56 protein-coding genes (2 of these 56 running past the window's edge) are annotated in these 57,671 nt (G+C 32.3%); 22 read left to right on the top strand and 34 right to left on the bottom strand.

Annotation, left to right across the window (positions count from 1 at the left end; all coding sequences use genetic code 11):
- The 9 genes from GBH57_RS10795 to GBH57_RS10755 all read right to left on the bottom strand — a co-directional run.
- Positions 1 to 722 carry the 5' portion of an MBL fold metallo-hydrolase RNA specificity domain-containing protein gene (locus GBH57_RS10795; protein WP_151674507.1) on the bottom strand. It extends 649 nt beyond the left edge of the window, so only the first 722 of its 1,371 coding nucleotides appear in the window; its start codon is at positions 720 to 722; its stop codon lies beyond the left edge, outside the window.
- A 1-nt stretch (position 723) separates the two neighbouring features.
- A complete protein-coding gene (locus GBH57_RS10790; protein WP_151674506.1) occupies positions 724 to 1,560 on the bottom strand; it encodes an ATP cone domain-containing protein in 837 nt (278 codons plus the stop codon).
- A 71-nt stretch (positions 1,561 to 1,631) separates the two neighbouring features.
- Complete coding sequence (locus GBH57_RS10785) at positions 1,632 to 2,483, bottom strand: universal stress protein (RefSeq protein ID WP_151674505.1); 852 nt, start codon at positions 2,481 to 2,483, stop codon at positions 1,632 to 1,634.
- Positions 2,484 to 2,560: 77 nt separating this feature from the next.
- Complete coding sequence (locus GBH57_RS10780) at positions 2,561 to 3,409, bottom strand: universal stress protein (protein WP_151674504.1); 849 nt, start codon at positions 3,407 to 3,409, stop codon at positions 2,561 to 2,563.
- Between the two features lie 9 nt (positions 3,410 to 3,418).
- Positions 3,419 to 4,273: a universal stress protein gene (locus GBH57_RS10775; protein WP_151674503.1), complete on the bottom strand. Its 855-nt coding sequence runs from the start codon at positions 4,271 to 4,273 to the stop codon at positions 3,419 to 3,421.
- A 17-nt stretch (positions 4,274 to 4,290) separates the two neighbouring features.
- Positions 4,291 to 5,136, bottom strand: coding sequence for a universal stress protein (locus GBH57_RS10770; RefSeq protein WP_151674502.1), 846 nt, complete (start codon positions 5,134 to 5,136; stop codon positions 4,291 to 4,293).
- Between the two features lie 96 nt (positions 5,137 to 5,232).
- Positions 5,233 to 6,066, bottom strand: coding sequence for a universal stress protein (locus tag GBH57_RS10765; protein ID WP_151674501.1), 834 nt, complete (start codon positions 6,064 to 6,066; stop codon positions 5,233 to 5,235).
- Between the two features lie 69 nt (positions 6,067 to 6,135).
- A complete protein-coding gene (locus GBH57_RS10760) occupies positions 6,136 to 7,182 on the bottom strand; it encodes a response regulator (RefSeq protein ID WP_151674500.1) in 1,047 nt (348 codons plus the stop codon).
- An 8-nt stretch (positions 7,183 to 7,190) separates the two neighbouring features.
- On the bottom strand, positions 7,191 to 8,699 hold the full coding sequence (locus GBH57_RS10755) for a sensor histidine kinase (RefSeq protein ID WP_151674499.1): 1,509 nt from the start codon (positions 8,697 to 8,699) through the stop codon (positions 7,191 to 7,193).
- Positions 8,700 to 8,899: 200 nt separating this feature from the next.
- On the opposite strand from GBH57_RS10755, the gene GBH57_RS10750 reads away from it, so the two are divergent.
- The 4 genes from GBH57_RS10750 to deoD are packed head-to-tail and all read left to right on the top strand — an operon-like array spanning position 8,900 to position 11,457.
- Positions 8,900 to 9,793 carry an RsiV family protein gene (locus GBH57_RS10750; protein WP_151674498.1) on the top strand — a complete coding sequence of 298 codons (894 nt, stop codon included), beginning with the start codon at positions 8,900 to 8,902 and terminating at the stop codon, positions 9,791 to 9,793.
- Complete coding sequence (trxA, locus tag GBH57_RS10745; protein WP_151674497.1) at positions 9,790 to 10,092, top strand: thioredoxin; 303 nt, start codon at positions 9,790 to 9,792, stop codon at positions 10,090 to 10,092. Before GBH57_RS10750 ends, trxA begins: the two co-directional genes overlap by 4 nt.
- A gap of 1 nt (position 10,093) precedes the next feature.
- Positions 10,094 to 10,756 carry a deoxyribose-phosphate aldolase gene (gene deoC, locus GBH57_RS10740; RefSeq protein WP_151674496.1) on the top strand — a complete coding sequence of 221 codons (663 nt, stop codon included), beginning with the start codon at positions 10,094 to 10,096 and terminating at the stop codon, positions 10,754 to 10,756.
- Entirely contained in the window at positions 10,753 to 11,457 is a 705-nt protein-coding gene (deoD, locus tag GBH57_RS10735) for a purine-nucleoside phosphorylase (protein WP_151674495.1), read from the top strand. Before deoC ends, deoD begins: the two co-directional genes overlap by 4 nt.
- 12 nt (positions 11,458 to 11,469) lie before the next feature.
- On the opposite strand, the gene GBH57_RS10730 is transcribed toward deoD, so the two are convergent.
- Positions 11,470 to 12,372, bottom strand: coding sequence for a mechanosensitive ion channel family protein (locus GBH57_RS10730; protein WP_151674494.1), 903 nt, complete (start codon positions 12,370 to 12,372; stop codon positions 11,470 to 11,472).
- An 87-nt stretch (positions 12,373 to 12,459) separates the two neighbouring features.
- On the bottom strand, positions 12,460 to 13,041 hold the full coding sequence (locus GBH57_RS10725; RefSeq protein ID WP_151674493.1) for a hypothetical protein: 582 nt from the start codon (positions 13,039 to 13,041) through the stop codon (positions 12,460 to 12,462).
- 236 nt (positions 13,042 to 13,277) lie between these two features.
- On the opposite strand from GBH57_RS10725, the gene GBH57_RS10720 reads away from it, so the two are divergent.
- Genes GBH57_RS10720 through GBH57_RS10710 form a run of 3 tightly spaced genes read left to right on the top strand, consistent with a single transcriptional unit; the run spans position 13,278 to position 16,298 of the window.
- Complete coding sequence (locus GBH57_RS10720; RefSeq protein ID WP_151674492.1) at positions 13,278 to 14,366, top strand: efflux RND transporter periplasmic adaptor subunit; 1,089 nt, start codon at positions 13,278 to 13,280, stop codon at positions 14,364 to 14,366.
- Entirely contained in the window at positions 14,363 to 15,622 is a 1,260-nt protein-coding gene (locus GBH57_RS10715; protein ID WP_151674491.1) for an ABC transporter permease, read from the top strand. The genes GBH57_RS10720 and GBH57_RS10715 overlap by 4 nt, the downstream gene beginning before the upstream one ends.
- A gap of 7 nt (positions 15,623 to 15,629) precedes the next feature.
- Entirely contained in the window at positions 15,630 to 16,298 is a 669-nt protein-coding gene (locus GBH57_RS10710) for an ABC transporter ATP-binding protein (protein ID WP_151674490.1), read from the top strand.
- A gap of 15 nt (positions 16,299 to 16,313) precedes the next feature.
- On the opposite strand, the gene GBH57_RS10705 is transcribed toward GBH57_RS10710, so the two are convergent.
- From GBH57_RS10705 to GBH57_RS10660, 10 genes are all read right to left on the bottom strand, one after another.
- The gene (locus GBH57_RS10705; RefSeq protein ID WP_151674489.1) at positions 16,314 to 16,811 is read right to left on the bottom strand and encodes a hypothetical protein; all 498 of its coding nucleotides are present in this window, start codon (positions 16,809 to 16,811) and stop codon (positions 16,314 to 16,316) included.
- A gap of 5 nt (positions 16,812 to 16,816) precedes the next feature.
- Positions 16,817 to 17,806 carry an MlaD family protein gene (locus GBH57_RS10700; RefSeq protein WP_151674488.1) on the bottom strand — a complete coding sequence of 330 codons (990 nt, stop codon included), beginning with the start codon at positions 17,804 to 17,806 and terminating at the stop codon, positions 16,817 to 16,819.
- Between the two features lie 5 nt (positions 17,807 to 17,811).
- Positions 17,812 to 18,549: an ABC transporter ATP-binding protein gene (locus tag GBH57_RS10695; protein WP_151674487.1), complete on the bottom strand. Its 738-nt coding sequence runs from the start codon at positions 18,547 to 18,549 to the stop codon at positions 17,812 to 17,814.
- Position 18,550: 1 nt separating this feature from the next.
- Entirely contained in the window at positions 18,551 to 19,327 is a 777-nt protein-coding gene (locus tag GBH57_RS10690) for an MlaE family ABC transporter permease (protein WP_151674486.1), read from the bottom strand.
- Between the two features lie 181 nt (positions 19,328 to 19,508).
- Positions 19,509 to 20,927, bottom strand: a complete 1,419-nt coding sequence (locus tag GBH57_RS10685; protein WP_151674485.1) for an MBL fold metallo-hydrolase — start codon at positions 20,925 to 20,927, stop codon at positions 19,509 to 19,511.
- A 101-nt stretch (positions 20,928 to 21,028) separates the two neighbouring features.
- Positions 21,029 to 21,829 (bottom strand): sulfite exporter TauE/SafE family protein, encoded by an 801-nt coding sequence (locus tag GBH57_RS10680; protein WP_151674484.1) that lies wholly within the window; start codon positions 21,827 to 21,829, stop codon positions 21,029 to 21,031.
- Between the two features lie 61 nt (positions 21,830 to 21,890).
- Positions 21,891 to 22,517 (bottom strand): Crp/Fnr family transcriptional regulator, encoded by a 627-nt coding sequence (locus GBH57_RS10675; RefSeq protein ID WP_151674483.1) that lies wholly within the window; start codon positions 22,515 to 22,517, stop codon positions 21,891 to 21,893.
- Positions 22,501 to 22,887: a DUF983 domain-containing protein gene (locus GBH57_RS10670; protein ID WP_151674577.1), complete on the bottom strand. Its 387-nt coding sequence runs from the start codon at positions 22,885 to 22,887 to the stop codon at positions 22,501 to 22,503. The genes GBH57_RS10675 and GBH57_RS10670 overlap by 17 nt, the downstream gene beginning before the upstream one ends.
- 305 nt (positions 22,888 to 23,192) lie before the next feature.
- Positions 23,193 to 24,161 carry a type I phosphomannose isomerase catalytic subunit gene (locus GBH57_RS10665; RefSeq protein ID WP_151674482.1) on the bottom strand — a complete coding sequence of 323 codons (969 nt, stop codon included), beginning with the start codon at positions 24,159 to 24,161 and terminating at the stop codon, positions 23,193 to 23,195.
- Positions 24,162 to 24,198: 37 nt separating this feature from the next.
- Complete coding sequence (locus GBH57_RS10660) at positions 24,199 to 25,014, bottom strand: dolichyl-phosphate beta-glucosyltransferase (protein ID WP_151674481.1); 816 nt, start codon at positions 25,012 to 25,014, stop codon at positions 24,199 to 24,201.
- A gap of 184 nt (positions 25,015 to 25,198) precedes the next feature.
- Here GBH57_RS10660 and GBH57_RS10655 point away from each other — a divergent pair, with 184 nt between their 5' ends.
- From GBH57_RS10655 to GBH57_RS10645, 3 genes are read left to right on the top strand one after another with little or no spacing between them, the layout of a single operon-like run.
- Positions 25,199 to 28,240 carry a putative glycosyltransferase family protein gene (locus GBH57_RS10655; RefSeq protein ID WP_151674480.1) on the top strand — a complete coding sequence of 1,014 codons (3,042 nt, stop codon included), beginning with the start codon at positions 25,199 to 25,201 and terminating at the stop codon, positions 28,238 to 28,240.
- The gene (locus tag GBH57_RS10650) at positions 28,237 to 29,469 is read left to right on the top strand and encodes a hypothetical protein (protein WP_151674479.1); all 1,233 of its coding nucleotides are present in this window, start codon (positions 28,237 to 28,239) and stop codon (positions 29,467 to 29,469) included. The genes GBH57_RS10655 and GBH57_RS10650 overlap by 4 nt, the downstream gene beginning before the upstream one ends.
- On the top strand, positions 29,466 to 30,980 hold the full coding sequence (locus tag GBH57_RS10645; protein ID WP_151674478.1) for a glycoside hydrolase 5 family protein: 1,515 nt from the start codon (positions 29,466 to 29,468) through the stop codon (positions 30,978 to 30,980). The genes GBH57_RS10650 and GBH57_RS10645 overlap by 4 nt, the downstream gene beginning before the upstream one ends.
- Position 30,981: 1 nt before the next feature.
- Here the strand turns inward: GBH57_RS10645 and GBH57_RS10640 are convergent, their stop codons facing one another.
- The 4 genes from GBH57_RS10640 to GBH57_RS16305 form a co-directional block, all read right to left on the bottom strand.
- Positions 30,982 to 32,184 carry a glycosyltransferase gene (locus GBH57_RS10640; RefSeq protein WP_151674477.1) on the bottom strand — a complete coding sequence of 401 codons (1,203 nt, stop codon included), beginning with the start codon at positions 32,182 to 32,184 and terminating at the stop codon, positions 30,982 to 30,984.
- A 38-nt stretch (positions 32,185 to 32,222) separates the two neighbouring features.
- The gene (locus tag GBH57_RS10635) at positions 32,223 to 32,519 is read right to left on the bottom strand and encodes a hypothetical protein (RefSeq protein ID WP_151674476.1); all 297 of its coding nucleotides are present in this window, start codon (positions 32,517 to 32,519) and stop codon (positions 32,223 to 32,225) included.
- A gap of 79 nt (positions 32,520 to 32,598) precedes the next feature.
- Complete coding sequence (locus GBH57_RS10630; RefSeq protein ID WP_151674475.1) at positions 32,599 to 33,894, bottom strand: MATE family efflux transporter; 1,296 nt, start codon at positions 33,892 to 33,894, stop codon at positions 32,599 to 32,601.
- A gap of 10 nt (positions 33,895 to 33,904) precedes the next feature.
- Complete coding sequence (locus tag GBH57_RS16305) at positions 33,905 to 34,039, bottom strand: hypothetical protein (protein ID WP_262714256.1); 135 nt, start codon at positions 34,037 to 34,039, stop codon at positions 33,905 to 33,907.
- 354 nt (positions 34,040 to 34,393) lie between these two features.
- Between GBH57_RS16305 and GBH57_RS10625 the strand changes: the two genes are divergently transcribed.
- Positions 34,394 to 36,421 (top strand): tetratricopeptide repeat protein, encoded by a 2,028-nt coding sequence (locus GBH57_RS10625; protein ID WP_151674474.1) that lies wholly within the window; start codon positions 34,394 to 34,396, stop codon positions 36,419 to 36,421.
- A 358-nt stretch (positions 36,422 to 36,779) separates the two neighbouring features.
- Positions 36,780 to 37,817, top strand: coding sequence for an alpha/beta hydrolase family protein (locus GBH57_RS10620; RefSeq protein WP_151674473.1), 1,038 nt, complete (start codon positions 36,780 to 36,782; stop codon positions 37,815 to 37,817).
- A 121-nt stretch (positions 37,818 to 37,938) separates the two neighbouring features.
- Here the strand turns inward: GBH57_RS10620 and GBH57_RS10615 are convergent, their stop codons facing one another.
- The 8 genes from GBH57_RS10615 to GBH57_RS10580 form a co-directional block, all read right to left on the bottom strand.
- Positions 37,939 to 40,542, bottom strand: coding sequence for a DUF6923 family protein (locus GBH57_RS10615; protein WP_151674472.1), 2,604 nt, complete (start codon positions 40,540 to 40,542; stop codon positions 37,939 to 37,941).
- A 116-nt stretch (positions 40,543 to 40,658) separates the two neighbouring features.
- Complete coding sequence (locus GBH57_RS10610) at positions 40,659 to 41,381, bottom strand: LytR/AlgR family response regulator transcription factor (RefSeq protein ID WP_151674471.1); 723 nt, start codon at positions 41,379 to 41,381, stop codon at positions 40,659 to 40,661.
- 37 nt (positions 41,382 to 41,418) lie between these two features.
- Positions 41,419 to 41,736: an Hpt domain-containing protein gene (locus GBH57_RS10605; RefSeq protein ID WP_151674470.1), complete on the bottom strand. Its 318-nt coding sequence runs from the start codon at positions 41,734 to 41,736 to the stop codon at positions 41,419 to 41,421.
- Between the two features lie 3 nt (positions 41,737 to 41,739).
- The gene (locus GBH57_RS10600; protein ID WP_151674469.1) at positions 41,740 to 42,789 is read right to left on the bottom strand and encodes a sensor histidine kinase; all 1,050 of its coding nucleotides are present in this window, start codon (positions 42,787 to 42,789) and stop codon (positions 41,740 to 41,742) included.
- Entirely contained in the window at positions 42,790 to 43,920 is a 1,131-nt protein-coding gene (locus GBH57_RS10595) for an FIST signal transduction protein (protein ID WP_151674468.1), read from the bottom strand.
- Between the two features lie 4 nt (positions 43,921 to 43,924).
- Entirely contained in the window at positions 43,925 to 45,901 is a 1,977-nt protein-coding gene (locus tag GBH57_RS10590; RefSeq protein WP_151674467.1) for a PAS domain-containing sensor histidine kinase, read from the bottom strand.
- The gene (locus GBH57_RS10585; protein WP_151674466.1) at positions 45,894 to 46,436 is read right to left on the bottom strand and encodes a heme NO-binding domain-containing protein; all 543 of its coding nucleotides are present in this window, start codon (positions 46,434 to 46,436) and stop codon (positions 45,894 to 45,896) included. Before GBH57_RS10585 ends, GBH57_RS10590 begins: the two co-directional genes overlap by 8 nt.
- Positions 46,436 to 46,861, bottom strand: coding sequence for a response regulator (locus GBH57_RS10580; protein WP_151674576.1), 426 nt, complete (start codon positions 46,859 to 46,861; stop codon positions 46,436 to 46,438). The genes GBH57_RS10585 and GBH57_RS10580 overlap by 1 nt, the downstream gene beginning before the upstream one ends.
- 502 nt (positions 46,862 to 47,363) lie before the next feature.
- Between GBH57_RS10580 and GBH57_RS10575 the strand changes: the two genes are divergently transcribed.
- The 4 genes from GBH57_RS10575 to GBH57_RS10560 all read left to right on the top strand — a co-directional run bounded on the left by GBH57_RS10575 (position 47,364) and on the right by GBH57_RS10560 (position 50,251).
- A complete protein-coding gene (locus tag GBH57_RS10575) occupies positions 47,364 to 47,624 on the top strand; it encodes an EF-hand domain-containing protein (RefSeq protein WP_235904694.1) in 261 nt (86 codons plus the stop codon).
- 30 nt (positions 47,625 to 47,654) lie between these two features.
- Positions 47,655 to 48,656 carry a YHYH protein gene (locus GBH57_RS10570; RefSeq protein ID WP_151674464.1) on the top strand — a complete coding sequence of 334 codons (1,002 nt, stop codon included), beginning with the start codon at positions 47,655 to 47,657 and terminating at the stop codon, positions 48,654 to 48,656.
- 43 nt (positions 48,657 to 48,699) lie between these two features.
- The gene (locus GBH57_RS10565; protein WP_235904693.1) at positions 48,700 to 49,356 is read left to right on the top strand and encodes a DUF6702 family protein; all 657 of its coding nucleotides are present in this window, start codon (positions 48,700 to 48,702) and stop codon (positions 49,354 to 49,356) included.
- Positions 49,357 to 49,738: 382 nt separating this feature from the next.
- Positions 49,739 to 50,251: an adenine phosphoribosyltransferase gene (locus GBH57_RS10560; protein WP_151674463.1), complete on the top strand. Its 513-nt coding sequence runs from the start codon at positions 49,739 to 49,741 to the stop codon at positions 50,249 to 50,251.
- Here the strand turns inward: GBH57_RS10560 and GBH57_RS16245 are convergent.
- A complete protein-coding gene (locus GBH57_RS16245) occupies positions 50,248 to 50,400 on the bottom strand; it encodes an SsrA-binding protein (RefSeq protein WP_151674462.1) in 153 nt (50 codons plus the stop codon). The two genes, GBH57_RS10560 and GBH57_RS16245, sit on opposite strands and share 4 nt — an antisense overlap.
- Before the next feature lie 246 nt (positions 50,401 to 50,646).
- Here GBH57_RS16245 and GBH57_RS10550 point away from each other — a divergent pair, with 246 nt between their 5' ends.
- The 6 genes from GBH57_RS10550 to GBH57_RS10525 all read left to right on the top strand — a co-directional run.
- Positions 50,647 to 51,600, top strand: coding sequence for a calcium/sodium antiporter (locus GBH57_RS10550; RefSeq protein ID WP_151674461.1), 954 nt, complete (start codon positions 50,647 to 50,649; stop codon positions 51,598 to 51,600).
- A gap of 323 nt (positions 51,601 to 51,923) precedes the next feature.
- Positions 51,924 to 54,107, top strand: coding sequence for a glutamine synthetase III family protein (locus GBH57_RS10545; RefSeq protein ID WP_151674460.1), 2,184 nt, complete (start codon positions 51,924 to 51,926; stop codon positions 54,105 to 54,107).
- Between the two features lie 492 nt (positions 54,108 to 54,599).
- Positions 54,600 to 56,096: a curlin gene (locus GBH57_RS10540; protein ID WP_151674459.1), complete on the top strand. Its 1,497-nt coding sequence runs from the start codon at positions 54,600 to 54,602 to the stop codon at positions 56,094 to 56,096.
- Between the two features lie 92 nt (positions 56,097 to 56,188).
- The gene (locus GBH57_RS10535; RefSeq protein ID WP_151674458.1) at positions 56,189 to 56,734 is read left to right on the top strand and encodes a hypothetical protein; all 546 of its coding nucleotides are present in this window, start codon (positions 56,189 to 56,191) and stop codon (positions 56,732 to 56,734) included.
- Positions 56,735 to 56,833: 99 nt separating this feature from the next.
- Positions 56,834 to 57,517, top strand: coding sequence for a CsgE family curli-type amyloid fiber assembly protein (locus GBH57_RS10530; RefSeq protein ID WP_161596091.1), 684 nt, complete (start codon positions 56,834 to 56,836; stop codon positions 57,515 to 57,517).
- A gap of 2 nt (positions 57,518 to 57,519) precedes the next feature.
- Positions 57,520 to 57,671: the start of a curli assembly protein CsgF gene (locus GBH57_RS10525; protein ID WP_151674456.1), read on the top strand. It continues 271 nt past the right edge of the window; the window shows 152 of its 423 coding nt (coding positions 1-152); it begins with the start codon at positions 57,520 to 57,522; its stop codon lies off the right edge, out of view.

Below are 57,671 nucleotides of genomic sequence, written 5' to 3'. Positions count from 1 at the left end.
ATTAGTGCACCGCGGTTATGTACCGTTTTATTAATAAGTTCAATTAGTTTTTCGGAAACACTTTCTTTTGGGTGTAGCTTATTTCCGTAGGTGCTTTCTACAAATAGATAATCTGCCTTTTGAGGTTTTTCTGGCGGAAATAATAATACATCTTCTTCTCTTCCTATATCTCCAGAAAAGACAAACATTTTACCTGAAATTTCAAGCTCAATAAAAGTTGCGCCTATAATATGTCCATTATATTTAAATTGAAATTTTATGTCTTCGGAAATAGGATACCATTGATCTTTTTGGGCTGTTTCAAACTTTTTTATGGTTCGCTCAGCATCGAGCATTGTGTAAAAAGGAAGTGCAGGATGATGTTTTGTGTAGTTTTCTTCATTTGCTCTCTTTGCATCTTCTTCGTTTATTTTTGCGCTATCTAGCAAAATGATTTTAGCAATTTCGAGAGTAGGAGTAGTTCCTATTATTTTTCCATTAAAACCTTGTTTCATCAATCTTGGTAAATAACCTGTATGGTCTAAATGAGCGTGAGTAAGTAATACAACATCGATAGCTGAAACATCAAATTCAATATCCTTCCAATTTAATTCCCTTAGTTCTTTCAAACCTTGAAACATTCCGCAGTCAACAAGTATATTTTGCTGTGGTGTTTCTAAAAGATATTTTGAACCAGTAACAGTTCCGGAAGCTCCTAAAAAATGGATTTTGATTGAGTTCATATTATTGGATATTACAAAGCATTGAAACTTCGTCAAGTATTTTAGTTTTGCGCGTTTCAGAAATACCTAAATGATCTAAGTAAAAAACATCGTTAGCTAGTTGTCGACATAGCACAATTTCTCTACTTAATAGAAATTGTTTTTCACGATTAGTTAGTAATGTTGAAACCGTAATAGGATAGAGCCCTAGTCTATCAATGCGGTCTTTCAAACCATTATCTTTTGGGAAATCCCAACTTAATAAATACAAACCTGAACATTTTCCATACGCAATAGCATCGGCTGTAAAACGTGTATTGGTAACTACCCAACCTTCATTGGGGCATAAAGGTGTATCTTTATATTGAGCGATAATATCTTGGTAGCGTGAGTTTATATATAGTGGTACTTTTACATTACAAGTTGTTGTTTTTTCGCTGTGAAATTTACACTCTGCTACAATATGCTGTTTTAATTTTATAGCAATTACATCTACCTCGTGGTTTACACATTTACCTTGTAGTATTTTACCAACTTCTACCTTATAACCTGAATATTCCATTAATGCACCAATAAAGTTTTCGAAAGGAAAACCTGTTGGGCCAAGCTCATAAATTGCTTTCTTTAATTTGTATTTAGAAGCAAAAATGGGTTTGCTATTTTTTAATAATGCGAAGGCTCTATTATAAATTTCTTTAGTAGAAATACCTTGGTATAACTCATCGCGTACCACGTTAATAATATTGTCAACGGTAAGCTCATCTGCACCACTACGATACAAGCTACTACGAAGTTTTGTAAGTGAGAAATCTACTTTTTCTCCTGATGATTTAATTACTTGAAAGTTTTCTGTTTTCATTCTTAATTCTAAAAGGTTAAAAAGTAGATTTTGATATGCTGTTAGATGAAATTTAGCTCATTTGTATAATTTTAGTTTCTAAAATCGTGAAGTGCTAACACAGGAACTTTAGCATTTTGCCCTAAGTCAATAACCATTGGTTTTGAAAATATTGCGTCGAAAAAAGTATGTTTTTTATTAATGAATGCTATCATTTCACTATTTCTACTTTGTGTAAAAATGTTTAATCCTGTTTTTACATCTGCATTTTCTAGATAATGAGATGTGAAGGTTAAGCCTTCAAAACACTCTTCTAAAAGTAATTTTTTTTCTTCTTGTTCTGCACTTAGTTTTTCCTCATTATTTACATGAAGTATTCTAATAGGTGCATTTGTAATTCTGGCAATTTCATTAAGATGCATTAATTCTCTTCGCTTGTAATGTGTTTTGTAACTAGTAGGAAAAACAATCTCGTTAGGTTCTTTAAATGATGTTTCGGCTGGAATAACTAACACAGGACAATTACGAACCTTTTCCATAAAATCAATTGTGTTACCTCCTAAAACTTCATCAATAGCATTTGTTTCTCCTTTGTTGCTTACTATTACAAGATCGATATCTTTTGTCTCTACATAGTTTATAACAGCTAATATAGGAGAGTTGTAGACTGCTTTAGTAAAGTACTTGTGATTATTAGGGATGTTTAAAATTTGTAATCGATCTAATAATTTTTCAAGTTCATTTTCAGCAAAAGCTTTTGCTTCTTCAAAGTATTTTTCACCAGGTTCTGCAACCATAAAACTATCTAATGAAAAATTACGAACCATAAATGCGTGAACCAAGTAGAATTCTACTTCTTCGTTTTTGTATAATTCGCTTGAATATCTAAGAGAGTTCCAAGAATTTTTAGAGAAATCTGTAGGTATGAGAATTTTCTTTTTCATTGTAATTTGTATTGCTGTTGATTGGTTTAAAAATAATACGTAACTAGAAAAGTAACTATGACTTTTATCAGTCTATTTTAGTCAACTTTAGGTAGAATTAAAAATGGTATTTCAGCATAACGTGCTATGTTTTTGATAGTAGCTTCTCTGAAAAGCCTAACAATTGCATTGTGTTTATAAAGAATCATTGAAACCATATCTATATCTTCAGTGCTTAAGTAATAACTTATAGCATCAAATGTTTCACCTTCATCAAGGAGTAATGTGTTTTCTGGTTTTTCAGATTTTAAGAGTTTAAATAATTGTTTAAAATTAGTTTGTTGTGCCTCGCTCATATTTTCTCTCTCATTAACGTGCACCACTTTAATATCGGCATTGTTTAATGATGAAATTGCAACAAGTGGTTGTAGTTCTTTTTTAGAGTATGCTCTCTTAAAACCTGTTGCAAAGGCAATATGTTTGACTGGTGTAAAGTCTAACTCTTGTGGTATTATTAATAGTGGAGCGTTTTTGATTTTTTGAATCATTGAAAGTGTATTACTTCCCATTAAAATATCGCGGGCAGCGGTACTACCTTTGCTTCCCATAACTACATAATCTCCAGACTCTTTTACAATTAATTTGTTAATTGCACTTGATAGTGTTAGAGATGTAGCAATAGTATCATACGAGTGATTTTTATTATCACAATCTAAAATAATTTTATGCTTAATTTCTTCACATTTAGTTTCGGTAGTGTCGTATAATTCAGTTACAATAGCTTCAGTTTTGCCTATGTCAATTCTACTTGTAAGGTTTGTTACTTGACTTTCAAATGAATGAATTATTATGAATTTGCACTTTTCAGCAGCAAATAACTGTGTTGCATAAAAGAATGCGCTGTAGGCATTTTTAGAAAAATCTGTAGGTATAATTATTGTTTTCATAGTTGGTTATTATTGGGTTTGTTTTTCTGCTGAAGGAATTACTAAAAAGGGAACATTTGTATGATATACTATTTGATTGATAACTGGTTTAAATAATAAGTTTTCAAAAAATGTATGTTTGTTATGAATCATCACTACAAAATTTATTTTCTTTTTGGCTTGAAATTTTTCTACGGCACTTACAATATCAGTTTCCTCGGTAAGCTCAAATATGTGTGCGTTATCAATGAAAAAGGCATCTAAAAAACCTTGTGTTTCTTTTTGTTCTTCCGTTAGCGGCGTTCCATAATAGGCATTTAAAAAATGTATTCTTGAATTATTACTGTCGCATAACTCGCGAAGCATAGAGAGATATTGATTTTTACTATCTAATTTATAGTCGGTTGGAAAAAGGATCTCTGTAAGTGGTTCGTATTTAAATTCTGAAGGCACTGCCAATAATGGGCATTTCAATTTTTTTATTGCATACATAGTATTGGTACCTATAAAAATTTCTTTCGCTCCACTAGCTCCTTTAGTACCCATTACTACATAGTCAATATTGTGCTCTTTTACCATATTTAACATTTCGTCAACTAGCATATTTAAGGATGCTACTGTGGTAATAGTGTGATTATCATTATCGAATTTTTCAACAACTCGATTTTCTAATGCTTCTAATTTTTCATCAGCAGTTTTCTTTGCAATATCCTGCATAACTAAAGCGGAGTAACTATCAAGCATACTTCCAGCACTTACAATTGGCACTGAATATGTGTGTAAAACGTAAAACTCGCACACATCATGCTTAAGCAATTGCATAGCATACTCAATGGCATTATATGAGTCTATCGAAAAATCTGTAGGTAATAAAATACGTTTCATTTTTACATCAATTTAGGTTAACGGTGTAGGTTATTCATTACTAAAAATGGTATTTTTATTTCTAGTCCTATTTTTTCAATAGTTGAATGGTATAAAATATTTTCAAGATAGGAGTGACGTTGATTTACCATTACCAGCATATCAAATTCCTTTTCATTAAGGACTTTATTAATGCCTTCAGTAATATCTTTCCCGGGTGTTTGGGTAAATTCTACTTTATTATCATTAAAACAACTATCTAAAAATGCACGATTATCTTCTTGTCTATGAGATCGTTGTTTAAATTCTGAAATGAATAGCATATTAATATTTGCGACAAACGATTTAGCCATTGTACTTAATAATTTTAGCGCTCTTCTATTAAAAGGAACCATATAATCTGTAGGAAATAGAATGTTTTTTGGTGGTGCACCGTGAAATCCTACTGGCACTGCTAAAACAGGGCATTTTACATACTTTATAACTTGAAGCGTAATGCTGCCAAAAGTGATATCCTTGTCTTGGGTTTTACCTTTGGTTCCCATTACTACAATATCAATATTATCCCGCTCTACAATTTGATTAGCTTCATCAACAATACTCCCAAAACGTGCTTCAAAATTATAAGCGTGTCTTGGGTTAGAAGTTCTTTTGAGCATTATAGCAACCTCTTTTTGAAGTTGGTTTTCTACACTAGTACGATACTTTTCTTTGAACTCTTCAAAGAATTCACGATCCATTTCCATGGTGTTATTGTATACTTCATCTGCAAAAGCATTCATTATGATAAATTCGCATTTATCATATTTAAATAGCTCTAAGGCATATTCAATGGCATTCATTGAAGTTTCAGAAAAGTCTGTTGGAATTAATATTTTTCTCATAGTGCAGTTTTTAACTAACTCAAAGTTAGATGTAAACAACTGGTGATAAAATGACATTTGTCACTCTTTACCTAATTTTCTATGAAATATAGCCTACTATTCGTGAAGAATTAGAAAAGGAATATTAATATGGTAGCTAATTTTTTCAACTTGAGGTTTAAATAAAATACGTTGATAGAAATTAAGATTTTTAGCCACCATGGCAATAAAATCGATTTTCAATGTTGTGACAAAAGATTGTATGCCGTGTTCTAAGTTTGGGTTTTCAATCTCGTGAAAGCTATGTTGAGTGTTTAAAAGCTCATTTAATAATCCTTTATTATTAATTTGAGTATTGTCTAGTGGCTTTTCAGTTTGTGCAACACGTAAAACTCTAATAGCAGATTTGTGCTCTTCAGCGACTGTAATTAAAGTATTTATTACTTTTTGGTTGTACTTTAAATTAAAATCGGTTGGGAAGCCAATATTTAATGGTTTTTTAAATGTTGCTTCTTCCGGAATAACAAGAATAGGAGTTCTAACGCGAGTAATAACTGAACCTGTTTTGCTGCCAATAGTCATTTCTTTAATTCCAGAAGCACCTTTAGTTCCCATAATTACAAACTCAATAGTATGATTTTTAATGTAAGATCTAACTCCTTCTATAAATGTAGATTGTATTATAGATTCTTTAAAAGTATGTTTTGTATTGGGACAACAAGTATAAACCTGCTGTATCCAATCTTTCATTTTAAGCTTTAATTCTTTTGAAATTTCTTTTTTGAAAGTAGGACCAGCACTATGTAAATCTAAGCTATCATTTACCTGTATAGAAATATCAATGTGCAGAAAATGGAAGGAGACTTTTTGTCCTTTAAAAAACTTCAATGCATAGCTTGTTGCATTCCATGCGTTTTGTGAAAAATCTGTAGGTATTAAAATATGCTGCATGATACTGTTTGTTAAAACAAAAGTATCGATGTAAAAAAGAGTGTGATATGATAAAAATCAGTTTCCCAATTATTCCACTTCTTCTAGTAGTTGTAATTTCAAAATTTTAATATTTCGGCCTTCAATTTCAATAAGTCCTTTTTTCTTAAATTCGGAAAGTGTACGTATCAAACTTTCGGTTGCTATACCTGCAACACTGGCTAAATCGTTTCGAGAAATTTTAATAGCTTCTTCTGGTTTTTTATCTAAAATGCGTGTGAATTGAAGGATTGTTTGCGCTGTTTTTTTTCTTACAGAACTATAAGCCATTTGCAATAATTGATCTTTAGTTTCTGAAATATTCATAGAAAGAAGATTGATCAACTCAATTGAAACATTTTGATTTTTACTTAAAATGGATTTTAAATCGTCTTTAAAAATTCCAGCGACTGTAACGTCTTCAACAGCTGTAGTTGTTTCTTGATAAGGAACGTCTTCTGCAAAAGAAGTAAATCCTAAAAAATCATCTGGTTTATGTAATGCCGTAATTAACTCCTTACCGCTGTCCTCCATTTTATGGCTTTTTACAATACCACTCAGGATTAAATAGATGCTTCGTGAGTATGTACCTTCTTTGTAAAGTAACTCACCTTTTTTAAATTCTTTTACTTGACCTGTATCATCAAATAAATTTTTTAATTCGTTTAAATTTCTAATATCATCTTCAACGATGTTAGTTGAGTTAGTGTTTGATATTTTTGCTAAAATTTCGGCTTTAGCAAGTCTACTCTCTACTGCACTTAAAAGTTCTTCTTCTTCAAAAGGTTTTGTGAGATAATCATCAGCACCTTGATCCATACCTTTTCGGATTTCTTTATGTTCCGTTTTAGCTGAGAGAAATATAAAAGGAATGTGCGATGTTGTTGCTTCTGTAGAAACAGCTTTCAGAACCCCATACCCATCAACTTCTGGCATCATAATGTCGCAAACAATAATATCTGGCAACACTTTTTTAGCCATTTCAATCCCAATTTTTCCGTTAGGAGCCGTGTGAACCGTATAGTCAGATAGCTCTAAAAGCTCGGCTGTGTTTTCACGTAAAGCAGTGTCATCTTCTATTAATAATATTGTTTTCATAGTTGTAATTAAATATTTGATACGGGCAAAGTTACTGTGAATGTGCTCCCTTTATCTTGAATGCTTTTAAAAGTAATAGTTCCTCCTAGGTTTTCCAAATGCGTTTTGACAATATTGAGCCCAATTCCAGTTCCTTGATTTAATAGTGCGTTTTCGGCTCTAAAATACCTATTGAAAATATGTTTCTGTTCTTCTTCGGGAATCCCAATTCCTTCATCGCTTACTTTAAGAATTAGCTTGCCATCTTTTTCGGAAGCCGAAAGATGAATGGTTGACATTTCAGAAGAATATTTAATTGCGTTATTGATGAGATTGGTCAAAATGAGTTCCAAAATTTTTTCGTCAAAATCGATAAATATTGCATCGATATTCTCTGGATAGTCAATAATTTGACCGTCTTTTAAAAGCATGTTTGCATCGTAAATAACTTCGTTTATCACTTTGCTTAATGGGAAGTGAGAAAATTTATAATTTACTTTACCGCTTTCTAGGCGTTCAATAGATAGAAAATCGTTTATTATATTATTGAGGTATTTAACCTTTCCTTGAATAGTTTTTAAGTGCTTTTCGCGTTTTTCTTGTTGATCCTCTCTTGGGTATTTACCAGCTAAAGTTGCTGAGGTTAAAATACCGCTAAGGGGAGTTTTAAACTCGTGAGAAACTAAGGATAAAAACTTGGTTTTTAAGTCACCTAATTCTTTCTCTTTTGTAAGGGCTTCTTCAAGTTGCCTAGTTCTTTGTGTTACTTTTAGTTCAAGTTTTTGAGTGTAGGCTTCTTGCTCTGTAATATCTAATATTATTGCAACTAGAGTTTCATTATTACCCGTTGAGCTTTTTTGTAAATGCACTTCAACAGGATACATTGTACCGTCTTTACGTTGATGTGTTGTATTAAATTTTAGTTTATCGCTTGTCCCATTTATAAGTGGTTCAATCGTTTTGTAAAACGCTTCTTTTTCGTAGTAAGGCTTAATGTCTACAGGAGTCATTTCTCTTAATTCTGAAATGCTATAGCCTATATTTTTTAAAGCTCCTTTGTTTACATCTATAAAACGCATTGTTTTTACATCGAAAATATAAATTTCATTGAGCGATTCATTAAAAATATTTGCCCAATGTTTTAATTCTTGTTCTGCTTTTTTGCGTACTGTAATGTCAATTATTAGCGCCATTACATAGTCATTGTCATACACATTAAATGGATTTAAACCCGCTTCAACTGGAAATTGTGAGCCATCTTTACGGGCGCCATATAGGTCACGGTTGTTTCCCATTTGTCGTTTATGACTCTTAGTCATAAACCCATCTACGTGCTTGTGATGATTGTGGTGAAATCTTTTAGGAATAAGCACATCTAAATGCTGTCCAATTAGCTCTTGATCATCATACCCAAAAAGTTCGTTTGCGGCGGCATTAGTAGCTACAATTATTTGTGACCTGTTAACGATAATAATCCCTTCTGAAACAGCTTCTGATAGAATTTTAAATACGTTACTACCCTTTTTGAAAATTTCCATAAAGTAAAAATAACATTTAATATTTCTTATGACTGATAAATGTCATAGTAAGTTACTATTATCAGAGCTAATTTTACCTTAGTAAATAGTGCCAATTTTAACTAAAATAAAAAAAAACTCAAGACAATTTTTATAATATATTAAAGAATTCAAATTGAGAAAAAACCATTATCTTTTAAAGAAAATTTAATTTGTTGAATATGAAATATCTAAGCGTCGCATTTTTAATATTAGTGCTCATTTCTTGTAAAAACGAAAAACAAGAGTCACAAGAAATTGTTGAACAACCTAATCAAAGGGATGTATTAGAGCCATTTGAGTATACACTTCCTTACGATACCATTTATAATGTAAGCGAAGCAGAATTGAATAAAACGAAACAAGTAGTTATTAAAAGGCAAACGCTTATTGATAAAAAAGATGATAAACTTGAATTGCAGGATTTAGTAACTCAAAAAACGTTTAAAAAGGATGAGGATTTATATTTAATAGATTACAAATACCCATATTTAAATGAAAACTTAAAAGAGTCGTATCACAACTTCAATGAATATCTTGAAGAGACGTATATGGATATTGCAGGAGTAGAGGCTAGTATTTTAGAAGATAAAGAAACTATTTGCGATACCCTAAGTATCAATCGTTTTAGAGAACAAAGACTTGTAGATTATAAAATGTATAATTTAAACGAAACGTTAGTAAGTGTTCTTTTTTATAAAGAAAATTATTACTCAGGTACATTGCACCCAACATACAGCTTTGATTGTTTGAATTTTGATTTAGAGCGATCTGTGTTTATGAATTATGAAGATTTCTTTAATCAAGGTAGTGAGGAAGAAATGACAAAAATATTAAACGAAGTTATTTCCGAAAAAATTAATACTGGTGAGATCTATTACGATTGTTGGAAAATCTCATTCGACGATTTTTTTGAGTACAAAGACAACTTTGTGGTTGACGATTATAAAGTGGAATATTACTTTGATGACTGTGTTATTTGCCCTTCGTATACGGGAACTTTTTCCGTAGAGATTCCTTTAGAAAAATTACTGCCAGTCCTTAAAAAATATAAGTTAAATCCATTAGTTTTATAACAAATGAAAATAATTTTAAAAGTATCATAGATTCTGAAACGCCAGTTTTAGTAGATTTTTTTGCAGATTGGTGTGGTCCTTGTAAAGCTTTAGCTCCTATACTAAAGCAAGTGAAAGAAGAACTTGGCGATGAAGTTAAAATTGTTAAAATTGATGTAGATAAAAATCAACCTTTAGCAGCTTTATACCAAGTACGCGGAGTACCTACAATGGTATTGTTCAAAAATGGGAAAAAAGTTTGGCAGCAATCTGGAGTTTTGCAGAAAGACGAAATAGTTAGGGTAATTAAAACGAAATAAAGTGACGAACCTTCATACATATATTGAGCATACGCTATTAAAACCTACTACGACTGTTAAGGATGTTGTTAAGCTTTGTGATGAAGCAAAACAATATGATTTCTATGGGGTATGTGTAAATAGTTGCTATGCACTTTTAGCTTCAACTGAATTAAAAGATTCTCCTTCAAAAGTAATTGCTACCATAGGTTTTCCTCTTGGTGCATCTTCAACAAAATCTAAAGTTGCTGAAGCTAAACAAGCTGTGAAAGATGGAGCAGATGAAATTGATATGGTTATCAATATCGGCTTTTTCAAGTCTGAGCACACTAAATATGTAAGTAAAGAAATACGTGCTATAAAAACAGCCATAGGTAGACGTCAATTGAAAGTGATTATAGAAACTTGTTATCTCGATGAAGCCGAAATATTAATGGCTTGCGAAATTGTGCGCCTTGCAGGTGCAGATTTTGTTAAAACATCTACAGGTTTTGGTGATAATGGAGCCCAGTTAAAAGATGTGGAATTGATTAGAACCAAAGTGGATGGTCAATTGGGTATTAAAGCTTCCGGAGGTATTAAAACAGCAAATCAAGCTATTGCTTTTATTGTAGCTGGAGCAACAAGAATTGGGACATCTAATGGTGTTTCAATTGTTTATGATCCTAAAAATCATGAAAAATGAGTACACACATAGAGGCTAAAAAAGGGGAGATTGCAGAAAATGTTTTACTACCTGGTGACCCAATGAGAGCTAAATGGATTGCTGAAAACTTTTTAGAAAATCCTAAACTATATAATGATGTTCGCGGAATGTTAGGATATACAGGGACCTATAAAGGCACTCCAATATCGGTTCAAGGAACTGGAATGGGAATTCCGTCTACACTCATTTATTGTCATGAATTGATAAATAATTATGGTGTAAAAAACTTAATTAGAGTAGGTAGTGCAGGCTCATATCAAAAAGATATAAAACTACGTGATGTAGTAATAGCTATGGCTGCATCTTCAACATCAGGAGTAAATAATGCTCGCTTTGTGAATGCAGATTATTCACCAACAGCTAATTTTGATTTATTTATGAAGGCAGCAACCTATGCTCAAAAAAATAATATTCCTATAAAAGCTGGGAATGTGCTTTCAAGCGATGAATTTTATGCAGACGATTTCGATACTTATAAATTATGGGCTGATTATGGTGTGCTATGTGTAGAAATGGAAGCCGCAGGTTTATATACAATTGCAGCAAAGCACCAAGTTAAAGCATTAGCCATTTTAACAATATCAGATTCACTAGTTACCAAAGAAGCTACATCTGCAGAGGATAGAGAAACAAGTTTTTCTACAATGATTGAAATCGCATTAAACACACTATTAATTTAGAATGCTGTTTAGTTAATTATTGATTTTAATATTGGGAATTCTAATAACTTCTACAGTTGTTGATGCTAATTCTACAAGCCCATCAGTTTTATTTATTTTATCGTGAATTGCATTGTGAAGCAAGCTTTTAGTCATTCGTCTTTTCTTATAATCTACAATGTAACGAAGGTTGAATTTTACCCAATTATCAGTTAAGCTTATTGCAAGTGTAGGGTCTAAAACGGCATCTTCAATATAAAATTTGTTAACGATTTCACCCCATTTTTCTTTAGAAGCTGCTGTGTAATCGCTTAAAATTTCCGAAGCCACTGATATCATTATTTGCTTTGTTATTTCCATATCAGATTTATAACGAATCATTACATCTAATTCATCCCAAATAAAAGGGAAATCTTTAGAGTAGTTATAAACGGGACCTTTAAACACGAAAGCATTGCTCAGTTTTACGATACGACCACTGTAATTATCACTTGTAACCCATTGCCCTATTTCCATCATCGTGGTGTAAATACTATCAATGTCAATGACATCGCCTTTTATTCCATTAATTTCAATACGATCTCCAGGAGCGTACACTCTTACAATAAATATATAAATGGATCCTGCTAAACTTAAAAACAGCTCTTGAAGTGTGATGGCAATACCTGCAGAAAATAACCCAATTGCAAGTGTAAAATCTTTAATACTGCCCGTAAAGTATGATATGGTTAAAACAATAATGAAAAAGTAACCGAAAATTTCTACTGCTTTTTGAGCCTTGTAACGCGAATTAGCTGCGGGTAGTCGGCGTTTTAAAAAGCTACGTAAAAATTGAATAACACCAATTACAAAAAGTACCCAAACAATATATTTAATGATGCTTGTAGTAGTTGGGTGAGCAGAAAACCAGTTTGTTATGTATTCTAATGAGCCCATAAAATATAGTGTTTTGTGTTTTTTTATTCTGAAATTTTCAATAAATGTAACTTTCAAATTCTGAAATTGTCATAACTTAAAATTTTATCAAAGTGTAAATAATGTTAATTTTTGCGTTTCAGTATCTTCAAGTATTCCATCAGTAATCATTCTACTAATAATAGCGTTTACAAAGTCTTGTATTGATAATTTTGAAAGTTGATAATCATAAATGTATAAACAAGTTGACCATTCTAAAGTAGTGCTATCACCTTCAACTTTGTATAAGTACGAAGTGAAATGATACAATTTAAAATCTCCAAAATACCCGTCACCATCAATTCTAGTGTTTTCTACATCACTAATACCTGATATCAATAATTTATTAAAACCTTTGACAGGCAGCGATTCCATAAGTTCTAATAATTGTTTTTTCGTCTCTTCCTCTTTTTTTAAAAGCACAGGAAGTTCCTTAACGCTTGTCTCTGTATGTATCCCATGAAACTGTAATTGTTGTTTCATTTGGTTTTCAAAAGAAGTCCTAAATTCATCTACTGGAGATAAACATAATACCATTGTTTTATCAATACTTAGTGAATTTTCTAACGGTGTTATTTTAGGTGCACTATCTATTTGTGCATAACTGTATGTGACAAACATTAGTGCAAAAATTAATATATAATGTTTCATAGCGCTACAATTTTATAAAGCTAAAGTAGTTTCTGTAAGTGTTTAATAATATGATATTTATCATACCTAAAACTGAGTTTTAATGCTGAAGGTATTTGCGGTTAAATCATTGTCTAACAACTGAATTGATAAAATGCTTATTTACTACAGTTTCGATAAAAGCATAATTTTAATAATATGATATTGGTCATTCCAATTGTAGTTTTATTCCCTCATTTTTGATTAAAATTACTGAAATGCAAAAGTTACTTTGTAGTATTTTCCTATTCGTCATATTAGTGTCTTGTAAAAAAGGAGAGACGGCAATTACGCCTTCATTGGAGACTATAAGCCAATCGGTCTACGTGTCTGTAACAGTACAGCCTGATAGTTTATATGAAGCATTTGCTAGTGTAAACGGTATTTTAGAAAGTAACTTAGTAACAGAAGGAACGATAGTGAAAAATGGTACGCCACTATTTCAAATAATAAATAGTAATACGAAGCTTAATACAGAGAATGCTAGGCTAGCATATAATCTTGCGCAAAAAAATTACTCAGGAAATACAGCATTATTATTATCGATTAGGGACGAAATAAAAGCAGCTGAATTAAAACTAATCAACGACAGTATTAACTTTTTTAGACAGAAAAATTTATGGGAAAAGAGCATTGGTTCGAAAGCCCAATTTGATGCTAAGCAATTAGAATATCAATTAAGCAAAAATACAGTAGCAAGTATAAAAAATAAATATCAACGTACTAAAAACGAGTTAGAAACTCAATTAAACCAAGCTTCAAACACATACCAAAATTCAGTAATTACTACTGGAGATTATACCGTTACTAGTAAAATGAATGGTAAAGTTTATGCGCTTTATAAAAATCCAGGTGAAATTGTCAACCCACAATTACCTCTTGCTATGCTTGGTAGTGAAGATAATTTTATTTTAGAGTTATTAGTGGATGAGGTGGATATTGTTTCAATTTCAAATCAACAAAAAGTGGTGGTTACTTTAGATGCATATCCCAATCAGATATTTTTAGCAGTAGTCTCTAAAATATATCCTAATAAAGATGAACGCAACCAAACATTTAAAGTAGAGGCGAAGTTTGAAAACCCGCCGAAAACATTATATCCAGGACTTTCTGGAGAAGGGAATATCATTATTTCAGTAAAAGAGAATGCATTAACAATCCCTACGGAGTATCTTTTTGATAAGAATAAAGTAAACACTAAAACTGGTATTGTTGTAGTTACAACAGGAGTGAAATCTGATGATAAAATTGAAATACTTTCTGGAATTACTTCAGAGTCCAAATTGCTAAAACCTAATGTAGAATGAATACAAATCTACTTTTAGGAATTGCAAAAGCACACTTATTGACTAAGATCAAGCAAACCCTAATTGCTGCTCTTGGAGTTACCTTTGGTATAGGCTCTTACATAACACTTGTGAGTTTTATGACTGGTTTAAATGAAATGCTAGATAGTTTAATTTTAAACCAAACACCACATATTCATGTTTATAACGAAATTGAACCTTCAGAAAGTCAACCTATAGCTAATTACTCAGATTTTGAAAATTCGATGAACGTAGTTAAATCTATAAAACCGAAATTTAGTCAAACTAAAATACATAATGCTTTGCCGCTAATTGATAAGCTAAATGCAGATAAACGAGTACGAGGAGCATTACCACAATTGAATATTCAGCTTTTTTATATTTCAGGATCTATTGAGTTAGTGGGAAACCTAAAAGGAATTGACATTATGAAGGAAGTCGATTTATTCAATTTTGGGGATTATATAATTGAAGGGGCCGCTAAGGATTTAGAAAATACTAATTCGGGAATATTTTTAGGTTCAGGTGTTGCGGAAAAGATGTCTCTTAAAGTTGGAGATCGTATTCAAGTAAGCACAGTAAAAGGAGGAGTATTTCCCCTAAAAATTGTTGGAATTTTTCAAAGCGGTGTTGCAGATTTAGATGATATACAGAGCTACGCTAATCTATCGACAGTTCAACGTATTTCTGGAGTGCCAAATAATTATATTACAGATATCAATGTTAAGCTTTACGATATTGAAAATGCGCCGTCAATGGCGAAAAGCATCGCTTATCAAAACAAATTAAAAGCAGTTGATATTGCTACGGCAAATGCACAGTTTGAAACGGGTACAACTATTAGAAATTTGATTACTTACGCTGTTTCTGTAACCTTATTAATTGTTGCAGGTTTTGGTATTTACAATATTTTAAATATGCTCATTTATGAAAAAATGAATGATATAGCAATTCTAAAAGCAACAGGCTTTTCTGGTAAAGATGTTCAATTTATTTTTTTAAGTCAAGCGATGATTATTGGAATAATTGGAGGCTTACTAGGCTTACTAGTAGGTTTTTTGCTTTCTTCGTTAATAGATGGAATCCCTTTTGAAACAGAAGCGCTACCTACCATTAAAACATATCCCGTAAATTTTGATGTTTGGTACTATATTATCGGGATTTCATTTGCATTAGTTTCTACATTTTTTGCGGGATATTTGCCATCATTGAAAGCCCGAAGAATAGATCCTGTAGAAATAATTAGAGGTCAATAATTTAGATATGGTTTTAGAAGCAAAAAAAATCAATAAGCATTTCAGAAAACCCGTAGACTTTCACGTGTTAAAGGATATTGATTTGAATATTAAAAACGGGGAGTTTGTATCTATTATGGGTAAATCGGGTTGTGGTAAATCTACGCTTTTGTATATTTTATCTACAATGGATACTGATTATGAAGGGGAGCTTTTTATAAAAGGACAGAAAATTTCAGGAAAAACCCGCGATGAACTTTCATATATACGCAATAAGCATATTGGTTTTGTATTTCAGTTTCATTATTTGCTTTCAGAATTTACAGTGCTTGAAAATGTGATGCTTCCAGCAAAAAAGTTAGGAGAAAAATCACTAAAAGAAATCGAAGCTGATGCTATGGAAAAGCTCAGAATTTTAGATATTGAAGGTATAGCCTACAATAAGGCTTCTAATATTTCAGGAGGACAAAAACAACGAGTAGCTATTGCTAGAGCTTTAATAAATAATCCTTCTATTATTATGGGTGATGAACCTACTGGGAATTTAGATAGTCACAATGCTCAAAATGTGTTCTCTATTTTTAAAAAGCTAAGTGTGGAGCAGGGTTTATCATTATTAATTGTGACTCACGATTTAGATTTTGCTAAAAAAACAGATCGTATAGTTGAAATGCTTGATGGTAGAATTATTAGCTAACCTTTATTTATAGATTTAGGAGGTACTGTATCCTACTTTAGTTCGCTTATTTGGAACTTCCCATTGTATCATTTCTTTTAGAAACTCTTCTACTTTTTCTATAATTACTTTTTCTGTAACCTCAGATGGATTTATTAAACCAAATTCAACGGTATTATTATCTGCAGGTATTCCATCAACTTCAGGAAACATTACAAAAATGTATATATCGCCACTATACGTTTGAGAGAAAATTAAGGCTCCTCCAGGTATAAATTGAAATGTAGGGATTTTATTAGTGCAGTCCATCAAGTCTTTTGGGAACGTTTCAAAACTAATATTAACAGCTTCATTATTATGTATCCAGTTAAGTTCTTGAACTTTCCATCCTATAGTATATTTTGTAACAATAGCTTTTAGTGTTTTCAGCAATAAAGGTTTACTAAATTCATTCCATTTAGTTTTTTTAGCGACTACAGTTTCAATAGATGTTTTATAGTCTTCAACGCGTTCTTGTAGGTATTCAATATTCATAGGTTCTACTCTTTAATTGTTTCGGCTTGCTTTTTCGCTTCTCTTTCTTGTTTTTTGAAATAACCTCTGAAGAAAAAATTATGCTTTAAAGCTTCCATATTTTCATTTAGTTTAACTGAAGCCTCATTAATTTCCCGCATAGTTGCCTCAAGAGTTTTTGGTAAGTTTTCATCTTTAGTTAAGTAGTTGAAAGCACTTTTTGAATTATCTATTTCAGAAATCATTGACTCTAAATGTTTTGTAGTTTCTGAAATTTTAACACTTGAATTTTCGAGCTGTAAAAAAATATTTTTTGCTTGATTGCCCACTAATGTGTCAGTCATTAATATACCAATGGCGCTATCTTCCAAATCTATTTTTGATAATTTAGTGTTCATTGAACTTACAAGATTATTAGCACCTTGCGTTGTTTGTTTCAAATTAGAAAGTGTAACTCTTATATCTTTAGTTAATAATGAGTCTGTAATTAAAGCCCCCAATGTTCCTTCTCCTTTTAAAATTTTATTAGTTATTTTAAGTAAATCTGCTGTAAGCAAAGCCGCATTTTCATTAGTTACATTAAGTGTAGATAACATATCGTCAGCGCCTATTTTACTGTAAGTATTTATAGTGTCTCCAGATTTAATAGCTAATAAATCGTCTTTTCCTGGCAGGATATTAATAACCATACTTCCTACTAAACCATCAGACCCTATTGTGGCTATGGCATCTTTTTTAATAAAAACGCCGGTTTTTTCTTCTACCATCATTTCTACAATTATCGTAGCTTTATCAGTCATTTCTATATTAGAAACCGTCCCAACATTAATACCTGAGTATCTAACATTGTTTCCTAATTGTAAACCATTAACATTTTGGAACACACCAAACACTTTCATATTGTTGCTGAAAATATGTTGTCTGTTTCCAATAAAGTAGAGTGCTATTATTAAAATAATGGTTCCTAGGACAACAAATATTCCTACTCGAGTTTTATGTGAAGCTGTTTTTTCCATACAATTTAGTTTTTAAAGAAGGCTTTGACCTTTGGGTCTCCAGATTTTGAAAGTTCTTCAAATGTTCCTTCTATATAGTTAGTTCCATCAATCAATAATATCATTCGGTTACTGATAACACGTGCACAATCTACATCGTGTGTTATAATTAGAGATGAGGTTTTATAGGTTTCTTGAATTGTACCCATAAGTTGAATAATCTCTTTAGATGTAATAGGGTCAAGTCCCGTTGTAGGTTCATCATAAAGAATAATTTTCGGTTTTAATATCAATGCTCTTGCTAGTGCTACACGTCTTTGCATACCTCCAGAAAGTTCTGAGGGCATTAAGTCAATTGTGTGTTCTAATCCTACATTTTTCAATGCTTCGAGCACTATTTCTTCGGTGGTTTGCGAAGTGTTGATTTTATCTCTATTTCGGCGTAAAGGAAATGCTAAGTTTTCACGAACGGTCATAGAATCATATAAAGCACTGCCTTGAAACAAAAATCCAATTTCAGTTCTTAAAACATCTAATTCTTTTTGACCTAACGATGTAATGTCTAAGTCTTTAATTTTTATGGATCCGCTACTAGCTGCCATTAAACCCACTAAGCACTTAATCATAACAGATTTCCCTGAACCTGATTTTCCCATTACAACTAGATTTTCACCTTTGTAAAGTTTCAGATTAAACCCATTAAGGACTTGGTGTTCGCCAAAACTTTTCTTTAAATCCTTTATTTCTAAAATTACTTCTCTCATATTAATAGAATATATCGGTTAGAAAAACGGCTATAAAATCAATAATAAATAATAACATTGAGGTGTAAACAACAGCTGCGTTTGAGGCTTCACCAACACCAACGGTACCTTTAGAGCAGTTAAATCCTTTGTAACACCCCACTAAACCTATAGCAAAACCAAAGAAGAATGATTTTATGGTTGCGGGTATAATGTCACTAAATTTTAATGCATCAAATACTTTGTTGAAATATAAAATATATGAAACATCTCCTTTTAGATTTTCAATAATGGCAGAGCCGAAAAGTGCAATGGCATCACCCATAATTATTAATAAAGGTAACATGAGTGTAGTAGCTACAATACGAGTAACTACAAGGTATTTGAAAGGATTTGTACCCGAAACTTCCATCGCATCAATTTGCTCTGTTACTTTCATACTTCCCAGTTCAGCACCTATTCCTGAACCTATTCTACCTGCGCAAATAAGCGCTATGATTACAGGACCAATTTCGCGTATTATTGAAAGACTAACCATAGATGGCATCCAAGAAACTGCACCAAACTGGAGTAGTGTAGGGCGCGATTGTAATGTAAATACTAAGCCTAAAATAAAACCAGTAACACCCACTAATATAAATGACCTATTTCCCATTTGGTAGCACTGTCTAATGAGTTCTTTCCACTCAAAAGGCGCACTAAAAACTTCTTTAAAAAAACGGATGGCGAAATATGACATGTCACCTATTTCTTCGAAAAAGTGTTTAGTTTTTACAGATATAGATTTAATTCCGTTCAATTTAAATTTATTAGGCTACGTAAATGTAGCCGTTGTCAATTGAAGGATAAATGATATTCATCAGTTGTGAATAGTAGTGTTGTAAATTGGAATTTTTATGGATTTAATCTTGTTTTATAAAAAGACAAAAAAAGTGCGTCAAGATTATTGACGCACTTTCTTAACAATATTAAACTTTTCTTTACTTTAAAGTAGTAGGGCAGACGTAGTCAGTAGTTTTAACACCTACTTCTTTAATTGCATCAAATCCACCCTTTACATCAATTAAATTGTGGATTCCACGGCTTTTTAAAATTGATGCGGCAATCATACTTCTGTATCCACCAGCGCAATGAACATAAAAAGTTTCATTATTAGGATACTCTGCTAGGTGATTATTTAAATCAGAAAGCACGGTGTTTTGTGCATTAATTATGTGTTCAGATACATATTCGCCTGTTTTTCTAACATCAAATACTGGAATTGAATAATCATTTTCCTCTTCAATTTGTTTAAATTCAATAGCAGAAATAGAGCTAACAACGTCATATTCCTTACCTGCTTTTTTCCAAGCATCAAACCCGCCTTTTAAATAACCTAATGTATTATCAAAACCTACTCTTGATAATCTAATGATAGTTTCTTCAATACGATCTTGATCAGCAATTAAAAGAATAGGTTGTTTTACATCTTTAATTAAATCGCCCACCCAAGGAGCAAAATTACCATCAATACCTATAAAAATAGAACTTGGTATATGACCCTTTGCAAAATCTTGTTGATCTCTTACATCTAGAATTACAGCCCCAGTTTCATTTGCCGCTGCTTCAAAAGCATGTGGTGAAAGTGCATTTTCACCTTGAGCAATTACATCATCAATATCCTTATAACCTTCCTTATTCATTTTAACATTCATAGGAAAATAGGCTGGTGGAGGTAAAAGACCGTCTGTAACTTCTTTTACAAATTCCTCTTTCGTCATATTTGCGCGTAAAGCATAATTCATTTCTTTTTGGTGCCCTAGCGTATCAACTGTTTCTTTCATCATATTTTTACCACAAGCAGATCCAGCACCGTGAGCTGGATAGACTATAATATCATCTGCAAGAGGCATAATTTTAGTTCGAAGACTATTGTAAAGAATTCCAGCTAATTCTTCTTGAGTCATATCTGCAGCTTTTTGTGCAAGATCTGGTCGTCCTACATCTCCTAAAAACAAGGTGTCTCCAGTAAATAACGCATAATCTTTTCCATCTTTATCTCTTAATAGATATGTTGTACTTTCCATTGTGTGCCCTGGCGTATGGAGTACAATAAATGTAAGCTCTCCTAATTTAAATTCCTGTCCATCTTTAGCTGTAATGGCTTCAAATGATGGGTTTGCATTTGGGCCATAAATTATATCAGCTCCTGTTTTTTCAGAAAGTGTAACGTGACCTGAAACAAAATCTGCGTGAAAATGAGTTTCAAATATGTATTTAATTTTTCCACCTGCAGCTTCTGCTTTATCAATATAAGGTTGAACTTCACGCAATGGGTCTATGATAGCAACTTCGCCATTACTTTCAATATAGTATGCTCCTTGTGCAAGGCAGCCTGTATAAATCTGTTCTATTTTCATAATATTTTGTTTTATGCTTTCGCTACTTACTGAGAAAGCTTTTGCGAATTTGTAATTTATGCTAAATTATAAAGTACTAATATGTATTTCAGTAACCTACGTTACATAAATAACTCTTTGTAGATGATGTACATTCCCATTATTAAAACAAACCAGCCAAACCCCTTTTTAAGTTTTTTGCCATCAATAAATTTATTTAACCAAATCCCAATAAAAATACCTACAATAGAGATTGCTGTAAAAATTAATAAGAAATGCCAATCAATTTCTAAATTTTGTACGTCACCTAAAAAACCGATAAGTGATTTAATAGCAATTATAAATAATGAAGTTGCTACGGCTTTCTTCATTGGGAGTTTGGCTAAAAGAACCAAGGCAGGGATTATTAAAAAACCTCCTCCGGCACCTACTATTCCCGTAATTGTTCCAACTACAAAACCTTCAATAATTATAAGAGGATAATTATAATTAATTACGGTGTTTTCATCAGTCTCTTTTCGATTATTTCGAATCATTGAAATTGATGCTAGCAACATAATAATTGCAAAAAACAGCATAATTGCTAGGTTTTTTGTAACCATAAAATTACCAACTTGAAAAAGCTCATTGGGAATTGTAGGAATTAAAAAAGCCCTGGTAAGGTATACTGCGATAAATGCAGGTATTGCAAAAATGATGGCTGTTTTAAAGTCAACCATACCCTTCTTCATATTTTTAATGGCACCTACAAGTGATGTTGTACCAACAACAAAAAGAGAATATGCAGTTGCAATAACAGGATTTAATGCAAGTGCATAAACTAAAATAGGGACGGTCAATATGGAACCACCACCACCAATTAAGCCAAGTACAAGGCCAATGAAAAGTGCCCCTATAAATCCTAGAATTTCAATAATTTCCATATACTTATCAGTTAAAAAAGCAAAAGTAATGGAGTAAGTCACTTATGTTTTGTAACAGATGTTACAAGACTTCAATAAAACTACGGTGTAATTTTATCTTTTGAATATTTTCCATCTTTTTTAATAATCTGGAAATTACCACACGACTCGTATGAAGGTCTGATGCGATGTCTTTATGAGTGATGTATATATGTTTACTATTTAAAATCTTGATTTTATCGTTTAAATAATTTTCTAAACGCTCATCCATATTGTTGAAAGCAATATTATCAATACTTTCTAGTAATTCCATCATACGGTTATGATAACTATTGTAAACAAAATTTCGCCAAGTTTTATACTTACTGGACCATTCTTCCATTTTGCCAATAGGAATCATTAAAAGCTTAACAGGTGTTTCGGTTACAGCATGAATTTCACTTTTAGTATTTCCCATACAACAAGACATTGTCATTGCACACGTATCACCTTTTTCAAGATGGTAAAGTAAAAGTTCGTTTCCGTCAGAATCTGGCCGCATGATTTTTATGCTACCTGATAATAATAGGGGCATAGATTTAATATACTGTCCGGGCCTCATGATATCTTGCCCTTCCATAATATCTACAAATGTAGCCACACTATTAATTTCTTCTAATAATGCAGGCTCAAATTGAGATCCGTAATATGATTTAAGTTCTTTTATCATTCGGGACTTTTTTAGCGATTTCAGGTTTGTACTTTATAAACAAATGTGCCCAAATTGCTTTAGACACAGCGCCTATGTACGGCATAGTAATAATTAATGCTACTATAATGCTAATTAGAAGTTCTTTAGGACCTAATTCGATGTTGAAAATTATAGACAGCATAAATACTGCTACAGCAATAGCGATACCTACACCGTATGAAACATACATAGAGCCTGTATAAAAACTAGGTTCAATATGGTAGTTTAAATTACATTTTGGGCAATGATCCTTCACCTTATTCATTTTTGAAAGTTTGTAAGGATGTGCTTCTAAAAACTTACCCTGTCTACATTGAGGGCATTTTAGAAATAAGATACTATACAGCATTGTTTTTTTCAAAATAGGTCTTTTTATAAAACAAAAATAGGTTGATAACTATTAATCCTTTGTAACTGATGTTACATAAAAATATTTTATCATCAAACCACTAATTATGTTTGCTTAAAATTACTATTTCAATAAGTTATATACTGCTTAATTAAGAAAATTTATTTGGGAAGTTTTTTTTTATTAATGTTTAATGTTTCTTTCTGAAATATTAAGCAAATCAAGTGAGGCCAAGTGGTTTTTGATTCGAAAATTGTGTAGAATAGGTTAATTAATAGGGGGAGTTTGTATGAAGTTAAAATCGTTTAGTCAATGTATACTTCTAAAATTTTGGCACTTTCAGTATTGAAAGTTACTAATTCAGCGTTCGCAGGTATTAATATAGTTTCACCAGTGCTGATGTTTTCGATATTTCCGTCGACACCAACAACAGCAGTTCCTTCCACACACATGAAAATTACAAACGAATCTAAGTTAGAATAATTTTTTATGTATTGATGTTTAACATCAATAATGTTTGTTGTAAAATAATCACTTTGTACAATTTCTGAAGAAGTATTGAAACTTGGATTAATGGATTTTTTACAATCTGATAATGTTTTTTTTGAGGCAGAGATTGATTCTTCAATGTGTAAATCTCTTTTGTTCCCAGCATCGTCTGTACGATCCCAATCATATACTCTATAAGTGATATCTGAAGTTTGCTGTATTTCGGCTGCTAGTACGCCAGCACCTATTGCGTGTATTTGTCCAGCAGGAATGTAATACGCATCTCCTTTAGTAACTTTTTCAGTATTAAAAATATCGTAAACATTACTTGAGTTTACATTTTCTAATACGCTAGACTCTGTTGTTTCATCTTTAAATCCTAGTATTATTTCTGCATCTTCATCGTGATCCATTATGTACCACATTTCAGTTTTACCAAATGAATTGTGAGCTTCTTTAGCTAGTGTGTCATCTGGATGAACTTGTACAGATAAGTTTGTTTTTGCATCTAAAAATTTGATTAGAAGTGGAAATTCATTTCCAAAACGTGCATAATTTTTATTTCCTAGAAAGTCTTCTTTGTGTGTTTCTAAAAGGTCAACAATTGAAAGTCCTTTGTATTCACCATTGTTTACTTGTGATATATTTTCTTGAACACCAGATATTTCCCAGCTTTCTCCTACTAAATCGTTTGCACAATTTTTATGTAATACGGTATTTAGTTTAGATCCTCCCCAGATTTTTTCTTGAAGTATCGGTTCGAATTTTATAGGATACGTGTTCATAGTAAAGGTTTAAATAGTTTAGTAGTAGCGTAGTTTTTTATGCAGCGATAGAAAGTTCTAAGTTGTTATCTTGAAAAGCTAATGTGTGAGTAAAGTTTGCTCCGTCAACTACTTTAGTATTAATTACATTATAGTTTAACCATATGTGTGCTAGTCTTCCAGGAATTTCTAAAGCATCTCTCATACCTAATTTAGAATCATCAACGTGCACCCATCTCATTAAAGGTTGTTCTAATATATTTTTCATGGTATTTTCTCTACCTAAGAAACTTTTAAGTCTTAAAAAGATCTCTACATCAAATAACCATCTGCTAATAAAAGGGCGATCGTATACTACAGGAACGATACTTTTCTTAAATACTTTAGCTCCACATTGAGTATCTCTAATAGGTAATCCTAGAATAAGTAGAATAAACTGCTTGATGAATTTTGAAAAAATGTTTCTCATTACATCTCTTTCAATACCAGCAGTACCGCCTAGATTTCTTGATCCAAAAACAACAAGTTTTTCTTCCCTTTCTAAGCTTTTAACTAAATCTTTAAAATCTCTAAAGTCTGTAGATAAATCTGCATCCATAAACCCAATGTTAGAGATATTAGATTTGTTGTATAAAAATCGAACTCCCGCTCTAACAGCTGTAGCTTTACCTGAATTCTTTTTGATATCAACAATACTAATTGAATCGTGAGCTTTCGCTTTCATTTTGTGAAGTACATCTAATGTATTGTCTTTACTTCCGTCATTTACAAAACACAAATGGTAGTCTTTGTTTTCTAAGATGAATGATGTAAAAGCGTCTTGATCTAATCTTTTTTCTTCGTTGTAACAAGGGATGATAATTCCAGTTTTCATAATGTAATAGTTTAATTTGTTATTGTTTACACTGCAAACATACTTGGGTATCGAAGCTGTTTTTTTGCTTTTTCGGTGGATAACATTTAGCTGTCGACAGATACCGTTCATCGAAGGATAGACCATTTATCGAAAGTTGTATCTTTGGCTAAGTTGATTTAATACAGTATCATCTAACTAATAAATGGCTGCATCTAGAACTAATAAATATTTAATTACAGCAATTCTACTCGGAATTATATTCCATGGAACTTCTATGTTCTATACGTTAGAGCGAACATATGATGCATTAATACATTTATTTTTCGCAAACCATTACTCTATGAGTTGGTTTGAACCTTGGAATTATAGTTGGTACACTGGCTTTACCGTAATGGGGTATCCACCATTAGTGCATCAAAGTATAGGAGCACTGTCTCACATAGGTGGATTGAAATTTGGGATGTTTACTGTGGCACTTATAGGAGTGGTACTATTTATCACAGGAGTATATCGATTTACTCAAGTGCTTATACCTAATAAGAAAGTAGCAGGTTATGCAGCAGTTTTAGCTGTATTTTCATCTTCCTTTGTAGAAACGCTACATATATTTGGACAATTACCTAGTATAATAGGTATCTCTATATTATTACATACACTTCCGGAAATTTATATTTGGCTTAAAACAGGAAGTAAAGGGGCATTCTTTAAATCGCTAGCCTTATTAGCGGTTACAGTTTGTTCGCATCATGTTACACCTATTTTTGGGATGATATTTTTTATATTTCCACTAATAGGATTAGTACTTATGGATGCTTCTCGAGAGCAAGTAAATAGTGATAAAGAGATTACGTTTACTGTATTTTTAAAAACGTTTTGGAAACATTTAAAACGAATTTTACTTTTTGGAGGTTCTTCATTAGTGCTTATAGTAGGTTGTATTCTTCCATATTGGATAAACACAAAAAATAACCCTATAACTCAAGTACCTATTCCACATGGGTCTCGAGATAGTTTTATAGAAGTAACATCATCCGGATTAGTGTTTTTTGTAATTCCGTGGGGAATTTTATTAGTCTTTTTACCTTATTTCTTTTATCGATATTATAGTAAAAGGCTTTTGTTTTTCGGGATCTTTTTCACCTTATTGTTTATTCTAGGAACAGGAGGGACAACTGTGATTCCAAGATATATGTTAGGTGAAAATGCCTTCAACATATTAACGCTAGATAGATTTACACTTTGGGCCTCAATAATGGCACTTCCTGTTTTTGGTGAGCTATGTTATCGTTTTGTTGAGGGAGATTATAAAGATGCATTTCAAAAAAGATTTGGGCCTATTATTCATCGCCTCACTGGTGGTGCATTAGCAATGTTGTTTATACTTATTGGAGTTTTTACAATTACTTTAGGGAAGTTTAGACCTAGCCAGCCTGATACTATAAACATGCTGCCTATTGTTAATTTTTTAAATGAAGATGATCACGATATGTGGCGTTACCTTCCTTTAGGTTTTGGAGATCAAATGGCATGGCTTTCAGCACAAACAAGTGCTACAACAGTAGATGGAAATTACCATTCAGCAAGAAGGTTGCCTGAGCTTACTTCAAGAGCTGTAGAGCGACTAGAAAATTCAAAATACCAAGGTCTAGAAGGAATAGGCTCGTTACAACAGTTTCTAACTGTTCCTGAAAAGTACCATTTAAAATATGTTTTCTCTAATGATAAATTTTACGATCCATTGCTGTACTTTACAGGGTGGCATCGATTAAGTTTATTAGAAAACGGTATTATGGTTTGGGAAAAGGCAGGTATTACGCCATTACCAAGTTTGCTTCCAAAAGACGATGTACCATTATTTCAAAAATTATTATGGGGAATCGTTCCTTTTAGTACAGTATTTATAGCCATATTCTTACTACTCAAATCTATGTGGAGTAGATCTTTCAAAGTAGGAAAAGAATACCACCCTATTTATTTCTCGTTTCAGCCAGTACGAAAACAAAACTATAGAGTGATATTTATAGCTTCAGCAGTTTGGGCTGTTATTTTAACTGGAATCATATTATTTGGTGTCTATCATTTTTATACAGCTAATGCAACACAGGCGAGTGCTAAAAATCTTGTAACTGCTTACTATGATGCGTTGGATTTTAAAGAGTTTGAAAGAGCGCATTCTTATATTGATCCAGAGAGTGATTATGATATATCACAATTTATGCTTGAAATATCTACATCAGATGGATTGTTAAGTTCGTATGCTAAAATGGATAGTATTTCGGTTAAAATTGTAGAAGAAAAAGGTCCAACCGCCTTGGCTTACGTAGCTGCAAACTGGGTTACACCTTTAAAGTTAATTAAAACAAACGATACTTTAAGTCTTAGAAAAGATAAAGGGGAATGGTATATTTTACCTAAAGATATTGATCCAGATATTCCGCCAGATCAATTGGTAATAGAGAGTGCAACATCATTCTATAATCACGGAAAACGAAAAATAACTACTCAGAAAACGCATCATGAGGATGTGTTAAAACAACCTGTAATAGAAGTGCTTTCTGCTAAATTGGTACAATTAGATACCACATACGCTATTGTAGGAGAGCTTCAAAATGTAGATAATATACCTTCTGATGTTTCTGTAACTGGTATTTTATACGATAAAGAAAACGTTGAAATAGCTAGGTTTAATGCAAAAGATGTAATAAAACATAAGCTACTTGCGAAAGAGACTACACCATACCGAATAGATTTTGAATCTATAGCCTGGGTAGATTCCGAAGTAATTGAGCCTGTAAACTTCAGTATTCAAGTAAAAGCGAATGTAGCTACGTCCGATTTGTATCAAGCTGCTGCGCCATCAAGTGTAAAACAAGAAGGAGCTATTTTAGATGGTTTTTTATTCAATCAAAGCTCGCAAGCAGCAACAATACCACAATTACTAATTAGTTATTATGATGCTGAAGGTGGATTACTTTGGGTAGATGCGCAATATGTTGATGAGAGTGTTAGACAACAACGAAAAAGACCATTCTCTTTGTCGTTACAAATAAATCAAATCCCAAAAGTGCTTTCGTCAAGCTTAGATAATGTGTCAGTTAACGGGCTTGCAAATAGTAGAATTTCAGCTAAAATTGTTCCGAATAGAAATGATAATGGGAAAACTGAATCTTTAATTGAAGTTACAAATGAGTTATACCGTTTTATTTCAATTACCACTAACTCGTACATAGGAAATCCACGATGATAAAGACCTTAAAACATATAAAAGTTAGTATCCTTTTTGTATTAGGAGTTCTTCTTATGGCTTGTAGTAATACTCCAAAAACAGTTTCTACTACTGTTACAACAGAGAGATTTAAAATCGAAATTCCAAGAGATCAACAAGTGTCAAGTAATGGAATTAACGTTAATTTTAAAGAGTACAAATTAAGCCAACTTGAATCTATAAGGTTTATAGTTTCGGGAACTTTTGGAACTTCGGTATTAAAGCCAACTGAAGACAGTGGTCTGGCTCGCGTAGTGATTCCTTCGGAAATATCACAAATTGCAGGACAATTAGAGTGGATTTTAATGGAACATGAGCATTTTTTAGAAAAGGGGGATTTCCGCTTAATGCCAACTGCATCTTTAGGTACTGTAGAAAATTACCTTGGGCCGCGTAGTATTACAGCAAGTAAACGAGACAACACAATGCTAGTTACAGTTCCTACAGATAGCTTAGACAATATGTTGCCAGATGACACCGCTATATCAATGAATCATCAATTTAAAGGGCAAACAGTTAAAACTCCTGTGAAATTAAAAGCTGGTTTTGGGTGGAAACGTATTGCTGCGCCTTTGGTAACAGGTAGGCTTAGTACGGGAAGTACCGTTGGAGTTATTTCGTCAAAAGAGTTGGTGGCAGATGTTTTTCCAGATATTGCTCAGGACTTTTCAATTAATTACGAAAGGACACATCCTTTTGCAGATGGAAATGAATTGATGTCAATAAAAACTTCGCAAATAAAAGATGCACAAGGAAACATAATGACTGATGGAACACTTGTAAATTTCTTTATTGTTGATGAAAAAAATAACCATTGGCAAACCACTTCGAGTACCATTAATGGTTATGCTTTTGCTAAAATATTACATCCAGAATTACCTTGTACTTTGTCAGTAAATGCGGTTATTAAGGGGATGGCAGAAAGTCCAAAAATGACTGTTGATTTTAAATCTATTATCACAGAAATTCCTAAAGCTATTTTTGATAATAGTACATTGAAAGTGGGACCATTGACGAGTTATTTAGGACAGCTTGTTCAAGATGGTGTTGAGGTTGAATTACAATTAAATGAAACGTCTTGGATTTTATTAACTAAAGATGGTTATGTGAGCCAAGAACTTGATTCATTAAAATTTCCGAAGGGAACCTATAGTTTAACGGTGAAAACTTTAGGTTTAGAATCTACATATCCAATAACAATCGATTGAAAAAAAATAAAACACTATATCGTATACTCATTATCCTAGGATTTATTTTTATAAATGCCGCAGTGGTTTTTGGTTTAAGCCAAGTGTATGCTTACTTAAATACAGGAGCAGATCCTGCAAGTATGTTGCATTTGGATTTGAAGCGGACCACTTATTATAGTCCGGATGTAACGTGGGTTTCTATTGAAAATCCAGGGAGGCCTATAGATGAGGCTAATAAGCGAAAAATAGAACAAGATTATCTTGATGCTTGGTATGTGAAAAATCAAGCTTTCGAAACTGGAAATGATCAAGGTATTTATGATCATTTTACGGATAAAGCTCGTGCTAAAGTAAGGGCGTTAATTAATTTAAATCAAGCAGAACAGATTAAAATTAAATCAACCACATTGAGCCATAATATAACATTAGACTTTTATAGCGATGATGGAACTGTGGCAATACTTACAGATAGAAATGTAGCTGGAGTAGAGAAAATTTATAAAAATGATGCATTTATTCTACAACGCGATTTTAATAATGATTACCATATTATGTTACTTTTAGAAGATGGTTTTTGGCGTATTCGACATTTTGAAAAACTGTCTGCAAATGAAATAAGACCAAGTGTTACTGAAATAGCAACGATAGAAACAACAGCAATTGAAGGGATAAATTATTACCCAAAGGATACTCCCTGGGATACCTTTGGTGAAAATTTTGATGCAGCAATAATAGAGCAGGATTTTAAAATCATTAATGATTTAAAACTTAATACTATTAGAGTTTTTGTTGGTTATGAAGATTTTGGGAAAGCATCAGTAGCTAAAGCGAAACTAAAAAAACTTCAAATACTTTTAGAAAAAGCAGAAAAAGCTAACTTAAAAGTGATGCTAACTCTTTTTGACTTTTATGGTAATTATGATATTCAAGATTGGACTTTAACGAATAAACATTTGAGTGCTGTGGTAAATTCGGTTAAGGATTATAAAGCTTTAGCAAGTTGGGATATTAAAAATGAGCCTAATTTAGATTTTGAAAATAGGGGAGAACAACGTGTTGTTTCTTGGTTATCTCAAACATTAAAAAAACTAAAACAATTAGACTCAATTCACCCTGTAACTATTGGGTGGTCGTCACCGGAAACAGCTTTAATTTTAGAAGATGAGGTTGATTATGTTTCGTATCATTTTTATAAGGACTTAGATGGGCTTAGTGAAGCGCATAATAAGATAAAAAAAGGTACTAATAAACCTATAATTCTTCAAGAAATGGGGCTATCTACTTATCACGGTTTATGGAACCCATTAGGTAGTAATGAAGATGATCAAGCAGCTTATTATGCTCATTTTTTAGAAATACAAAAGAGAGATAGTATCAACTATCTCTCTTGGACTCTGTTTGATTTTGGGGAAATTCCAAACAGTGTTGCCGGGTTTTATCCTTGGCGTAAACATAAGCAGGCATATTTCGGTTTAATTGATTTCGTTGGGGCGAAAAGTAAGTCGTATTCTATAATTAAAAACCGATAATTTATGCAGCTAATATTGAATTTACTTCAGTATTTAGCGCTTTGTCTTGAAATGCATTCAAGTACATTTTAGTAATTTTTGACATTGGCAAAGCTGTTGCAGCTCTGTAATTTGTTTGAGCGATTAGCGTTCTATAAGCTTCATTTGCTACTAATTCATTGATTGCTTTGTAAAGGCTTATTACATCTTCTGCTTCAAAATATAATCCTTTGTAACCTTCCTCTTCAACTAGTGTTTTTAAATCTCCTAGATTAGGCATTATCACTGCTTTTCCATAGCTTCCAGCTTGGTGTAACACACCTGAGCTACCTGTTGTCGATGTGTATGGGAAAACTACCATTGCACTTTCAGAGAAAATAACTGGAACATCTTCTTCCGCAACGTACCCTGTAAATGTAATGTTAGGTACATCTTTATATTTTTGTCTTACACTTTCTAAATATCCAGGAGTGTTAGGGTTATCAGTTCCTGCAATTACAATTTCTAATTCTTTTCTAGTAACTGTTCTAGCCATTTCAACTGCTTCGATAAGTACTTCTACTTTTTTGTAGGTTCCAAATTTTCCGAAAGTCATAATTTTTAATGGTCCTTCTGCTACTGTATAGTCTGGTTCATCAGGAATTTCAAAAGTTCCATGTGGAATAAGTAAACAGTTTTTAGCATTGTATTTTTCTTCTAAGATATCTACGTACTTGCTTATAGTAACAGCTACGTTATCAGCTTTAAGTACCACTCTTGTTAGCATTTCGCCTATAAAGTTAAATACATTTTTCTTTAAGTTATTGCTAGCAAATCCTGCACTATCTAGGTCTACTGCTTCCATAATGTTGTGCAATAAAACAATAGATTTTACTTTCATCATTTTAGTAAGCCAAGGAGAGAACAAGCCTAATGCAGCAGGTATTTTTTTGTCTCCAAACTTCATAAATTGAAGGTTGTATAATACAGCATCTGGTTTTGTAGCTTTTATTGCTTTTGCAATTGTAAACACGTTTCTGTATCCATTAAATTTCCAGCATTGTTTAACTGTAATTTTGCAACCATCTTCTTCGAAAGTGATATCTGCGCTTTCTGGAGTTACATCACTTAGAAGGATTAATTCAGTTACTTCTTGGTGTTGGCGAAAATGTTTTACTAAGTGGTAAGCATATTCATTTAAGGTTACTTTACTCGGGGGATATGCGGTAACAATTGCTAATTTCATGATAATGTTTTTTAAGATAAGTTGACTATGGTTAAGTATTATGCTGCTAGGTATATTCTAACTGGCATTTGGTTAATTGGGTAAAGTTGTTTCACTTTTGAGCTACTTACACCGTAGTAATATATTGTTTGGTAATCTTGAATTTCAGTTTTAATAGTTTCGATCATTTTGATTAATGATTCTTGACCTTCTTTTACTTGTTGGATATTTAATAGCACACTATCCTTTATAGTCATTAATGCTTTTAAATAATTTTTTACTTGTGTTATTTGTCCTTCTGAAGCGTTTCCATTAATGTTAATTTCTCCGTTTGTATTTTTAATTTCTAGAGCCATAATATTGTTTTTTAAAGTGTTTATCTGTTTTGATAGTACAAAGATCTAGGTTTAACCCTTTTTAAATTTTCAATTATCGTTAGGCTGCATTTTTGTATCGATGAGTGGAAGTAAGCTTGCGATTAAGCTGTTTTTCGGTTTTAATATTTCCGATGAAAAAATACCCTAACTGCCCTATTAATAAAGCACACATCGCTATAACTTGCATTATTACAACTTGATACAGGTTTTCGTGAAATAGTGTTATTAAAATTATTTGTGCTATTCCTAATACAGATGCAATGATAATTGGCATGTATTTATCTAATGAAAGGAAGTAATAGGCAAAGACATTTGAGACTGCAAAAAACGATGTTGCTAATGCATACCACCCTAATAATGGAGCAATTGCTATGTAGTCCTCACCAAAAAGCATTGTAACTGAAAATGTAGGGAAGAGAAATGTAAACCCAACAATCCCACCAGCAAGAATACTTATATAGGTTACATACTTTATAAGTACCGGAACCGTGTTCTCTCCTTCTTTACGTTTAGCTATTACGGTAGGGAGCAATAACATTACAAACATCCAGGTTACAAAATATACTACTCTACCTATTAATGCGAGTGAAGCATATAAACCTGCATCATACGATGGAAAAAAGTGTTTGACTAAAAGTATATCGCTGTTATTGCAAATTATTTGAGTTAGCTCGTAACAAGCGGTTATTATAAAAAACCTGATGAGTAATTTTTGTTCTACATTACTAATCGAAAGTTGTGATTTTATATAAAATGATTTTTTTTGTAGCGGAAATATTCCGGCGATGAAAGATATTGCAATGGCAATTGAAACAGCTAATGAGGAGTCAATATTAAAGAAGAATAAAAGAACCAAAGTAATAATGAATCTTGAAAGCATTTCTAATTGATAGGTAGCAGCAAGTTTTGTAAACGATTTTACACCTTGCAATTTTCCTCTGTTGACGCTCATTAAAAAGTAAAAAGGAATAGCTAATCCAAATATGATAAACATAACTTGTGACTGGGTATTAAAAATGTCTTTCAATAGTTTTGAAAATACAACCACTAGTGCGCCAACAAAAATTCCGAATCCTAATGCATATCGATATGCTTTTTTGATAAATGCAGATACATTTCTGTCTGTATGCTCAGCCATACCTTTAGCGACAACTAATTGGAATGTCATTGCAACAAATGACACCACTAATAACAATGTAACAAGTATAGCAGCATCAGCAAATTGTTGAGGTCCTAAAATTCTTCCAAGTATTAAATTGTAAGCATAGTTTCCTCCATTTACTACTATTGCGCTAATGATAAAAACCTTTTCAGGAGTAAGAAATTTCGATAAGTTTTGAACTCGTGCTAGCATGGTATTTATTTTAGCAAAAAGTTAATTTGATTACAGGAGTTTCTACTTTCCTGTAAGCAACTTGTAGTTTTTGAGCTGAGCTAAATCCTCTTGCGTTGTGAACTACTTTTAATGAATTTGTATTTTTAATAACTGAAAGTCCCATTTTGTATCTGTTTTAATTATGATGCAAAGATGCATTGATGACCAATGAAGAATCGTCGAATTTCGTTCAATCAAATTTTGATGTAGACGAATGGTTCAAATCTGACTTTAAAGCGAAATCTCTTCTTGTAAATAGATTAAGCTATACTATAATAAGGTAATAGCTTTATTTAAGTCCTATAAAAATACCTTCAAAACACCTTGAAATTGATCAGTTTTGTAGCTCAATTCTAGATAATTGACCTTCTAAATAAAAATCTGTCCACCAATCGACGAAATGTATAGACGAGTTGCAGGAATGCTAAGATTGAAACACTTAAGTCCAAACGTATCTTGCAGGTATAAAATAACTACAATGAAATTATTAGGATTTACTTTAGCATTACTTTTAAGTGTAACACTTTCTGCACAAGATATGACCACTGGGTTTACGTTTTTAGAAACGGGTAAATACCAAGAGGCCGTTACATATTTTAATGATATATTAAAAGATTACCCTGATAATAAAACTGCTCGTTTATGTTATGGTCGTGCATTAGGATTAAACGGTACAACGGAAAAAGCGAAAACATTGTTCACTAACTTAAAAGAAGAATACCCAACAGATTTTGAAGTAGCACTTAATTACGCTGAGTCATTATTATGGAATAAAGACTACGATCAAGCAAAAACTTTTTATCAAACACTGGTTCTAAAGGACACTACTAGCTTCTCTGCAAACTTAGGGTATGCAAACACTTTATCTAACTTAAAAGAATATGATCAAGCTATTGAGGCGGTTGACAAGGCGTTAAACATTCAACCAGGTAATGGTAATGCTTTAATTTCTAGAAAGTATATGAAATTAGGAAAAGCATCAGCATTAAAAACAAATGATAGCTTGAAAGAAGCAATCACATTATTAAAAACAAATTTTTTAGAATTCCCGAACGATGAAGCTACACAACGTGACTTAGCAAACATCTATATTGCACAAAAGGATTTTGTAAATGCAAAGGAAGCATATACTCAAATAACTGATTCAATAACTTCTTTAATAGGTATCTCATTAGTAGAGCATTTAGACAAAAAAGATAAAACGGCACTTACAGTTTCTGAAAATGCATTAAATTTAATTACTGCTAAAACAGATAGTATTCAAGTTTTAAGTGCTAACGAACGTTATATTCAAGCATTAATTTGGAATGGTAAATACAAGCAAGCTAAAAATAAAATTATAGCACTTGATGTTGCATTTCCAGAAAACAAAACAGTTGCAGCACTTAAGGCAACAGTAGGGATGTACACAGGAACATTCGCTAAAAGTATTGCTGAATATCGCCAGATGATGGAAAAAGATAGTACGTCATTTGATGGTAACTTAGGGATTGCAAATGCATTAAGAGCTCAAGGAAATTTAAAGGAAGCGTATAAGTACGCTCAACGTACTCTTGAATTTTATCCAAACCAGAAAGATGCTATAACATTAATGAAAACTATAGAAAATAGCCTTGCGCCAGTAGTTGAATCTCTTGTTTCTACAACTAGTGATAATGGCGACAACGTAGCATATACTGCAATGGTAAGAGCTGAGGTTCCTTTTAGTGAACGTTTTAAAACTACCCTTCAATATGAATACCGTGAAACTGAAAATGAGACTACTAACACAATGGCATACAACACATCCGTATCTTTAGGGGCTAATTATAGAGTATTAAACAATACTTGGGTTGAAAGTAAACTTGGTTTTCTAAAAGCAAACGGAAACGCTGCAGAATACAGTGATGTAAATGGAAGTATATTTGTTAAATCTAGACCATTGCCATTACAGTATCTAGAGGTAGGATATAGCCGTATGTTACAAAACTTTAATGCCGACCTAATAAACCAAAAAATATTTATGAATAACTATTCCCTAAACTATAATATGGGAACTAATATTAACTTAGGATGGTATACAGGATTAATGCACACACAACAAACTGATGGTAACTCACGTAACTTATTGTTTACATCTCTTTACTATTCATTCTCAAAAGCACCTGCTGTAAAAGGAGGAATTAACTACCAATACTTAAGTTTTAAAGATCAAGTCCCAACGGTTTACTTTAGCCCATCAATATATCAAGCAGTTGAGGTATTTGTTGAAGCAAACGGATCAACAGGGAAATTTAGTTATAGTGCTAGTGCTGCTGGAGGATATCAGTTTGTTGAAGATGATGAAGCTACCACATTGTTTAGACTTGAAGCAAAAGCAACATACGATTTTACACCAAGATTTCAAGTAATGACCTACGGTAAGTATAGTAACAGTGCATCTGCAACTGCTTCTGGTTTTGAATTTATGGAACTAGGTTTAAAACTAAGATGGCAAATACTTGAGGGTCCACTATTCAATTTATAAAAAACTACCTTAAAAACTGTTAATAAATAGTTGTTACAGAGTGTTTAAATAAAGAAATACGCTTCTCCCCAATTTATAGTGTTACACTTTTAGAACTACAAACTTGTAGATCTAAAAGTGTTTTTTTGTTTAAATATAGTATATAATGTCAATATTTATTCTGAAACTTTAAATTCATTATTAATAATTCAACGCTTAATATATGCTTCTGAAATTTTCTAAAAGTTATCAGTAGTACGTTTGTAGAAAGTTTAATAACGATGTTTTAACTAACGTTTTGAATTGAATGTAATTGGTTTACAATATTATATTGTAACAGTCTTTATTTAACATAGTCCTTTTGGGAAATAATAGGATTATGAAAATTATTCTTTCGTTAGTAGTATGTTTGATTTTTATCAATGAGAGTTTTAGTCAAAAAAAATACTTTGAAAATAAATTTGAGCATTATTCAATTATAAAAAATAAGGATACAATTAATTTCCATACTTATTCTAACGGAGAAGTAGCTTCAAAAAAAGGGGTTCTTTTGTATATTCAAGGATCAGGTAATGATCCTTTTTATAAAATAATAAGACAAGTGGATACTATCAGTAATCCTAAAAAAGGAAAGCCTGAGATTAAAAAATACCTCGAAGTTCACAAAACAATACCATTTGATTTAGCTAACTTTCCTAAAGACTATTTGTTAGTTACAATCTCAAAGAAAGATATTCCTTTTGAAATATTTGGAAACGATTTCATTGCTCCAAACTCATTTTATATAAATGACACCTTAGATTATAGAGTTTGGCAAGCAAGTGAAGTTGTAAATTATCTTTCTGATAACCTTTTAAAAAAGCCAACTAAAATTATTGCATTTGGACATTCAGAAGGTACCGAGGTTGTAGCTAAACTAGGTACAATTAATGATAGAGTGTCAAATATTGGGTATTTTGCTGGCGGTGGAAATGCTCAGTACTATGATTTTATCCTCGATGTTAGAAAATATGTTCAAAGAGGAGAGATGACGGAAGAAGAATCAATTATAGAGATTGAAAAAATTTTTACTGAAGTAAAGGACATCTATAAACACCCTAAAAGTTTAACTAAAAAATGGCTGGGACATCCCTATAGAAAATGGAGTTCTTCTGTGGAGCCTTCAATAGATAATTTATTGAAAATTACGGTTCCTATATATGTTGCACATGGCGCAAAAGATACGGCAGTGCCAATAGAATCGGCTTATTTAATCCCAATTGAGTTTATTAGAAAAGGTAAGAATAACTTGACTTTTAAAGTGTATCCTAATTTAGATCATTCGTTTTCTATAATGCCAGAATCTAAAAACGAAATATATGAAGAGAAATGGGATGTTGTACTTAAAGATTTTTTAGAATGGTGTGAAGCGAACTAAATTAAGGATATCAATTTTATGAAAGTGATTAATTAATAATCACTTTCATATTTCAGCATAAAAAAACCACCACTGTTTCCAGTGATGGCCTTAACATCAAAACTAATCTAAAAAACTAAAACTATTTTATTATAAACCTTCCGTTATGTTGTATCGAAGTGTTGTCTATTATTATGTAATTATACACACCAGGTTGTAATTGGGTGTTAATATAAGTTGCTTCTGTACCATTTTGCTGTGTTATTATATTTTGTGTGTCAACTGTTCTTCCTAGCATATCAATTACCGTAATTTGTACACTTGTGCTAGGTTGATTTAATTTAAGGGTTGTAACTCCGTTAAAAGGATTTGGAAAATTCTTTAGCTTTTGTGCTGGTGTTAAGTCCGAATCTGTTGTTCCTAATATATTTTCATTTACAAATTGAATATCTTCTAAGTTCATTTCTTTAGTTTGAACTGTTCCATCTTCAGAAGTCATTGAAAATACTATTGTTACTAAGTCTTGTAGTTCTATTGTTTCACCTGTTCCATTTGTAAAACTTTCTAGAGCAATGGTAAATGGTTCTAAAGTTTCGGTTAAAGAAATAGTGTATTTGTATTGTTCTTCCCAGTTTTCAATTTCTTGTTTCACTAATGTAATTTGTAATGAACCATTACCGCTGGCATTTAATTTTAAACCATTATACTGCGTTAAGTCTACCGCTTGAAAACGTGCTGTTAAAGCTCTGTAAGCTGAAAAATAAGTGCTTGTAGTTGCTTGTAAATTGATGTTACGTTCAATAGGGAATACATCGTTATCGAAGATGTTTGTGTTTTCAGTTACCTCATAGCTTTCTAAAGTTGTTTCAGCTTGCGCTACATCAATTCCCCAAGGACCGTCAGATAAAAATAAATCGTCTGGTATTGCAACACCATCACCAATTCTAAAACCAATGTCAAATAAGTTGCCTGTATCGATTGTAGTATTTGTAATGTAATTACCACCAAGGTTAATTGTTGTCGTGTAATCTTCTTGATTACTCGTTTCTGTTGCACGTAATACGGAACTAAATGTAACACCTTGAGTAGCATTTGTATTTACAATTTCTAATTGTAATGTACCATTTAAATAAGTTCCTTTTCTAACAAATACTGCAGGTGGAGTGCTGTTGTTGTAAGCTGTTATTGGTTTGGTGACATCTACTAATCTAAGTAGCTCTTCTCCCAAAGTGTACAAGTCATCTACAGAGTTTGACCATATCTGGAAGTTGTAGAATTCTGTATTATTTTCATATTGGTCTAAATTCCAATGACTTTCAATTGAGAATTCAGAATCGTTAGCAGTTACTTTAGCCGAAAAACTCAACACGAATTCAATTGTGCCATCTATGTTTCGAATAAGTGATTTGATAAATTGCTGGTCATTAATTTCAATAGTTGAAACAGAAATTAGTTCAGCACCTAATAAACGATCACAGATGTATTTAGTGTGTTCGTATACACCGTTTTCAGTTTTTAGTGCAAGTATTGAAGCAATTGCCTTTTCATTTCTAATGTAGTCAACACCATAAACTTCAGTTGCATTTGTAATATCTATTAGATCAACTGGCGAAGTTTCTATCACGTAGTCTTCATCAATTATAGTTAGAGGAATAAAGTTTTCTAATTCAATATCAGACATTGGATTACGGTTTCCGTAAGTTGAAGTCTTTTTTAATTTCTTTGCATTTTTTCTATCGAATTTATAATTGCTTTTCAAACGGTTGTAGTTACGTTTTAAAATTGCATCAGAGAGTCTGTTGTTACTTTCTAATCCACCTCTGTTAGCTCCAGAAGTTTCTGGGTCAATAACTGCACAGTTACCAAAACCAGAACAAGAAGGGTCTTCACAGTCAATTAATCCATCACCATCATCATCAATTCCATTATCACAAATTTCCTGAAGTACAGGAGCAGTAGGACAACGTGCACCATCATTACTTGAACTTGCTGGACCAAAGGCAAATAAGTTAGAATCCATAGCAGTTACACCATCTAATTCTTGAACGTTTTGAATAACATAAATAGTTCCAGTTTGGTTTGCTGATACATAAAAACGACCAGAAGCATCAAAGTAAACAGCTCCATACGTATAGTCTAAACCAGAAAGAATAGGTACTTCGCCAAGTGAGCGAATTTCGCCGTTTGCAGGATTAATTCGGTATAAAGTATTTGTTCCTTTTTCAACAGCATATAAATTATTGTCTACAGCATTAAAGGCCCAATCGTGAATACTAATATTTTGTGATAATGTAGAAGTGCTTGTTAGCTCAGTATAGGTAGCTGATTCAGGATCTAAATCAATTGTGTAGTATGTGCTACCTCCTGCTTTAAAATAATACATTCCATCAGCACTAATATCACCTACGTATTTGTTTCCTGAAGTTAAGGCATCAATTGTATATATAGTTGTAGAAAAATCATTTCCAATTCGTACAATCGATTTGGCCGGGCTACTTACGTATCCCCAAATATATCCATCTACCGGATTGTATGCTGCTGCATTTACGTTGCCTGCTGTAATGTTTTCAGCAGCAAGGAATGAACTACCAGAGGCAAGATCAAGTGCATACACATCGTTATATTGAAAAAGATATGCGCTATAGTCACAGTTAAATGGCTCGTTTTGTGCCGTGCTCACATTTGTGAAAGCAATGTAGCTCAAAAAAAGTAGTAGCATTTTCAATGTAGTAATTCTAGTTTTCATTTCGTTTCTATTTATTTATAGGAACAAAATTACGGACTTACTTCAGCTGAAAATGTGCTTTTCGCTAGGGTAACTTCAACACTCGATGAGTGGTTGTTTAATGTAGATGAGTTGTTTTACAGTAAGTTTAGCCTTTTCATTAATTCAGGTCTATTAGATCTGCTAATAGGCACTACATCTCTGGCTATAAGTACACTGCTGTCCTCAATATCAATAATTTTTTTAATATTAATAATATAAGAACGATGTACTTTAAGAAATAAACTATCTGGAAGTTTTTCTTCAATCTTCTTTAAAGTTGAATGAACCGTGAAGTTCTTTTCATCTGTTTTAATAAGAATATAATCTCCTTTAGCTTCAATTAAATAGATTTTCGCAAACTCTAGTTTTATGAGTCTTCGGTCTATATTAATGTACATTTCTTTTTCAGTAGAAGTTTCAGAACTTTTATGAGGAGAACTCTCTTGTGAAATTGAAGGAGCAGGTGCACTAAAGTTTTCTACTTTTTGTACTGCTTTTAAAAAGCGAGGCAGGGTAATAGGTTTTACTAGATAATCCACAATACAGTCGTATTCAAAAGCTTCAATAGCAAAGTTTTTGTCTGAAGTTGTCAATACTATTTTTGGAGGGTTTTTTAGTGTTTCAATAAAATCAAAACCAGTAAAATCTGGCATATGAATATCTAAAAAAATAAGGTCTACTGTATTCTTGTTTAAAAATTTCATTGCCTGTATTGCATTTGAAAATTCTTCAAGGACATTAATACTATCAACCTGGCTGCATAAATGAGAAACAATGGTTCTCGCTGCAGTTTCATCATCTATAATAATACAATTCAAATTATTGGGACTTTAAGATATAAAAGCAAGTTACAAATTATAACTCATTTATAAAACTGTGAATTAACTGAAGAATAGCTTCAAATTCTTCTTTAAGATCTAAATTTCCTTCAAGCAATCCAGCTTCATAATCGATTGCTACTTGGTAGCTTTTTTCTAAGCCAACTATACCAAATTTATGTTTTAATTTATGAACATTTTCAGCCGCTAACTTATAGTTTTCAATTTCAATATTGTTTTGGTATTCTACTATTTCGTCTGGCAATTCGTTTTTTACAACATTAATTAATTTCTCTTCAAAAGAGGCATCACCTCCTGAAAGTTCTTTAATGTAGCTTAGATTTGGTTGTTCCATCGATTAAGTTTTTGGTAAGGTAAAATAGAATGTAGTTCCTTTACCTAATTCACTATCTAACCAAATTTTACCACCGTAGTACGTGACTATTTTTTTTACAATAGAAAGCCCTATTCCAGTAGAATTAGAATCATTTTCTAGCTTTTGAAACACTTGGAAAATTTTTTCAAAATAGTCAGAGTGTATCCCTTTTCCATTATCTCTAATTTCAAATTGATACTCATTATCTAATTCTCTAGCAATCACTTGAATTTCTCCATTTGGCTTGTCAATACTGCAAGCAGCATTGCAAATTAGATTCTGAAAAAGCTGTTGGATTTTAAATTTATCAGCTGTTATATTTGGTAGATGATGTACTTTAATATGAATTTTCGGCGGTATATTTAATAGGTTGATTGTTTCTTTTACAATTTCGTTAAGATCTAAATTTCTCGCTGTACTCTGGTCTTTATCAATAGTTGAATAACTTAAAATACCAGAAATTAAAGCGTCCATCTTTTCAAGATTAGAGACAATTAATTCTATTTGTTTAGTTCCTTCTTCGCCTATAGTATTTCCGTAGTCTTCTTTTAACCAGCTTACTAATGCTTCAATACTTCTTAAAGGCGATTTTAAATCGTGCGAAACAATGTGAGCATAATCATTAAGCTCTTGGTTTTGCAGTGCAAGTTCATCAAGTAACTTTTCTTGATTTTTATTCACTTCAATAAGTTGCTCAGCTTGAGAACTAATATAATCTGCAAGATTAGCACCTTCTAGAATTTTCTGTGTTTTTAAACTTCCAGTTGCCCCTTCAATAGGTCGTACAGTATTAATTACATTTTGTAATCTAGTAAGTAAGGCTTGTTGTTGTTGAGTTTCTTGTCTCAACAGTTTATTTGCATTAAACAATTCATCTGAGCTAATTTTCATAGCACGTTGAGTCATATTGAATTGTTCGTCAAAGTTGTCATACGAATCTTCAATCGCTTTCAAAAAGCTTTGTATATCCACGTGTTCCTGAAGATTTTCAGGGAGGTATTTTTTTATTTGTCTTTTTAAGAGGGGATTCATTTATTCGCTAATTAGTGTAATTGTCATAGTTTGGTTGTGCAATTTACAACTACGTTCACCATAAAAAGGTGCGATCTCTCCGTAAGAGTACATTCCGCTTATAGTTACGTTATTACCAATAACACTAACAACTTCTTCCACTTCTTCTTCAATACGTTGGTCTAAAACTAGCTTACGACCAATGCAGCTAATTAACAATGCTAATTGAGGAGGAGAGGTTCTACCTTCCATAGCTCTGTATGCAGCTGTTTCAGATGCAGCAGCTATGCTATCCATATTTGTCATCATTAATTGTACAGAAGAAAGCTCAGGAACATCTCCTGCTAATATCATAGCATTCTTTTCTTCGTCTATATTTAAAATAGTTCTAACAAAAGATTGTTTGTTTTCTTGACTTTTTACATTAAGTGGGTAAATAAGCGCTGAACCTGGAAGGTCTTTCGCTTTATCACCTAGGTATATTTTATATAAATCTAAAGCAGGTTTTCCATCTATTTCATAAAGAATATTTCCTTCAGATTTTGTTACTAAGCGTTCAGGTCCAAACGGAGTCCAACCTCCATATATTGAGAATGACGCTTCAAATGTTTCACCATAAAAACCAATAACAACAATTTCTCCTTGTTTTGGGTTTTCATTATATGAAGCAAGTGTTTTTTCAAATCTACTATCATCTCCACAAAGACCACCAGTTATTAAAGTTTTTGGAATTTCATTTTGCATTCCTTTTGTAAGTTGCGAGCCGTTAATTGTACTTCCTTCTGAAATAACAAAAACATGTTTTAAACCTTCCTTAGATAATTTTTTTACAGCTTCAGCACCAGCTTTTTCACTGTCTTTATTTGCATCTTCAATATTATAAGTTTGGATTTCGAAAGTTGATTTTTCAAACTCTATCGCAGTGATAGTAATGTGGTTGTCATTTACAGCTCCCGCTACAATTTCACCACTTGACGAACCAAAAACAAGATGCCCAGTTGGGAAAATGGTTCTAATTTCATTGTAAATAGAAGTGTCTTCAAGTAAATATCTATTTCCAAAAATGAGAACTAAAGGGTTGTTTAATTCAATATGTTCTCCCAAATAATTCCAAGCACCATCTTTAACTCTTTGTAACTGTACTGTTTTCATAAGTTTATTTTTTGAGAGTGAAAAAGAAAGTTGTTCCTTGACCAACTTCACTTTCTAACCATATCTCACCTTTATAAAGATCAATTACTTTTTTAACAATAGAAAGTCCTATTCCTGAAGAATCCTTGTGATCATTAAGTGATTGAAATATTTTAAATATTTTATTGTGGTATTCTTGAGCAATACCTATACCATTATCCTTAATTGAAAATTGATAATGATCTTTAAGTTCTTCAAAGTCAATTACAATAAGCCCAGGGTTTTTGTCGCAATATCTGATAGCGTTACTAATTAAATTTTGAAAAAGTTGCTGGATTTTAACTTTGTCAGCTTTTATTATTGGTAATGTTTGCTCAACTTTAATTGAAATGTGTTCTGGAATATGAAGCAATGTTTTAATGTCTTCAATAACCTGATTTGTGTCTACGTTTTCTGAAATTGAACTATCAGACCCTAAGCTAGAATACTTTAAAATATTAGAGATTAACTGTTCCATCTTCTCTAAAGTTTCGTCTATTAGGTCTAGATTGCTAAGCGTGTCTTTATTTAAAGTTTTATCGTTATCCTCCCGTATCCAGTTTACTAAAGCGTTAATGCTACGTAAAGGCGACTTTAAATCGTGTGATACAACGTGAGCGTATTCTTGCAGTTCATCATTACTCTTTTCTAATTTTTCAAGTAATAATTCCTTCTGAAATTCTAAATTTTTAAGTTCTGTAATATCTAGATGAACACCAATTGATCCTGTAACTTGTCCATTAATATTATAGTTAGGAGCGCCACTTATTAGCCAATATCTAACTTCTCCTTTTTTATTTTTTGCTTTAACTTCATAGGAGTTTGATTTACCTTTAAGTCTATCTTTATTTTCAATCTCTATTATATCTGAATTTTCTTCAAGTAATAAAACTTCAGCCCCTTTTTTGCCTATTAACTCTGCTTCAGAATAGCCAGACATTTCTTCAAGACTTTGGTTGACCATTAAAATTTTATCGTCATTATTAACTTCGATGAGTCCTAATTTCATATTAGCAATAATGTTGCTATATTTTTGTCTTTCAGCTTCTATACTTTCTCGATATTTCCTTTTAAGTGTACCATCTCGATACGTCCACAAATGGCCTTTGTAATCTCCATGCTCGTAAATTGGAATAAAATCACGTTCTAAAATTCGACCGTCATTCATGATTAACTCATCAGAAAGTACTTGTACTTTTTGACTAGTTAATTCGTTAATACGATTCACAAATTCGTCTGGATCTTGGAATAAACCTTTACTTTGTTCCGCTGCGTGTTCACAGTTCTGTCCTATTAATTGTTCTGGAGAAAATGGAATATTAAAAAAGTCGCAAAAACGTTTATTAGTAATAACAATATCTCTGTTTTCATCCTCTAATAAAATACCGCTTTCAAGGTTTAAAATTAAGGTAGAAAGTCTGTTTTGCGAATCTATTAATTGTTGTTCTGCAGCTTTTTCACTTGTGATATCTCTTACAATACCTTGTGCAGCAATAGGTAAGTTGTTTCTGTCGTATATAACAATGGCATTGATGTGTACAAGCCTTGTTTCTTTATTAGCGATAATAATGTTAACCTGGAAATCTGTAATTGCACCTTTTGAGAAAAGTGTTTTGAAACCTTCTTTAACTTTCTCGCGTTCTTCTGGATGAACAATGCTAGCAAGGTTTAGTCTATCAGCAATAGTGTAACCTAATAAGTTTTCAGCAGCTTCATTCATTTTGATTACATCTGCTTTTAGATTCATCACAACGTATGCATCCACAATGTTTTCAAAAACACCTTTAAGTTCAGATGTTGCTTCTCTTACTAGTCCTTCAAGCTTTTCGTTTGTTACTTTTAATTCTTGTGACTTTGAATATAACTCTCTAGATTTATCTTCTAGAATTCTTTCTGCTTGTTTTCTAGCTGCTTTTTCTCTATCGAGAGCTCTTTTATATATGTTAATTTTATCTTCATCCATAGACTTTAATACTGAATTTTACTTCAGTACCATTCGGTTTAATTTTCTCTACTAATATACTAGCTTTTGTATTAAAGTGCTCAAAGGTTTTGTTCATTAAACCTCTTCCAAAAGCGTGCATTGCTCTGCTAGACTTGTAGATCATTACAAGGCTGTCTTCTGTTTTTTCAACTATTGCAAAAGTAGGAAGCTCTGCATCAGGGTATATTTTTCGAACCTCTACATGAATGTGGTTTTCAATAGATGAAAGCATATCAATAGGGTCTTTATATTGTAATAGAAATTCAGGATAACTATCTTCAACTACAGTAAAGAAATGTTCGCCGTAAACCAATAGTAAATCGTCAATTGAAATATCAGTTTCGTTACTTAAATTAGTAAGTAAACTTAGCATTTCTCCAAAACTGTAAGTTCCTACAGCAGTGTATGCTCCATTAGAAGGAAGTTCAGATTTGGTGATAATAGTGTCAACCATTTCAAAACCAAATTTTTCTTCAACTAATTCTAAAAAACCTGTAAATACAATACCTTTCATTATGCTTTAATTAATTCGTTCATAGCCCAATAATTTAGCGCAGTCTCAATTTTAGCTACGTAATCTTCATATTTTAATGGCTTAATAATATAACCCGCAACACCTTCGCTATAGCAAGCTAAAACATCTCTTCTGTTGCTAGAGGTTGTTAAAATAACTGTAGGAAGAAATTTTAAAACATCATCCTTTTTTAATATTTTCAAAAACTCTAAGCCATTAATTTTAGGCATATTCAAATCTAAAAATATAATGTCTGGAAGTATGTTATCGTCTTTTAATATAGACAATGCTTCCTCACCATTTTTAGCTTCAATAAGAGTGTGATTCATCTCGAGCTTTTTAACGGCTCGTTTTAGCTTCATCACTTCTATTGTGTCATCTTCAATAAGAAGTATTTTTAAATTTGTTTTCCCCAAAATTAGCATTTTTATTACATACAAAAGTGCAATTAATTAACAGTATTTATTTGAAAACTTAGACCAACTAGCTAATTGGTGTAGACGGATGGCAGTTAAGTGTCGATGAACGGTAATTGAAAGTTGTTCCTCGAAAAACAATTTTTAGTACATCAAATAGCTCAATTTTTTTCTGAAATGTGCTAATAAATTTAAAGTATTATTACAATTATTTTTTTAATCTAATAGTGTTTAAATCGCATCATATTATTCCTAACTGTTTTTTATTAACTTAATATTTCGGCATTTATTTATAGTTTTTATTTTTCTTTTAAAAATAGTTAGTATAGTGTTAAGTGCTTGATTTTTAGTTTATTGTTGCGTTTTTGTGTTCGCTGATATATTATATTTTTAATTAGTTTAAAAAGTTTTTCACATGTATTGCGAAGGAATTTCTTAAAGTGCATCGTCAAAAGTGCATAACAATTAAATTAGAATGATTATGAAAAAAATGAGCTTAAAAACATCAATAATGACAGCACTCTTACTATGCTTTGGGATTAGTTTTTCTAATGCCCAGTCTAAAGATGAAAAGAGAAAAAAACGTCCCACTTTTTCTGAATTAGTAGAAAAAATGGATGAAAATAAAGATGGAAAAATTTCTTTAGAAGAAGTAAAGGGACCACTTAAAGAACATTTTACTTCAATTGATACAGATGAAGATGGTTTTATGTCAGAAGAAGAGTTTAAAGCAATGCCCAAACCAAAAGGAAGAAGAGAACGCTCAAACTAAATAATAACAATTGACCAAAAACACGTAATTATGAATGCTACTTTTTTAAAATCTATATTAATTATTTCAGCCCTGATTAGTGTCGTTGTTGTTGGTTGCGTTTCTTGCTCAGAAGAAGATGATACAGCTGTCGCTGAGGGAGAAACTACAGGTGATGGTCTTGTTTTAGCTGTCGATTCATCTTTGTTTTTAACGAATGATGGTTCAGTAATTATAACAACAGTTCCTTGTACATTATCTGATGGAACAGTTACAGATTGTTACCAGATTGTAGCAACAAGTACTCCGGCAGATCATCAAATGGGACCTTGGTGTCCAGAGAATATTGCAGATGGAGATGAGGCAGGTGGAATATGGTTAGAGAATGGTCAAGTATATGATGTTGATGGCGCGTTTATAGAAAACATGGCGACGTTTTATAATGATGATACTTGGTTAATGTACAACGAAAATGGCGATATTTTTATTACTGAAACAGAAGAAGATTGTGCGAATGCAGCAAATCCTAACGTGGGAGAAGAATATGAAAACTTTTGCGTAGAATGTCTCCCGTCATACGTGGCAGATTTAACGCAAACGTATTTGATACCAATAACTCCAGTGAAACTTTCGAGTTCTGAAAACTTTGGAGGTGATGGTCCTGGAGGGGGTAATGGTCCATCTGTTCGTGGAATTGCTTTTAATGGAGTTCGGTATGACGCACCAGCACCCACTGATGCAATTTTAGGGGCTTATACATTAGCGCCGTTTGATGATGCAGGTGGTCACATTAACTTAAATGCAGGGTATCATTATCACGCTGCAACAGGTGTAAATACACAATTAGCGCAAGACGATGGTCATGCAGCTATGATAGGATATGCAATTGATGGTCACGGCTTTTACGCTCAATTAGACGCAGAAGGAAATGAACCTACAGGTTTAGATGATTGTAGAGGTCACGAGGATGAAACTAGAGGGTATCATTATCACGCAGATGCTCCAGGTAGTAATAACTTTATTAATTGCCTAAATGGAGCCTATGCAAACTAGTAATTAATTTTAAAATCAAATGAGTTATTAATCAATTATGTTGATGAAGATGTTAACGAAGAAAAGCATATTATTTATAGTGTTGTTGTGTTCTGCAATGTGGGTTAGAGCACACCAGCCAGATATGTCAACTACAATGTTAGTGGAGCAGGAAAATGGTGTTTGGGTTCTGCAAATTAGTGCTTCGTTAACAGCTTTTCAACAAGAGGTGAAAATCCATTTTGCTGACACTCCGTATAAAACACCTGAGGAGTTTCAATCTATGGTTCTAGAGCATGTTAAAAATACTTTAAGTCTTCGTGTTAATGGTGTTGATAAAGTTAGTTTTAGTAGAGGAATAGTCAAACTAGGCCACGAAACTAGAGTGATTTTTGAAGTTTTTGGTATCTCTGAAGATTTACAAAAAATAGACATAATCAATAACGTTTTTAAAGATGTTTTTAAAAGTCAGAGTGCATTAGTGATCTCAAAAAACGGATTTGATAAAAAACAATTTGTGTTAAATAATGAGAATGAGCATAGTATTAATCTTCTTGTTGAAAAGAATTCATTTGTAAATGCAAAAATGGAAGATTCTGAAACAGTAGGTAATTTATTAAAAGCAGGCGCGATAACACTTAGTATCGTTGTTTTTATTGGGTTGCTTTTGTTTAGATATGATTCTAAGGAACATAAAATATTAAGTGCATTATTAAATTAGCACATAAAGAATATCACGATTTTCATTAGTTGGTTGGGATTATGCCTCGTAAGAAATTGCGGGGCTTTTCTTTTATCTGAAATTTTAATTGTTTGAGAGAGTGATTTTTATAGTAGTTTTTCAATAGTTTATTTTTTATGTTGAAACAATATGAATTATGATGGTAACTTTTGGGAGTAAAACATTTTCATTTTTATCTAAATTATCTAACTTCGCGGTATGGGAGTAGGAACATTAGTTTTAGGTACAATTGGACTTGTTTTAGTAATAGCTATTTTAGCTATAGCTAAAGAGAAGTTTTAGTACTACAATATTATATCTATATGAAAATCAAGTAGCTTAATAATTAGGCTGCTATTTTTGTGTCTAAATTTTTCAGATTATGAACATTTCAGAATACATAAGAGACATTAATGATTTTCCAAAACATGGTATTGTTTTTAAGGATATCACACCTTTGTTAGGAGATTATGATGCTTCGCTAGAATGTTTAGAGCAACTAGTAAAACTTGTTGGTGATAAAAAAATTGATAAAGTTGTGGGTATGGAGTCTCGAGGATTCTTTTTTGGGACACTACTTGCGCAACGTTTAAATGCTGGTTTTGTACCCATTAGAAAACCAGGGAAACTTCCTGCTAGTACTTATAAGGAACCGTATTCGCTTGAGTATGGAATGGATGTTCTTGAAATACACGAAGACGCCATTAAAAAAGGGGAACGCGTTTTAATTCACGATGATGTTTTAGCAACTGGAGGAACTGCTCGAGCAGCTTGCAACTTAGTTAAAAAATGTGGAGGCGAAATTGTACAGTGTAATTTTATTATGCAAATCGACTTTCTTGACGGTGCTAAAAAACTTAAAAACTACGAGATTGCTACCTTATTAAACTATTAGTCTAAGGCATTTTTTGTAACCCATAGTTTATAACCAAAAATCGCCATCTGAAATTTAGTAGCCTTAGCTAGGTCTAATTTCTTCTTAGTGAAACTAGGTAATATAGCTTTGTTGATTTTTGCTAAGGTCTTGAATAGCTGCTTTTTCATTTAACAAAAATACGTGAAATAATCCGTCCAAATTTTATATTTTTCAACGTGCCTACTGTTTGAAATATTAATCTGCTTTATACTAACTGCGTTTATTCTTTCTATTTCGTTTTATTTATTTGTTTTAAAAATTGCAAATAGGTTAGTAATTCAAATCCCGTTTTAAGTATTTCTACGAATCAAAAAATGTATTTAGTTTCTTTCCTATTCTTTATATTCGCACCTTAATATATAGGTAGCAAAATAATGAGTATTCTGTTTGTTTTTTTAGGGTTGGTATTATTAGTAGTTGGTGGTGAATTTTTAGTTCGTGCCGCTGTAGGTTTGTCATTTAAACTTAAGCTATCTAAAATGGTTATTGGTCTTACCGTAGTTTCATTCGCTACATCTGCACCTGAGTTATTAGTTAGTATTCAAGCTGCTCTTGATGGTTTTAGCGATATTTCATTAGGGAATGTTATTGGTTCTAATATAGCCAATATTGGTTTGGTTTTAGGAATTACAGCTATAATAGCACCTCTAAGTATTGATAAAGACTTCTATAAGTTTAATTGGCCAGTGATGATGATTATGTCTATCGCACTGTACTTTATTCTTTCTAGCGGTAATGTTATTACAGCAATTGAAGGTTTGATATTGTTACTAATGCTAGCGGTGTATCTATTTGTGCTTATTCGTAGAGCTAGAAAACAAACTAATAATGAAGAGTCGCTTGATGAAGTTGATGATAAATTAGCTACAGTTTCTAATTTTAAAATAGGTATCTGGTTATTAATAGGTGGTGCAGCGTTATATTTTGGTAGCGAGTTTTTAGTAAAAGGTGCAGTAGATTTAGCAACAACTTTAGGTATTAGCGAACGTGTAATTGCAGTTACAATGATAGCGGTGGGAACAAGTGTGCCCGAACTTGCGGCTTCAGTTATAGCAGCTTTAAAAAAGGAAAAAGCATTATCTCTTGGAAATTTAATAGGATCTAATATTTTTAATATCGCTTCAGTATTAGGTGTTACGGCACTTATTCAGCCTATTGTTTTAAAGAGTCAACAAGTACTTACTAACGATATTTGGTGGATGTTAGGTTTTGCAGCTTGTTTAATTCCATTAGCATTTATTCCTAAAAGCTTTGAAATTGGAAGAGTCAAAGGTCTTGTAATTGTTATTGCATACTGTGCCTTTGTAAGTTTAGCATTTATCTCCTAAATGTACTCATTATATATAGATCTCTATTTCGCCTGTAACTATCTAATTTCAAGTCAATCTTTTTTCTGAAATATGAATACAATATCAACTTGGCGCTAATTATTAATTTGTATTCTATAAGTAATAGTTTAGATAGTGGTTTTTTATTTGTAAATCAATTATTTGATAAAAAATAGGGGGTCTTATTCCGAAAAAAACAATTTTATGACAACTAATTGGTAAAAAACAGGGGGTATAAATTAATTTATCATATTTTTGCGCTTTAATTTTGTAAATTCTGAATATTTCAGAATAAAAATCATTCACTTAAAAAGCACATTAGTATGTCCACGTTAAGATTTCATGCAATCAAAGAAACATTCAATCGTCCAGTAATAGACGTACAAGAGCCAGCAAGACGCTCTGATATTTTTGGTAAAAACGTTTTTAATGATGCAGCAATGCGTCAATATCTTACAAAAGATTCATTTAGAAGTGTACAAGATGCAGTAACAAACGGAAGTAAAATTGACCGTAGTGTTGCAGATCACATATCTACAGGGATGAAAGAGTGGGCAATTTCTAAAGGAGCTACACATTACACACACTGGTTTCAACCATTAACTGGAACAACTGCAGAAAAGCACGATGCATTTTTTGAAACTACTGAAGATGGAGCTATTGAGAAATTTGGTGGTGGACAATTAGTGCAACAAGAGCCAGATGCATCTAGTTTCCCTAACGGTGGAATTAGAAATACATTTGAAGCAAGAGGATATACAGCTTGGGATCCTACATCTCCAGCATTTATTTTTGGGACTACATTATGTATCCCTACAGTTTTCGTTTCATATACTGGTGAAGCGTTAGATAATAAAACACCTTTATTAAGAGCATTACAGTCAATTGATAAAGCAGCTACTGATGTTGCTAAATATTTTGATAAAAATGTAACTAAAATTAATCCAACTTTAGGTTGGGAACAAGAATACTTTTTAATTGATAAAGCATTAGCAAAGTCGCGTCCAGATATTAATTTAACAGGTCGTACTTTATTAGGTCATGCTTCAGCAAAAGGGCAGCAGTTAGATGATCATTATTTTGGATCTATCCCAAAACGTGCTTTAGACTATATGCGTGATCTTGAAACAGAATGTATGCTTTTAGGTATTCCTGTTAAAACAAGACATAATGAAGTAGCACCTAATCAATTTGAATTAGCACCTATTTTTGAAGAAACGAACCTTGCAGTTGATCATAACTCCTTATTAATGGATGTAATGAGTAAAATTGCAGATCGTCATAATTTTAAAGTATTATTTCACGAAAAGCCTTTTGCAGGTGTAAATGGAAGTGGGAAACATAACAACTGGTCATTAGCAACAAATACAGGAATTAACTTATTAAGTCCTGGTAGTACACCAATGAAGAATCTTCAGTTTTTAACCTTCTTCATAAATACTATTAAAGCAGTTAATGAACACGAAGAGTTATTGAGAGCAGCAATAGCAGGAGCAAGTAACGATCACCGTTTAGGAGCTAACGAAGCGCCACCAGCAATTATCTCAGTATTTATTGGTAGCCAATTAACAAACGTACTAGATGCACTTGAAAAAGTAAAGAACGGAAAGTTATCTCCAGAAGATAAAACAGACCTTAAATTAAATGTGGTAGGTAAGATTCCTGAAATATTACTTGATAATACAGATCGTAACCGTACATCACCATTTGCCTTTACAGGGAATAAATTTGAGTTTAGAGCTGTAGGTTCAACTGCAAACTGTGCAAAACCTATGACAGTATTAAATGCTATTGTTGCAAAGCAATTAATTGAGTTTAAAGGTCAGGTCGATGAGTTGATTAAAGGTAAGAAAATGAAGAAGGATGATGCCATCTTCAATGTGTTGAGAGAATATATAAAGGATTCTAAGAGAATTCGTTTTGAAGGAGATGGATACGGTGAAGCTTGGGAGAAAGAAGCTAAAAAACGTGGTCTTAGTAATAACAAGACAACTCCAAGTGCTTTAAAGGAGCAGGTTTCTAAAAAAACTATTAAGCTTTATGAAGACCTTGGTATTATGAGTAAGGTTGAAATTGAAGCAAGACATGAGATAGAAGTAGAGGAGTATGCTATGCATATTCAAATTGAAGGACGTGTGTTGGGAGATATTGCACGTAATCATGTAATTCCTACTGCTATTCGTTATCAAAATATCTTAATTGAAAACGTTCAAGGGTTAAAAGATATCTATGGTAAAGATTTTAAAAAGTTAGCTAGTGAGCAAATGAGACTTATTGAAGAAATAAGTGGTCATATTGAAAGTATTAATAAGGACATTACATCTATGATTGATGCGCGTAAGAAAGCAAATAAATTAGATGATGCTGAGAAACGTGCTTTTGAATATTGTGAACAAGTGAAACCTTATTTTGAAGAAATTAGATACCACTGTGATAAATTAGAGTTATTGGTTGATGATGAAATCTGGCCGTTAACTAAATATCGTGAGTTATTATTCACGAGATAGAAAATAATTTTTCTTTTTAAAAAGCTCAAACCTAATTGGTTTGAGCTTTTTTTTTGTTTTTATTTTATTTGATATAAAAACTATGTGTTTTTAATCGAGTATAAATGGTATATCGCCGAAAAATAATCAATATGAAAAATTTTAACAAAATTTTAACGTTTTAAAATTGGATTCAATTTGTTAAAGTTTAGCGATTTATTGTGTGTTTTAACGAAAATCGTAAAAATCATTAACAGGATTTTTCCTACAAATAATCTTAAATGGACTACGTATGCGTATTTCTACTTATAGCACGAGTCAGTTTTTGACTTAGATTTGTTGTGTAGATTTTTTGGAAAAGGATCCGTTCATTAAATCTCAAATCAAAATTACCTCCTCACAGATTTTGATAATTATTTGTAAAATTTCGCTTTTAAGTTTTTGCAGCTCAGTTGTACAACCAAGCAAATTTTGACTATTAATTTTTTAACTAACTATTTAAATATTTTTATCATGAAAAAAGTAATTTTAGGCGCAACAGCGCTACTAATGTGTGCAGCAGTAAATGCACAGGTTACGGACACAAAAGGAGCCACTTCTTCTAATTCTACGGTGGTAGCAGCAAAAGCTGGTGCAGCGGTAGATGCAAATACAGGGGAGTCAATCCAAAACGGAGACGATAACAGAGTAATGGTTCGTCAGGCAGGAGCAAGAATGTCAGTACGTACAGTTCAAAACAACGGTTCTGGTACAGGCGGTAACTTAGCACAAGTATGGCAAACAGGAGAAGTAATGCCTGGACCAAGTGGTTTAGAAAATGCTGTTGAAGTTTTACAGTCAGGTAGTTTAAATGAGTCAACTTCAATACAAGAAGGTAACTATAACGACGCATTAACTAGACAAGGACAAAATGATGATGCTAGTTCAGGAAACAGAGCTTTAATTCGTCAAGGAACTGGTAACCAAGCAGAAAACAACTTTGCAGGTATCGATCAAGATGGTACTGATAACCAAGCTCAAACTCAACAAACTTACGACAACAGTGATGCTTGGACGCAACAAGTTGGTAACCGTAACTGGTCAAGAATAAACCAAAATGCAGGTCCTAATGGATCAGACGGACATTTAGCTTCTGTTGAGCAAGATGGTGATGATAACGCATCTGATGTTATGCAATCTGGAGCTGGTGCAAGAAATAGCGCTACAGCAGTACAGGTAGGTAATGATAATTACGCTAAGCAAACTCAAACTACTGATGCTGTACAAGGTGGAGTTGGTAACTCAGCTTTAGCAAATCAAGGATATGGTTCTATTTCAGCACCACTTATTGGTTCAATCTGGTCAGGACAGTTATTAGCTGTTGATGATGTAGCAAACGGAGCTTTCTCTGGAGATGGTTCATTTGCTGGTATTGCTTTTCAAAACCAAAGTGGTAGCGAAAACACTGCTGAGTCTCACCAATTTGGTGCAGATGGTGTTGATGGAAACTACTCTGAGCAAAATCAAGGTGGATCTAACAACGATGCCTTTGTAGTTCAAAATGCTTATGGTAACCCAGCAGGTGGAGCGAACTATGCTCGTCAAGATCAAGACTCTAATGCTACTAACAGTGAAGCTGGTATTGCTCAAAATGGTTTCAACCACAAAGCTTACCAAAGACAATCTGGAGATGATAACAATGCAATGTCTACTCAAAGAGGAAACGGAAACATCTTAAACACTTACCAAGATGGAAACAGTAACCGTGCAACTACTGCACAAAGAGGTGCTGATAACCAAATCCTTTTAGTACAAAGAGGTGGTCATAGCTACGGTGTAACTCAAAACTTACCTAATGGAACTCCAGTAGGATCTCCACACGCAGGAAATGTAGTTGATGTTTTACAATTAGGACCTGATGGAGACTTTTCAACTGATGGAATTGACTGTGTAATTCCTGATGCAATGACTCCAATGGATACTCCTGATATGGGGAACTTTACAATCGATGCTCCTTGTGATGGATGTTAAGAATTTTTCTTAACCGAAATTAATATTAAAAAACAAAGGTGCAGCAATGTGCCTTTGTTTTACTATTTTTTATAACTTTAAAAACAATCACGATGTCAAATAGAAAAATTACTACAATGAAGGCTTTAGTTCTACAAGCAGCTATTCTATTTTTTTGCGCTCAGGTTTCTTTCGCGCAGACTTATGGTGATGATAAAGATTCTGATGTTGATAATGCTCAGAAAATAGATAATGTTCAAGGGTTGTTTTCTTTAATAGGGATCAACAATCAGGCAAACTCTAGAAATAGTACCTTGCAAGGAAACTCAGTTTTTATTAGACAAATAGGTTCTTTAAATAAAGTAGCTATTTCAGTAGACACTCAAGCAAGTGAAATAAAATTAACTCAAAATGGTAGTTTCAATCAAACCAATTTAGATTACACAGCAAATACTGCTTATGCAGATTTAGTTCAAAATGGAAATTATAATAGCATTGTTGATTATGTTAATGATAGTCAGGCTGACGTTTCTTTAGAACTAGTACAGGATGGTGATAATATTACATTTGAACGTTTTGGTGTAAATAATTTAACAAAATCATTGAAGTTTAAACAAACAGAAGCTTCTCCTACAATTATAGTAAGAAGTTATAATTAACAAATAATGGATAATAATAGAATTAGGAAATACATACTTAATTTTATATTCACTCTTTTTTCGATTAGTACCACTTTTGCCCAATTTTACAATAAGGAGGTGAAAGCTAGTATTAAGGTAGAAAAAAGCAGTGAATTCTATACATTTAAAGCTATATCTGAAAATCTAACTCCCTCAGATTACAACTTGCGCTATGAATTCATGGTCTTTAAAACAGACGAAAATAACAACTCTTCAAAATCAAGCCAAGAAAATAGATTTTTTATAAAAGCAAATGAAAAACAATTATTATCTTCAGTAACAATTAATTACAATGTAACTGGTAAAATCGTGATAGCACTTCTTATCTATGATGAGAATGATAAACCAATAGGTCAAGATAGAATTGAACTATCTGAAGGAGGGCAAACACAATTAGAGGATTATCCAGAAAAAGCAGAAGCGGTAACCCGAGATCAAGCAGCACCTCAAGACGGTTTTGTCAAAAGAGGGCTTGTGTTGAAAAAAACATTAACAAAAACAGGGTCAGACTTTTATAGATTTTTCTATGAGAAATGTTATAACCTTGGCTTAAAAACTCCTCATGATATATTAATAACAGAATCATTTGCTAGAGGTCGAACAACTAGAATAGAGGTTTTAGTAGAAAACAAATTAGTATGGCAATTTTTCTCACAGCCTAAAAAAGATTTTTTGAAGCAAATGGCTGAAACTGCTTTTGAACGGTCAATTGCACAATTAAGAATTTTACAAAAACAAGATAAACAACTAACACAGTATTAAATATGGAAAAGAACCTAACTGCTATTTTAGTTATTTCAATGTTGTTTATAAGTAGCTGCTGTTTTTCACAACAACTATCTTATAAGCCTAAAAATCCAGCTTTTGGAGGAGACACTTTTAATTATAACTGGTTATTAAGTTCAGCAACTGCTCA

Source organism: Patiriisocius marinus (assembly GCF_008974325.1).
Classification (GTDB): domain Bacteria; phylum Bacteroidota; class Bacteroidia; order Flavobacteriales; family Flavobacteriaceae; genus Patiriisocius; species Patiriisocius marinus.
The sequence above is the reverse complement of the archived record's forward strand: the minus strand, read 5'-3'. Positions and strand labels throughout refer to the sequence as shown.

Excerpts from the sequence above, each read along its gene's own strand:
- GBH57_RS10660 (WP_151674481.1), bottom strand. The coding sequence starts at position 25,014 with ATGAAAACTGGAATTATCATCCCTTGTTACAACGAAGAAAAAAGATTA.
- GBH57_RS10750 (WP_151674498.1), top strand. The coding sequence starts at position 8,900 with ATGAAATATCTAAGCGTCGCATTTTTAATATTAGTGCTCATTTCTTGT.
- GBH57_RS10685 (WP_151674485.1), bottom strand. The coding sequence starts at position 20,927 with ATGAAAATAGAACAGATTTATACAGGCTGCCTTGCACAAGGAGCATAC.
- GBH57_RS10700 (WP_151674488.1), bottom strand. The coding sequence starts at position 17,806 with ATGGAAAAAACAGCTTCACATAAAACTCGAGTAGGAATATTTGTTGTC.
- GBH57_RS10705 (WP_151674489.1), bottom strand. The coding sequence starts at position 16,811 with ATGAATATTGAATACCTACAAGAACGCGTTGAAGACTATAAAACATCT.
- GBH57_RS10535 (WP_151674458.1), top strand. The coding sequence starts at position 56,189 with ATGTCAAATAGAAAAATTACTACAATGAAGGCTTTAGTTCTACAAGCA.
- GBH57_RS10560 (WP_151674463.1), top strand. The coding sequence starts at position 49,739 with ATGAACATTTCAGAATACATAAGAGACATTAATGATTTTCCAAAACAT.
- GBH57_RS10695 (WP_151674487.1), bottom strand. The coding sequence starts at position 18,549 with ATGAGAGAAGTAATTTTAGAAATAAAGGATTTAAAGAAAAGTTTTGGC.
- GBH57_RS10665 (WP_151674482.1), bottom strand. The coding sequence starts at position 24,161 with ATGAACACGTATCCTATAAAATTCGAACCGATACTTCAAGAAAAAATC.
- GBH57_RS10580 (WP_151674576.1), bottom strand. The coding sequence starts at position 46,861 with ATGCTAATTTTGGGGAAAACAAATTTAAAAATACTTCTTATTGAAGAT.
- GBH57_RS10545 (WP_151674460.1), top strand. The coding sequence starts at position 51,924 with ATGTCCACGTTAAGATTTCATGCAATCAAAGAAACATTCAATCGTCCA.
- GBH57_RS10755 (WP_151674499.1), bottom strand. The coding sequence starts at position 8,699 with ATGGAAATTTTCAAAAAGGGTAGTAACGTATTTAAAATTCTATCAGAA.
- GBH57_RS10540 (WP_151674459.1), top strand. The coding sequence starts at position 54,600 with ATGAAAAAAGTAATTTTAGGCGCAACAGCGCTACTAATGTGTGCAGCA.
- GBH57_RS10635 (WP_151674476.1), bottom strand. The coding sequence starts at position 32,519 with ATGGCTCTAGAAATTAAAAATACAAACGGAGAAATTAACATTAATGGA.
- GBH57_RS10710 (WP_151674490.1), top strand. The coding sequence starts at position 15,630 with ATGGTTTTAGAAGCAAAAAAAATCAATAAGCATTTCAGAAAACCCGTA.
- GBH57_RS10570 (WP_151674464.1), top strand. The coding sequence starts at position 47,655 with ATGAATGCTACTTTTTTAAAATCTATATTAATTATTTCAGCCCTGATT.
- GBH57_RS16305 (WP_262714256.1), bottom strand. The coding sequence starts at position 34,039 with ATGGGACTTTCAGTTATTAAAAATACAAATTCATTAAAAGTAGTTCAC.
- GBH57_RS10630 (WP_151674475.1), bottom strand. The coding sequence starts at position 33,894 with ATGCTAGCACGAGTTCAAAACTTATCGAAATTTCTTACTCCTGAAAAG.
- GBH57_RS10725 (WP_151674493.1), bottom strand. The coding sequence starts at position 13,041 with ATGAAACATTATATATTAATTTTTGCACTAATGTTTGTCACATACAGT.
- GBH57_RS10590 (WP_151674467.1), bottom strand. The coding sequence starts at position 45,901 with ATGGATGAAGATAAAATTAACATATATAAAAGAGCTCTCGATAGAGAA.
- GBH57_RS10620 (WP_151674473.1), top strand. The coding sequence starts at position 36,780 with ATGAAAATTATTCTTTCGTTAGTAGTATGTTTGATTTTTATCAATGAG.
- GBH57_RS10720 (WP_151674492.1), top strand. The coding sequence starts at position 13,278 with ATGCAAAAGTTACTTTGTAGTATTTTCCTATTCGTCATATTAGTGTCT.
- GBH57_RS10715 (WP_151674491.1), top strand. The coding sequence starts at position 14,363 with ATGAATACAAATCTACTTTTAGGAATTGCAAAAGCACACTTATTGACT.
- GBH57_RS10575 (WP_235904694.1), top strand. The coding sequence starts at position 47,364 with ATGACAGCACTCTTACTATGCTTTGGGATTAGTTTTTCTAATGCCCAG.
- GBH57_RS10790 (WP_151674506.1), bottom strand. The coding sequence starts at position 1,560 with ATGAAAACAGAAAACTTTCAAGTAATTAAATCATCAGGAGAAAAAGTA.
- GBH57_RS10595 (WP_151674468.1), bottom strand. The coding sequence starts at position 43,920 with ATGAAAACAGTACAGTTACAAAGAGTTAAAGATGGTGCTTGGAATTAT.
- GBH57_RS10675 (WP_151674483.1), bottom strand. The coding sequence starts at position 22,517 with ATGATAAAAGAACTTAAATCATATTACGGATCTCAATTTGAGCCTGCA.
- GBH57_RS10625 (WP_151674474.1), top strand. The coding sequence starts at position 34,394 with ATGAAATTATTAGGATTTACTTTAGCATTACTTTTAAGTGTAACACTT.
- GBH57_RS10600 (WP_151674469.1), bottom strand. The coding sequence starts at position 42,789 with ATGAATCCCCTCTTAAAAAGACAAATAAAAAAATACCTCCCTGAAAAT.
- GBH57_RS10730 (WP_151674494.1), bottom strand. The coding sequence starts at position 12,372 with ATGGGCTCATTAGAATACATAACAAACTGGTTTTCTGCTCACCCAACT.
- GBH57_RS10655 (WP_151674480.1), top strand. The coding sequence starts at position 25,199 with ATGGCTGCATCTAGAACTAATAAATATTTAATTACAGCAATTCTACTC.
- GBH57_RS10585 (WP_151674466.1), bottom strand. The coding sequence starts at position 46,436 with ATGAAAGGTATTGTATTTACAGGTTTTTTAGAATTAGTTGAAGAAAAA.
- GBH57_RS10770 (WP_151674502.1), bottom strand. The coding sequence starts at position 5,136 with ATGAGAAAAATATTAATTCCAACAGACTTTTCTGAAACTTCAATGAAT.
- deoD (WP_151674495.1), top strand. The coding sequence starts at position 10,753 with ATGAGTACACACATAGAGGCTAAAAAAGGGGAGATTGCAGAAAATGTT.
- GBH57_RS10785 (WP_151674505.1), bottom strand. The coding sequence starts at position 2,483 with ATGAAAAAGAAAATTCTCATACCTACAGATTTCTCTAAAAATTCTTGG.
- GBH57_RS10680 (WP_151674484.1), bottom strand. The coding sequence starts at position 21,829 with ATGGAAATTATTGAAATTCTAGGATTTATAGGGGCACTTTTCATTGGC.
- GBH57_RS10565 (WP_235904693.1), top strand. The coding sequence starts at position 48,700 with ATGAAGATGTTAACGAAGAAAAGCATATTATTTATAGTGTTGTTGTGT.
- GBH57_RS10550 (WP_151674461.1), top strand. The coding sequence starts at position 50,647 with ATGAGTATTCTGTTTGTTTTTTTAGGGTTGGTATTATTAGTAGTTGGT.
- GBH57_RS10615 (WP_151674472.1), bottom strand. The coding sequence starts at position 40,542 with ATGAAAACTAGAATTACTACATTGAAAATGCTACTACTTTTTTTGAGC.
- GBH57_RS10605 (WP_151674470.1), bottom strand. The coding sequence starts at position 41,736 with ATGGAACAACCAAATCTAAGCTACATTAAAGAACTTTCAGGAGGTGAT.
- GBH57_RS10670 (WP_151674577.1), bottom strand. The coding sequence starts at position 22,887 with ATGCTGTATAGTATCTTATTTCTAAAATGCCCTCAATGTAGACAGGGT.
- GBH57_RS10760 (WP_151674500.1), bottom strand. The coding sequence starts at position 7,182 with ATGAAAACAATATTATTAATAGAAGATGACACTGCTTTACGTGAAAAC.
- GBH57_RS16245 (WP_151674462.1), bottom strand. The coding sequence starts at position 50,400 with ATGAAAAAGCAGCTATTCAAGACCTTAGCAAAAATCAACAAAGCTATA.
- GBH57_RS10650 (WP_151674479.1), top strand. The coding sequence starts at position 28,237 with ATGATAAAGACCTTAAAACATATAAAAGTTAGTATCCTTTTTGTATTA.
- GBH57_RS10640 (WP_151674477.1), bottom strand. The coding sequence starts at position 32,184 with ATGAAATTAGCAATTGTTACCGCATATCCCCCGAGTAAAGTAACCTTA.
- GBH57_RS10780 (WP_151674504.1), bottom strand. The coding sequence starts at position 3,409 with ATGAAAACAATAATTATACCTACAGATTTTTCTAAAAATGCCTACAGC.
- GBH57_RS10765 (WP_151674501.1), bottom strand. The coding sequence starts at position 6,066 with ATGCAGCATATTTTAATACCTACAGATTTTTCACAAAACGCATGGAAT.
- GBH57_RS10775 (WP_151674503.1), bottom strand. The coding sequence starts at position 4,273 with ATGAAACGTATTTTATTACCTACAGATTTTTCGATAGACTCATATAAT.